Origin of the sequence: Methylobacterium sp. Leaf118 (genome assembly GCF_920984675.1) — a bacterium.
GTDB lineage: Bacteria > Pseudomonadota > Alphaproteobacteria > Rhizobiales > Beijerinckiaceae > Methylobacterium.
On the sequence record NZ_CAKLBV010000036.1, the window covers coordinates 1 to 47,077 of the forward strand.

General features: G+C 69.8%; 40 protein-coding genes and 1 tRNA gene. 18 read left to right on the forward strand and 23 right to left on the reverse strand.

Going from position 1 to position 47,077, the window contains the following annotated elements:
* The 3 genes from LW587_RS15250 to LW587_RS15260 form a co-directional block, all read right to left on the reverse strand.
* Nucleotides 1-2,036, reverse strand: a 2,036-nt coding sequence (locus tag LW587_RS15250) for an AAA family ATPase (protein WP_232630441.1), incomplete at its 3' end; no start/stop codon positions are given.
* Between the two features lie 13 nt (nt 2,037-2,049).
* Nucleotides 2,050-3,306: an exonuclease SbcCD subunit D gene (locus LW587_RS15255; RefSeq protein ID WP_232630442.1), complete on the reverse strand. Its 1,257-nt coding sequence runs from the start codon at nt 3,304-3,306 to the stop codon at nt 2,050-2,052.
* A gap of 171 nt (nt 3,307-3,477) precedes the next feature.
* Nucleotides 3,478-3,726 (reverse strand): hypothetical protein, encoded by a 249-nt coding sequence (locus LW587_RS15260; protein WP_232630443.1) that lies wholly within the window; start codon nt 3,724-3,726, stop codon nt 3,478-3,480.
* 336 nt (nt 3,727-4,062) lie between these two features.
* Here LW587_RS15260 and LW587_RS15265 point away from each other — a divergent pair, with 336 nt between their 5' ends.
* Both LW587_RS15265 and LW587_RS15270 read left to right on the forward strand, forming a co-directional pair.
* Nucleotides 4,063-5,010, forward strand: a complete 948-nt coding sequence (locus LW587_RS15265) for a L,D-transpeptidase (protein ID WP_232630444.1) — start codon at nt 4,063-4,065, stop codon at nt 5,008-5,010.
* A gap of 54 nt (nt 5,011-5,064) precedes the next feature.
* Nucleotides 5,065-6,984, forward strand: a complete 1,920-nt coding sequence (locus tag LW587_RS15270) for a S9 family peptidase (protein WP_232630445.1) — start codon at nt 5,065-5,067, stop codon at nt 6,982-6,984.
* Here LW587_RS15270 and LW587_RS15275 read toward each other — a convergent pair.
* From LW587_RS15275 to LW587_RS15285, 3 genes are all read right to left on the reverse strand, one after another.
* Complete coding sequence (locus tag LW587_RS15275; protein ID WP_232630446.1) at nt 6,981-7,739, reverse strand: peptidase; 759 nt, start codon at nt 7,737-7,739, stop codon at nt 6,981-6,983. The two genes, LW587_RS15270 and LW587_RS15275, sit on opposite strands and share 4 nt — an antisense overlap.
* A gap of 379 nt (nt 7,740-8,118) precedes the next feature.
* On the reverse strand, nt 8,119-10,338 hold the full coding sequence (locus LW587_RS15280) for a TonB-dependent siderophore receptor (RefSeq protein ID WP_232630447.1): 2,220 nt from the start codon (nt 10,336-10,338) through the stop codon (nt 8,119-8,121).
* Between the two features lie 801 nt (nt 10,339-11,139).
* Entirely contained in the window at nt 11,140-12,003 is an 864-nt protein-coding gene (locus tag LW587_RS15285; RefSeq protein WP_232630448.1) for a transglutaminase family protein, read from the reverse strand.
* Between the two features lie 415 nt (nt 12,004-12,418).
* On the opposite strand from LW587_RS15285, the gene LW587_RS15290 reads away from it, so the two are divergent.
* Nucleotides 12,419-12,646 carry a hypothetical protein gene (locus LW587_RS15290; RefSeq protein ID WP_232630449.1) on the forward strand — a complete coding sequence of 76 codons (228 nt, stop codon included), beginning with the start codon at nt 12,419-12,421 and terminating at the stop codon, nt 12,644-12,646.
* Nucleotides 12,647-12,840: 194 nt separating this feature from the next.
* On the opposite strand, the gene LW587_RS15295 is transcribed toward LW587_RS15290, so the two are convergent.
* The 6 genes from LW587_RS15295 to map all read right to left on the reverse strand — a co-directional run bounded on the left by LW587_RS15295 (nt 12,841) and on the right by map (nt 18,393).
* Nucleotides 12,841-13,611: a potassium channel family protein gene (locus LW587_RS15295; RefSeq protein WP_232630450.1), complete on the reverse strand. Its 771-nt coding sequence runs from the start codon at nt 13,609-13,611 to the stop codon at nt 12,841-12,843.
* Nucleotides 13,612-13,696: 85 nt separating this feature from the next.
* The gene (locus LW587_RS15300; RefSeq protein ID WP_232630451.1) at nt 13,697-14,641 is read right to left on the reverse strand and encodes an alpha-E domain-containing protein; all 945 of its coding nucleotides are present in this window, start codon (nt 14,639-14,641) and stop codon (nt 13,697-13,699) included.
* Nucleotides 14,642-14,750: 109 nt separating this feature from the next.
* Nucleotides 14,751-16,190, reverse strand: coding sequence for a circularly permuted type 2 ATP-grasp protein (locus LW587_RS15305; RefSeq protein WP_232630452.1), 1,440 nt, complete (start codon nt 16,188-16,190; stop codon nt 14,751-14,753).
* 185 nt (nt 16,191-16,375) lie between these two features.
* The gene (locus LW587_RS15310; RefSeq protein ID WP_232630453.1) at nt 16,376-16,747 is read right to left on the reverse strand and encodes a VOC family protein; all 372 of its coding nucleotides are present in this window, start codon (nt 16,745-16,747) and stop codon (nt 16,376-16,378) included.
* A 52-nt stretch (nt 16,748-16,799) separates the two neighbouring features.
* Nucleotides 16,800-17,537 (reverse strand): RadC family protein, encoded by a 738-nt coding sequence (radC, locus tag LW587_RS15315; RefSeq protein WP_232630454.1) that lies wholly within the window; start codon nt 17,535-17,537, stop codon nt 16,800-16,802.
* 28 nt (nt 17,538-17,565) lie between these two features.
* Complete coding sequence (gene map / locus LW587_RS15320; protein WP_232630455.1) at nt 17,566-18,393, reverse strand: type I methionyl aminopeptidase; 828 nt, start codon at nt 18,391-18,393, stop codon at nt 17,566-17,568.
* A gap of 152 nt (nt 18,394-18,545) precedes the next feature.
* Between map and LW587_RS15325 the strand changes: the two genes are divergently transcribed.
* The 3 genes from LW587_RS15325 to LW587_RS15335 all read left to right on the forward strand — a co-directional run bounded on the left by LW587_RS15325 (nt 18,546) and on the right by LW587_RS15335 (nt 20,203).
* The gene (locus tag LW587_RS15325; RefSeq protein ID WP_232630456.1) at nt 18,546-18,809 is read left to right on the forward strand and encodes a zinc-finger domain-containing protein; all 264 of its coding nucleotides are present in this window, start codon (nt 18,546-18,548) and stop codon (nt 18,807-18,809) included.
* Nucleotides 18,810-18,816: 7 nt separating this feature from the next.
* Nucleotides 18,817-20,004, forward strand: a complete 1,188-nt coding sequence (locus LW587_RS15330; protein ID WP_232630457.1) for an FAD-dependent monooxygenase — start codon at nt 18,817-18,819, stop codon at nt 20,002-20,004.
* A 112-nt stretch (nt 20,005-20,116) separates the two neighbouring features.
* A tRNA-Leu gene (locus tag LW587_RS15335) sits at nt 20,117-20,203 on the forward strand.
* A gap of 114 nt (nt 20,204-20,317) precedes the next feature.
* On the opposite strand, the gene argC is transcribed toward LW587_RS15335, so the two are convergent.
* A complete protein-coding gene (argC, locus tag LW587_RS15340; RefSeq protein WP_232630458.1) occupies nt 20,318-21,259 on the reverse strand; it encodes an N-acetyl-gamma-glutamyl-phosphate reductase in 942 nt (313 codons plus the stop codon).
* A 196-nt stretch (nt 21,260-21,455) separates the two neighbouring features.
* Between argC and LW587_RS15345 the strand changes: the two genes are divergently transcribed.
* A complete protein-coding gene (locus LW587_RS15345) occupies nt 21,456-21,977 on the forward strand; it encodes a DUF5872 domain-containing protein (RefSeq protein ID WP_232630479.1) in 522 nt (173 codons plus the stop codon).
* A 124-nt stretch (nt 21,978-22,101) separates the two neighbouring features.
* Here the strand turns inward: LW587_RS15345 and LW587_RS15350 are convergent, their stop codons facing one another.
* From LW587_RS15350 to LW587_RS15370, 5 genes are all read right to left on the reverse strand, one after another.
* Entirely contained in the window at nt 22,102-22,347 is a 246-nt protein-coding gene (locus LW587_RS15350; RefSeq protein ID WP_232630459.1) for a BrnA antitoxin family protein, read from the reverse strand.
* Between the two features lie 5 nt (nt 22,348-22,352).
* Nucleotides 22,353-22,589 carry a hypothetical protein gene (locus LW587_RS15355; protein ID WP_232630460.1) on the reverse strand — a complete coding sequence of 79 codons (237 nt, stop codon included), beginning with the start codon at nt 22,587-22,589 and terminating at the stop codon, nt 22,353-22,355.
* Between the two features lie 314 nt (nt 22,590-22,903).
* Nucleotides 22,904-24,301: an FAD-binding oxidoreductase gene (locus tag LW587_RS15360; protein ID WP_232630461.1), complete on the reverse strand. Its 1,398-nt coding sequence runs from the start codon at nt 24,299-24,301 to the stop codon at nt 22,904-22,906.
* Between the two features lie 17 nt (nt 24,302-24,318).
* Entirely contained in the window at nt 24,319-25,569 is a 1,251-nt protein-coding gene (gene serA, locus LW587_RS15365; protein ID WP_232630462.1) for a phosphoglycerate dehydrogenase, read from the reverse strand.
* 179 nt (nt 25,570-25,748) lie between these two features.
* Nucleotides 25,749-26,384, reverse strand: coding sequence for a glutathione S-transferase N-terminal domain-containing protein (locus LW587_RS15370; protein ID WP_232630463.1), 636 nt, complete (start codon nt 26,382-26,384; stop codon nt 25,749-25,751).
* 249 nt (nt 26,385-26,633) lie between these two features.
* Here LW587_RS15370 and LW587_RS15375 point away from each other — a divergent pair, with 249 nt between their 5' ends.
* The 5 genes from LW587_RS15375 to gltX all read left to right on the forward strand — a co-directional run bounded on the left by LW587_RS15375 (nt 26,634) and on the right by gltX (nt 31,655).
* Nucleotides 26,634-26,891, forward strand: coding sequence for a hypothetical protein (locus LW587_RS15375; RefSeq protein WP_232630464.1), 258 nt, complete (start codon nt 26,634-26,636; stop codon nt 26,889-26,891).
* A gap of 19 nt (nt 26,892-26,910) precedes the next feature.
* The gene (locus tag LW587_RS15380) at nt 26,911-28,923 is read left to right on the forward strand and encodes an FUSC family protein (protein ID WP_269780339.1); all 2,013 of its coding nucleotides are present in this window, start codon (nt 26,911-26,913) and stop codon (nt 28,921-28,923) included.
* Between the two features lie 2 nt (nt 28,924-28,925).
* The gene (locus LW587_RS15385) at nt 28,926-29,120 is read left to right on the forward strand and encodes a DUF1656 domain-containing protein (protein WP_232630465.1); all 195 of its coding nucleotides are present in this window, start codon (nt 28,926-28,928) and stop codon (nt 29,118-29,120) included.
* Nucleotides 29,121-29,206: 86 nt separating this feature from the next.
* Nucleotides 29,207-30,190, forward strand: coding sequence for a biotin/lipoyl-binding protein (locus LW587_RS15390; protein WP_232630466.1), 984 nt, complete (start codon nt 29,207-29,209; stop codon nt 30,188-30,190).
* A 115-nt stretch (nt 30,191-30,305) separates the two neighbouring features.
* Nucleotides 30,306-31,655: a glutamate--tRNA ligase gene (gene gltX / locus LW587_RS15395; protein WP_232630467.1), complete on the forward strand. Its 1,350-nt coding sequence runs from the start codon at nt 30,306-30,308 to the stop codon at nt 31,653-31,655.
* Between the two features lie 91 nt (nt 31,656-31,746).
* Here gltX and LW587_RS15400 read toward each other — a convergent pair whose 3' ends face one another.
* Together LW587_RS15400 and LW587_RS15405 are read right to left on the reverse strand one after the other, a co-directional pair.
* Entirely contained in the window at nt 31,747-32,067 is a 321-nt protein-coding gene (locus LW587_RS15400) for a hypothetical protein (protein ID WP_232630468.1), read from the reverse strand.
* A gap of 174 nt (nt 32,068-32,241) precedes the next feature.
* Nucleotides 32,242-32,724, reverse strand: coding sequence for a phasin (locus LW587_RS15405; protein WP_232630469.1), 483 nt, complete (start codon nt 32,722-32,724; stop codon nt 32,242-32,244).
* Nucleotides 32,725-33,011: 287 nt separating this feature from the next.
* On the opposite strand from LW587_RS15405, the gene LW587_RS15410 reads away from it, so the two are divergent.
* The 4 genes from LW587_RS15410 (at nt 33,012) to LW587_RS15425 (ending at nt 40,033) form a co-directional block, all read left to right on the forward strand.
* Nucleotides 33,012-35,585, forward strand: a complete 2,574-nt coding sequence (locus tag LW587_RS15410) for a sensor histidine kinase (protein ID WP_232630470.1) — start codon at nt 33,012-33,014, stop codon at nt 35,583-35,585.
* Between the two features lie 246 nt (nt 35,586-35,831).
* A complete protein-coding gene (gene acs, locus LW587_RS15415) occupies nt 35,832-37,784 on the forward strand; it encodes an acetate--CoA ligase (protein ID WP_232630471.1) in 1,953 nt (650 codons plus the stop codon).
* A 183-nt stretch (nt 37,785-37,967) separates the two neighbouring features.
* The gene (locus LW587_RS15420; RefSeq protein ID WP_232630472.1) at nt 37,968-38,348 is read left to right on the forward strand and encodes a DUF485 domain-containing protein; all 381 of its coding nucleotides are present in this window, start codon (nt 37,968-37,970) and stop codon (nt 38,346-38,348) included.
* The gene (locus tag LW587_RS15425; protein ID WP_232630473.1) at nt 38,345-40,033 is read left to right on the forward strand and encodes a cation acetate symporter; all 1,689 of its coding nucleotides are present in this window, start codon (nt 38,345-38,347) and stop codon (nt 40,031-40,033) included. Before LW587_RS15420 ends, LW587_RS15425 begins: the two co-directional genes overlap by 4 nt.
* Before the next feature lie 131 nt (nt 40,034-40,164).
* Here the strand turns inward: LW587_RS15425 and purH are convergent, their stop codons facing one another.
* The 3 genes from purH to sseA form a co-directional block, all read right to left on the reverse strand.
* Nucleotides 40,165-41,763, reverse strand: coding sequence for a bifunctional phosphoribosylaminoimidazolecarboxamide formyltransferase/IMP cyclohydrolase (gene purH / locus LW587_RS15430; protein ID WP_232630474.1), 1,599 nt, complete (start codon nt 41,761-41,763; stop codon nt 40,165-40,167).
* Nucleotides 41,764-41,878: 115 nt separating this feature from the next.
* Entirely contained in the window at nt 41,879-43,588 is a 1,710-nt protein-coding gene (locus tag LW587_RS15435) for a heparinase II/III family protein (protein ID WP_232630475.1), read from the reverse strand.
* A gap of 210 nt (nt 43,589-43,798) precedes the next feature.
* The gene (sseA, locus tag LW587_RS15440) at nt 43,799-44,650 is read right to left on the reverse strand and encodes a 3-mercaptopyruvate sulfurtransferase (RefSeq protein WP_232630476.1); all 852 of its coding nucleotides are present in this window, start codon (nt 44,648-44,650) and stop codon (nt 43,799-43,801) included.
* A gap of 188 nt (nt 44,651-44,838) precedes the next feature.
* On the opposite strand from sseA, the gene LW587_RS15445 reads away from it, so the two are divergent.
* Both LW587_RS15445 and LW587_RS15450 read left to right on the forward strand, forming a co-directional pair.
* The gene (locus tag LW587_RS15445) at nt 44,839-45,075 is read left to right on the forward strand and encodes a hypothetical protein (RefSeq protein ID WP_232630477.1); all 237 of its coding nucleotides are present in this window, start codon (nt 44,839-44,841) and stop codon (nt 45,073-45,075) included.
* Nucleotides 45,076-45,331: 256 nt separating this feature from the next.
* On the forward strand, nt 45,332-46,522 hold the full coding sequence (locus tag LW587_RS15450) for a complex I NDUFA9 subunit family protein (RefSeq protein WP_232630478.1): 1,191 nt from the start codon (nt 45,332-45,334) through the stop codon (nt 46,520-46,522).
* The last annotated feature ends 555 nt before the right edge of the window (nt 46,523-47,077 follow it).

Sequence of the window (47,077 nt, forward strand, 5' to 3'; positions counted from 1 at the left end):
GCGCGGGCGCCCTCGCGACGGGCAGCCTCGAGGCGCGCGCTCGCCTGAGCCTCGGCCGCAGCAGCCTCGCGACTGGCCCGGTCGGCGCCGGCGAGTTCGGCGTCGAGGGCGGCGCGGCGGGTCCGCATGGTCTCCGCGAGCTGGCTCAGTGCACAGTCGTCGTGGCGATGGGGATGCTCGCGTCCGCCGCAGACCGGACAGGGCTCGCCCGCGACGAGAAGGCTGCGCAGCCGCGCCGCCTCCCGCGACAGGCTGCTCTCCGCGAGCTCCGCCAGGACCGCGATCTCGCCCCGGGCCCGCGCGGCCGCCTCGCGGGCCCGCTCGGACACGGTCCGCCTCTCGCCCGCCCGTTTCCGGTCCGCCTCGGCCGTCTCGGCCGCGGCCTCGGCCCGGGCTTGCTCGCTCGCCGCTTCCCCGTATCGACGGGCGAGATCGGCGGTCTCGGCCAGGGGATCCGCCACGGCCGCCAGATGCTCGGACCGCAGCCGCGCCCCGTCCTCGTCCAGGCCGGCCCGCTCGGCCGCGAGGGCGTCGCGGGCGGCGGCGTGGCGGAGGCGGGTCGCCCGCGCGACGTCGGCCCGGAGGCGGGCCTCGGCCATCGCGGCCTCCGCCGCCGCCACGCCCGTTTCCGCTGCGGCCAGGCCGTCGCGGGCGGTCCGCAGGGCCTCGGACAGCGCCGCATGCTTGGCGAAGAGGCCGGCGATCTCCTCCGCCCGGTCGGCGAGGGGCGCGGCCATCGCCCCGTCGTCGAGTTCCCGCGCGAGGCCGTCTCGCGCGGCAAGACTCTGAGAGCGCTGGTTCTCGGCCCGGGCTGCCGCGGCCTCCGCCCGCTCGGCAGTCTCGGCGGCGGTCCGCGCCCGGGCCTGCGCGGCGTCGGCTTGCGATCGGCAATCGGTGATGCGGGTGTCGAGCCGGTCGGCCTCGCGCCAGAGGGGCGTGAACGCGTCGAACTCCGCTGATGCCGCCTCGTCGGCGCCGTGGGCCTGCGCGAACCCGGCCTCCGCGGCCTCGCGGGCGCGCTCGGCTTCGTGGCTCTCCCCGTCTGCCATCGCCAGAAGGCCCTCGGCGGCGGCCGCCGAGGCTTCCGCCGCTGCGAAGGCCTCGGCCGGCCGGCGCAGGGGCTCCACGGCATCGAGGGCGGCGAGACGCGCGGCCTCGGGACCGGCAGAGGCGATCACGGCCTCCGCCGCGGCGAGGGCCGCCTCCGCCTCGTCCCGTCGCAGCGCGGAGACGGCCCGTCGCCCGGCGAGATCGAGGGCGGCCCTGAGCGCGGCGTGCTCCGCCTCCAGCGCCGGCAGGGTGTCCACCGTGCTCGCCCGCTCCGTCCGCATCGCGGCCCGGGCCTCCTCCGCGAGAAGACCGATCGCCGCGTGACGGGCGTCGAGCAGTCCGACCGCTGCCCGCTCCGCCCCGGCGCCGGCATGAACCTGCCGGGAGACGGCGGAGTAGATCTCGGTGCCGGTGATCTTCTCCAGGAGATCGGCCCGCTCGGCCTCCCCGGCGAGCAGGAAGGCGTCGAACTCGCCCTGCGCCAGCACCACGGTGCGGCGGAACTGGTCGAAGGTGAGGTCGGTGCGCGCCTCGACCGCTGCGGCGACCGCGCTCTTGCCGCTCGCCACCGCTTGGCCGTCGGCGATCCGGGTCAGGGTGCGGGTGTCGGCCTGGAGCCGCCCCTGCGCCCGCAGGCGCGCGCGGTTCGCCGCCCAGCGGGCCCGGTAGGCGATCCCGTCCTGGGCCAGGAAATCCACCTCGGCATAGCCCTGGCCGGCGCCGCGCCGCAGGATGACGCGGCCGTCGCTCGCGGCGAGCGCCTGACCGCTCGGATCGGGCACCTCCTCCCGCCGACCGACGCTGACCCGCGGATACTGGCCGTAGAGCGCGAGGCAGAGCGCATCGAGGATGGTCGACTTGCCGGCCCCCGTCTCACCCGTGATCGCGAACAGGCCGGTCAGCGCGATCGGGCCCTCCGCCAGATCGATGGCGAAGGGCTCGGCGAGGCTGGCGAGATTCTCGCCGCGGATCGCGAGGATGCGCATTCCGGGTTCGGGCTCAGGCCGCCGCCGCCCGGGCGCGGTGGAACACGTCGAGATGAGCCGCCTCCGGTGGGCAGCCGTGGGTCCGCTCGAAGGCGAGGCGGAAGAGATCTTCGGGATCGCGCTCGGCCAACCGCGCCAGGACCGCGCCCGGCGCGACGAGGTCCACCTCCGCGTGGTCCGGCGCGGTGACGCGAACGTCGACGACCCGCACCGGAAAGGCGGAGGCGACCCGGTCCACCTCGGCGCGGAACCCGGCGGGGAGGCCGGCGCGGGCAAGGCGCACCTGCACGAAGGGCTGCGCCTCGGGCGGCAATGTCGGATCGAGGGCGAGGGCGGCGAGATGGTCGCCGAGATCGGCCAAGGCGATCTCGCCCTGTTCCGGGAGACGCCAGAACGGCACCGGGCGGGGCAGGGCCAGGTGTTCGACCCGCGGCGCCGGACCGTCCCCCAGGGTCACGAGGCTGACGCCGTGCTGGTAGGGCTGCTCGGTGGCCGAGAGGGGGATGAGCGAACCGCAATAGCGTACCGTCCGCCCGCCGCTGCCATGGCGGATCTCCTGCGCCCGGTGCAGATGGCCCAGCGCCACGTAGACCGCCGCCTCGGGAAACACGTCCGGGGGCACCGCATGCTCGCCGCCGACGAGGATGCGCCGCTCCGCGCCCTCCGATTCGAGCCCGCCCGCCACGTGGAGATGGCCGGTCACGAGGAGGGGCAGGCCGTCGAGACGCGGCCGGGCCGCCTCGTAGAGCCCGTCATAGAGATTGCGCACGCCACGAACGATCGGCGAGACTTCGCCAGCCCGCATGAGTGAGGCGAGCGGCGGCAGGCAGGAAGCGGTCGGGTAGGAGACCGCGAGCACCTGCGCGGCCACCGCGCCGGAGGGGTCGCGGATCGGCACGAGATGGCGGCCCAGATCGATCGCGCCGTCGCGGCGGCGGACATTGCCGACGACATGCACGCCGATCGCTTCGAGCAAGGGGCGCGGCGCTTCCAGCCGCCCGGCGGCGTCGTGATTGCCCGCCGTGATCACGATGGTCATGGACGGCCGGACGGCGTGGAGCCGGGCCATCAGAGCGTAGAAGCGGGCCTGGGACTCGCCGGACGGATTCTGGCCGTCGAACACGTCGCCCGCCACCACCAGGGCATCGACCTCCCGCTCTTCCACGAGTCCGACCAGACGCGCGAACACGGCGTCGTGCTCCCGCTCGCGGGAAAAGCCCCGCAGCGTCTGTCCGATATGCCAGTCGCCGGTATGAAGGACGCGGATCATGACAGGCTTCCCGCCATCCCCTACACGCCACGGCCGATGCCGGGCGGGCCGGTTCTAGCGGGTTGCGGAACCGGCTTCGAGGGCCGCGGGGCCGCGGGGCCCGATCTCCTGTGGTGAACGCCGCGCCTCCGCCATCAGGCGGGATTTGCCTCCTGACGCCACGGGAGACGGTCAGCGGCAGACGTTGACCGTCTTGACGATCCAGCCCTCGCTCTCCTGCCACAGCTTGCGCCGGACGCGGCTGCAATGGGCCGGCTCGGGCTCGGCGGCGGTCCAGGTCGTACCGGGCTTCGGAGCGGGATCGGCCGGCGCGGTACGCGCAGCGGCCGGCGAGACCTTGCCCGCGGCCGAGGCCTCGATCGGCAGAGCCGGCGCGAGACAGAGCAATCCGAGCGAGAGGCGGAGGAGAAGGGGGCGCACGATGGGGGGGTCCGTGGTCGGGGCCAGACGGCCACGGTTGATCTAGGGATTGCCCGTCCGGATGCAATCGCCGCCTGCCACGATTTCGCCGTCATCCGCACAATTTTTTCGAAATCCTTAACGTCCTGCGATCCCGGGGATCGGATTCATCGGTGTAACTTCCCGGACACAATGTTCACATCAGCGTCGTGCTAAGCCACAGGCCTGTTGTGGGGGCCGCGTGACGGGCGCCTACGGTCTTGCTAGTCGTCAAGCGGGGCAGTTCAGCCGGCCCGGACGGTCCTGACCGTCGGCCCCGTTTGTTGGGGCGATCCGGTCATTTCTTTCGAGCGATCCATGTCGAACCAGAACCGCCGTAAGCTTCTTTTCGGGGCCGCGACGTGCCTCGTCCTCGCGGGGCTGCCGGCCCCGGTCTTCGCGCAAGCCTTCGACGGCTATGACGACGACCGCCTCTACCAGGATGCCGCGGGCGCGCTCTACCGCAAGCGGGGCGGTCAGTACGTGCCCTATTCGGGGCGTGTCGTGCATGGCCGTCCGGTGCCGGGCTCCGACGCCGACCTCGACGCCGAGGCCTATGCCCGGCGCCGGGCCGAGCGCTACGGCGAGCCGCCGCCCGAAACGCCGAACCCGTCCGCCCCCGGCGGCCAGATCCAGACGCCGCGCCCGCCGGCGCCCGGTCAGGCCGGCTGGCAGCTGCCGCCGCAGCAGCCCGACAACGGGCCGATCGACTATGCCCGCGCCTACGGCACGGTCTCCGGCGAGCCGTTCCCGGTGGCGGCCATTCCCTTCAAGAAGTTCAATCAGACCTATCTGCGTCAGGAGGTCGATTTCCGCACGACCGAGCCTCCGGGCACGATCGTGATCGATCCCAAGGCCCGCTTCCTCTACCTCGTCCTGCCCGGCGGGCGCGCCCGCCGCTACGGCGTCGGCGTCGGCAAGCAGGGCTTCGCCTGGTCGGGCACCGCGACGATCAACTCGAAGCAGGCCTGGCCCGACTGGTATCCGCCGAAGGAGATGATCGCCCGCCGGCCCGACCTCGCCGGTCAGGTCGACAAGCTCCAGAGTGGGCTCGGCGTGCCCGGCGGCGCGCGCAACCCCCTCGGCGCCCGGGCGATGTATCTGTGGCAGAACAACAAGGACACGCTGTTCCGCATCCACGGCACGCTGGAGCCGCATACGATCGGCCAGAGCGTGTCCTCCGGCTGCATCCGCATGATCAACCAGGACGCCATCGACCTGTTCAACCGCGTCGAAGTCGGCACCCGGGTGGTGGTGCTGGGCTGAGGCAGCCTTACCTCTCCCCGCGGGGGCTCCGTGAGAGCCCCGCGAGGCGATGCCATGGTTGACCTGATTCCGCGCGAGCACCTGTTCGGCAACCCGACGCGGTACGGGCACCAGCTCAGCCCGGATGGGCGCCGCCTCGCCTGGGTCGCGCCGTATGAGGGTGTGCTCAATATCTGGACGGCGCCCCTCGACGCGCTGGACGAGGCCGTCCCCGTCACCACGGACCGGCGGCGGGCGGTCGACAGCTTCGCCTTCGCCTATGACGGGCGCCACCTGCTCTACGTTCAGGATGCGAACGGCGACGAGAACGACCACGTCTTCGCCGCCGACCTGGAAACCGGCACGCACCGGGACCTGACGCCGTTCCCCGGCATCGCCGCGGGCATCGTCGGCCTGAGTCGGCGGGTGCGCGACCGGGTGATGCTCGCGCTTAACGACCGCGACCCACGCTTCCACGACCTCTACAGCGTCGATCTCGCCACCGGCGACCGCCGCCTGATGGCCGAGAATCCGGGCTTCGTCGGCTTCCTCGTGGATGAGGATTACGCCGTGCGCTTCGCCATGCAGGCCCCGGCGAACGGTGCGAGCGAACTCCTGATCCGGGAGGGGGAAGGATGGGCCCCCTGGCTCACCTTCCCGGCGGAGGACGCCCGCGCCTCCGGCGCCGAGAACCTCGACGCGGCGGGACAGGCGCTGTTCTGCCGCGACAGCCGGGGCCGGGATACGGCGGCCCTGACCCGGATCGACCTGGCGACCGGTGAGACGAAGATACTGGCCGCCCATGACGAGGCCGATATCGGCACCGTCCTGCGGGATGCCGACACGCATGAGCCCATCGCCTACGCGGTCACCCATGCCCGGCGGCGCTGGCACGTGCTGGACGAGCGTTTCCGGGACGACTTCGCCTTCCTCGACGGCCAGGGCCTCGGCGACTGGACTCCGGCAAGCCGCAGCGAGGACGACACCCTCTGGATCGTCGTCGCCGGCTCGGACACGCGGATCGGCGAGGCGTTGCTCTACGACCGGCGCGCGACGACGCTGCGTCCCCTCGGCAGCGCCCGTCCGGAGCTCGACGGCGCGCCGCTCGCGCCGATGCATCCGGCGGTGATCCGCTCCCGCGACGGCCTCGGCCTCGTCTCTTACCTGACACGCCCCCTCGACCGGGTGGGGCCGGGGCCTCTGGTGCTCCTCGTCCATGGCGGGCCGTGGGCACGCGACACGTTCGGCTTCGACCCGATGCACCAGTGGCTCGCCAATCGCGGCTACGCCGCCCTCAGCGTCAACTTCCGCTCCTCCACCGGCTTCGGAAAATCCTTCCTGAACGCGGGCGACGGCGAGTGGGGCCGGGCCATGGACGACGACCTCAGCGATGCCGTCGTCTGGGCGATCGCCGAAGGGGTGGCCGACCCGGCCCGCGTCGCGATCCTGGGCGGCAGCTATGGCGGCTACGCCACCCTGATGGCGCTGGCCCGCAACCCGCACATCTATGCCTGCGGCATCGACCTCGTCGGCCCGGCCAATCTCGACACCCTGCTCAGGACGATCCCGCCCTATTGGGAGGCGCTGCGGGCGCAATTCCAGCGTGCCATCGGCGATCCCGGCACGGAGGCTGGCCGGGCCCAGATCCGCGAGCGCTCACCGGTCCACCACGCCCACCGGATCCGCGTGCCGCTCATGATCGTCCAGGGGGCGAACGACCCGCGGGTGAGGCAGGCCGAATCCGATCAGATGGCCGCAGCGATGGCGAAGGGCGGCGTTCCGGTCACCTATCTGCTCTTTCCCGACGAGGGCCATGGCCTCGTGCGGCCGGACAACCGTCTCGCCTTCTTCATCCGCGCCGAAACGTTCCTGGCCCGTCACCTTGGCGGGCGCTGCGAGCCGGTGCGCGAGGGCGAGGCGGCGGAGAGTTCGCTGCTGGTGGTGCGAGACGATGAGCGCATCGTCCCGGAGATCGGATCCAGGACGAGCCTCTAGGACAGAGGCGTGCGCTGCGGCCCGTAGGGCGGCCGGGGGATCGCCCGGTGGGCCGCGCGCAACGCCGCCGACCAGCGCTCGCGCAGGTCGTGGAAATAGGGCTCGCCCGCCTCGATCCGGTGGTTGACCTCAAGGTCGAGGCCATCGCTGCGAAGGACCGCGATGTCGATCGGCAGACCGACGCCGAGATTCGAGCGCATGGTCGAGTCCATCGAGACGAGGCTGACCTTGAGCGCGTCGTAGAGTTCGGTCTCGTAGGTCACCGCCCGGTCGAGAATCGGCTTGCCGTATTTGTGCTCGCCGATCTGCAGGAACGGGGCGTCGCGGCTGCATTCGATGAAGTTGCCCGCCGAGTAGATCATGAACAGGCGCATCGCTCCGGCGCCGATCCGGCCGCCGAACAGGAACGAGACGTCCATGCGGAGGTTCGCCGCCTCGAACCCGGCCCGCTCGATCGTCTGGACCCGGCGGATGGCACGGCCCACGAGCTGGGCGGCCTTGAACATGCTCGGCGCGTCCCGCAGGCGCGCCGGTGGTTCGCCCTCGGCATCGTCCACGCCCTCGGCGAGCATGCTGACGACGGACTGCGTCACCGAGAGGTTGCCGGCCGAGGCCAGCAACATCACCCGCTCGCCCGGCACGTTGAAATGGTGCAGCTTGCGGTAGGTCGAGATGTTGTCGAGCCCCGCATTGGTGCGGGTGTCGGCGATCATCACGAGCCCACCCTCGACGAGGACTCCGACGCAATAGGTCATGATGCAGCCCGCCCGGGCCTGTGCAGGAAGATTCGGACCGCCCGGATCGCACGAGGCTTGGCCGGACCGCAAGGCCAACCTCGCGCCAGTCAGGCGGAGCCGGTGGATCGGCTCCTCTTATACTGTTTCCCGTTGATCCCTTCGGTCTGGCCTCGCCCGTCATCCCGAAGCCGCGCAGCGGAACCCGGGATCCACCCGTGATGCGACGCGCGAGCATGGCGTCGCAGCCCGTCGTCGATCGCACGCCTCCGGCGCGCCCCTGCGGGTCCGGGGTCGCTTCGCGCCCCGGAAAGACGGGATCGGGGGCTGAAACGAAGCCGTCAGCCGGAGACCGTCTGACTCGACCCCGCGCTCGCGGCGCAGGGCTCGCAGGGGGCGCTTACCACTTGTAGCTGATGCTTCCCAGGATGCGGCGCGCCTCGCCATAATAGCAGTTGGACGCATCCTGGCAGGCCGAGACGAAGCGGTCGTCGCCCAAGTTCGCGCCGGTGAGCGATGCCCGGATGCCGTTGTCGAAGTCGTAGTGGATCGTGGCGTCGTAGAGCAGGTATTCGGGCACCACGAGCCGTGCTTGGAGGGTGTTGTTGACCGCGTAGGAGCTGCCGACGTAACGCAGGCCGCCGCCGAAGCCGAAACCGCGCAGCGGACCATCCTGAAAAGTGTAGTCGGCGAAGACGTTCGCGAGGACTTGCGGGGTCGCCGTCGGCGTCCGGCCTGCCACCTCTGGCAGTGTGTTGGAACCGTACTTGATGTCGTAGGCCGTGACCGACGCCGTGATGTTCAAGCCTTCCGCGAGCGTTGCCACGAACTGGGCCTCGACGCCTTGCGAGGTGACTGCGCCGATCTGTGTGAAGCTGGTGATGAACGGCGCGATCGGGATCAGGGGATTGCTGCGGGTGAGGTCGAAGGCGGCGAAGGACAGGATCCATCGCTGGCCGACCGGCGCATAGCGGAAGCCGACCTCGATCTGCTCGCCGTTATCTGGCTTGAAGGTCGCGCCGGTCCGGCCGTCGAACCCGATCTGCGGCTGGAAGGACGTCGCGTAGGAGACGTAGGGCGCCAAGCCGAAGTCGAAGTTGTAGACACCGGCGATACGATAGGTGAGGGCCTGATCTTGACGACGGGTGCTGTTAAGCGGGGCCAGCTGCTTGTCGACGCTGGTCGAGGCGAAGTCTGCACGAAGACCCGCGATAATCGAGAACCTGTCGGTGATTCTGATCTGATCCTGCGCGTAGAACCCAAGCTGCTGGAAGCTGTCCTTGTCGATGAGGTAGGATGAAACCGGCAGCGGTGTCACGCCATAGACGGGATTGACGATATCCAGCGCCGGCACGCCGGGAAACTGGTAGCCGGACGCCTGGTTGTCGTGCAGCTGATAGTTCTTGTAATCGACCCCGAACAGGGCGGTGTGGCGGAACAGGCCGTCGGAGAAGTCGGCCTGCGCTTGGTTGTCGATCTGGAACAGGTTCACGCGGGAGCTGTCGCGGAACTGGTATCGGGCGAGCTGGGTCTCGTTCGTTCCAGCCAGATAGCCGAGCTGCCCGATGAACGAGTTCTGGAAGGCTTGGCTGAACGAGTAGCGCGCGTTCTGGCGGATCGTCCAGGTCGCGTCCAGAGCGGTCTCGAATTCGTAGCCGATGAACGCCTGTTCGCGGCGGAAGGTGTTGAGCCTCGTGTCGCCCACGTTGAGCGAGCGGGGGATGAACAGCCCGCTCGCATTCGGCACGACGGTGCCGCTATAGGGCAGGAAGTTCGCGGTGACGCCGGTCCAATCCTTCTGATAGCTCGTCAGAAGGGTGAACGAGGTGGCGCCGTCGGGCCGGTAGGTCAGCGCGGGCGCGATGTAGATGCGGTCGGCATCGACGGCGTCGATCTGCGTGCCGCCGCCCCGGCCGATGCCGGTCAGGCGGTAGAACCAGTGGCCGGAGCTATCCACAGGCCCGCCGATATCGAACCCACCATAGGCATTGCCGAACGAATCCGCGCCGGCCTCGACATAGCCGAACGGCACGGCGGTCGGCCGCTTGGTGATCGTGTTGATCATGCCGCCGGGCGTGCCGGAACCGAACAACAGGGACGACGGGCCGCGCAGCACTTCGACCCGCTCCAGGCCGAACGGATCGGTGCGGAAGTAGTTGAATCCGTAATTCAGAAGCTGCAGGCCATCCTTGTACAGCCCATAATCATGGGCGACGAACCCGCGCAGCAAGAACCAGTCGAGGCGGGCATCGTTTCCGAACACGCCTGAGTAAACGCCGGGCGTGTATTGAGTGGCCTGCGTGAGCGTCTGAGCGCCCGTGGCCCGGATTTGCTCCTGGCCGATCACGCTCACGGATTGGGGGGTTTCCAGCAGCGAGGTGTTGGTCTTGGTGGCCGTGGACGTGCGGGTCGCGACGAAGCCGTCGACAGGACCGCGCGGATCCTCCGTCACGACTTGGCCGGGCCGGACGATGGTGCTCGCCGGCAGGCCGCCACCCGGCAGCGTGGTCGAGCCCACCCGCCTCGCGCCGCCCTGACCTTCCACCGCGATTTCACCGAGGGTTGTCGAAGCTTGCGCCCATGCCGTACCGAGACTCAGCGTGAGCGCGAGCAGAGACAAACTCGCCAGAGCTGCGGAACGGACAGACGCGGAACCTGAAGACTGAATAGGCCCAACGAGAGACATACGAACCCCCAAGGGCAGGACGAGGCCTGCCGTCGGCCGCGTCTTGCGTCGCAGCGGCCGTTGTTTAGAATGATGATAAGACGTTGTGCCGGAAGGGCATTCCTGAGTTGGCAGTAGGGTATGCTCAAGAACTCCACAAGCGACCCTGCGAAGGCTGTCACGGCATGTTGCCAATCAGCAACGGCAATTCGTTAGAATTATTCAAAATCACTATGATTGGCGCGTCTATTTCTACCATAGACTTTCGCATCAAGCCTGCTGCTGGTTGCGTGCCGGGTCGCAAATTGGGGCGAAAACCGCAAAAAGGTGCTGTTCCAGCGCCGGGCGACGCCGGGTCGGTGTCGCATGGGTCGCACTTGCCCTCGGGAGCGCGCAATGAGGCCGCGCCGTCGGCGGGAGCGGTTCGCTGTGGATGGGGGCGAGCGGCGCTCGGGATATCCGGCTCGTTCGGCCGATGCGAAGGCGCTCGGGACCACGCCGCGAGGGCGCGCAGGGTCGCGTCGCGCCCGAATCCGTCTCCGGATCGGCGCGCCGCACGGCCGTGGCGTCGTGTCTCTCTCAACACGACCCCTGCGCCGTCACGTCCCGAATGGGAACGGCCGGCGACCGGGGGGGGATACGGGCTCCGCTTGATCAAAGCGGAGCCCGTATCCGGCAAGCCCGCGCGGCGTTTGAGCGAAGCCCAAATCCGCCATCCCGAAGGGATCAACCGGATTGGGTATGAGGCGCGCTTCGTCAGCCTTGGGACTGGCTCTGCCGGCTGTGGGCCCGGCCCGGCCCGGCGACCTGCTCGACATGGAGCTTCACGTCGAGGGTCTCGGTGCCGCCGCCCACGCGGCTGCCGCGGATCGGAGCCGCACCGAGATAGTCGAGGCCGATCGAGACGCGGACATGCGCCTCGGTCGCCGAGAGACCGTGGGCCGGGTCGAAGCCGACCCAGCCGAGGCCGGGCACCAGCGCCTCGGCCCAGGCATGGCCCGCCCGCTGCTCCCGCGGCCCCTCAGCGTCCTCGTCCCGGCGGAAATAGCCCGAGACGTAGCGAGAGGGGATGTCGAGGTGCCGGGCCGCGGCGAGGAAGATGTGGGTGAGGTCCTGGCTGATGCCGCGGCCGGCCGCGAAGGCCGCTGCGGCGCCGGTGCCGCCGCTGGCTGGGCCGGGCTCGAAGGCCACGGTCTCGTGCAGGGAGGCCAGCAGGCGGTGCAACAGCGGCAGCGGCTCTCGCCCGCTGGCATCCGCGACCTTCTGGGCGAAGGCTTTGATCTCCGGGTTCGCCTCGGTGAGGGACGTGTCGCGCAGGTAGAAGAGATCGGGCAGGCGCTCGACCGCACCGCGGACGATGCCGTTGGTTTCAAACGTTTCGATCTCGCCGGTCACCCGAACCGTCAGGGCATCGGTGGGGTCGTCGGCCGAGAACCAGTGGACGAGATTGCCGAAGCCGTCCTCCCGGGCCGTGAGCCGGCCGTTGACCGACGGCTCGATGCGCCATTCGCGCACGTGCTGCCCGTCATGGTCGCGGGGGGTTAGCCGCAGGATCTGGATCAGGCCGCGGGCCGGGTGTTCGTAGGTGTAGACCGTATCGTGGACGATGCGGATGCGCATGGCGGGGTTCTGTCTCGGCGGGTCGTCGCAAGCTAGGGCGCTGGAATCGGTTTGGAAATCCGCGGGGCTGCTCAAAGCATCGGCAAGTCAGTCCGTTTCGGCCGTCCATCCTGTCGCAGACCAGGCAGAGTGCCGCCCGTAAAGGCCGTTCGACCCCGCCCGATCGGTATCCCACCTGCTGACGGCGCCGGCAACGGTCGGGCGCGGACCGTTCCTCCCCGTCCGCGATCGCTGTTTTCACCCGCGGTCGGGCCGCGGCGGGACCCATTTGCGCCCCTGCGGAATGCGGACAGCAAAATTTTCGCTATGATTTCTATGCATATTTTCTGGCAAAAATCATGGAACTGTATTTATGCTGTTTTAGATTTAGGCCACGCAATGCAGATTTTTCTGAGGGAAGTACGTGCTCAAGCAAATGCGCCTCGCAGCTCTCGCGACCACGTTCGTCTTCGGCGGCGCCGCGCTGGCGCTGGCACAATCGTCCTCGACAACCGGCGACGGCGGCTCGTCCGCGGGCGGAGGCACCAGCTCTTCGACGGTCGGCACGGGTGGCACGTCGACGGGGGGCGACGGCCGCACGGGCTCCTCCCTGGCGACCGGGAGCAGCGCGGCCGGCGGCAAGCCCTGGAGCGGTCCCGCGTGAACGAGACCGGCAATGGCGGGCTCGAAGCCGGTCAAATCCACGACGACCACCGGCCGGTAACGACCGCCCCCGGCGCCGTATCCCGGTGCCGTGGTACGGTTCCGTCCGGGACCATCGGCCTCTCGGTCCGATCGAAACGATTCCGGCGCAACCGGCCGACCCCATGTCCCGGGTCTGGGCGGTCGAGTCGCAGTTCAGTCCTCGCCGTCGTCCGGGATGTTCAGCAGCTTGCCGCAGGCTTTGCAGTGGACGGCGTCCGGCTCGTGGCGCTGCAGGCCGCAGGCGGTGCACGAGAAGCGCACCTTGTAGGGGCGGAACACCACCTGCGCGAGGCGGAAGAACAGCGTCACGCCGCAGATCATTACGAAGACCGAGAGCAGCCGGCCTGTCGGACCGGGCAGGGTGATGTCGCCATAGCCGGTCGTCGTCAGCGAGGTGACCGTGAAGTACAGCGCATCGATCGGCGTCTGGATCGCCGGATGAGTGCCGTGCTGCGTGGCATAGACGATGCCGGTCATCGTGAAGACGAACACCGCCAGGTTGGTGGCGGCCAGGATCGCGTCCTCGTTGCGCCGGAACAGGTCGCTGTCCTGCCGCAGCCGCTCCCGCAGGTGATAGGTGCGCAGCAGGCGCAGGGTGCGCAGGATCCTCAGAAACCCGGCGCCCTCGACGAGCAGGGGCGCGAGGAACGAGGCGATCGCCACCACGTCGGTCCAGGTGCTGAGATGCTGAAACTCCCGCAACGGCGCCCGGCTGATGAAGAGGCGTGCGCCGAAGTCGAGGAGCACGCAGAGCCCCAGAACCACGTCGCCGACGATGATCCACCCCGTCAGGGGTAGGAACGACGTGACGATGACGAAGGCGATGGTCGCAAGATCGAGGACGAGAAGCGCGTAGCGGAAGCGGTGGGCCCGCCGCGTCGTACCCTCGTACCATTCGCGCAAAGTGGCCGTCAGCGTCGTCATCGCCGACGGGGTTGGCCCGGCCGGCGCCCCGACGCAAGGGGCGCCCGCTCCCGGCCCGTGGCGCCCCGGCACCGCCCGCCCGGCTTCAGACGAGGTACTGCTCGCTGATCGCCGCGCCCAGCGCGTTGTTCTCGACGACGAAGCCCTGGATGAACTCGTGTAGGCCCGAGGCGAAGATGCGGTCGATGTCGGCGCCTGCGAGCTTCGCCCGCATGTTGCTGGCGAGCCGCTGGCTCTCGCCGCGGCGCCCATAGGCGTCGGCGATGAGGTCGAGATGCTCCACCAGCATGCGGTAGCAGCTCGCGAGCGAGCGCGGCATCTCGGTATTGAGGATCAGGAGATCGGCCACCAGGACCGGCTTGATGCTCTCGCGGTAGACCCAGTGATAGGCGTTGAAGGCCGAGACCTCGCGCAGGATCGTGGTCCACTGGAAGTAGTCGAGCGAGCCGCCGACGCGCTCGGTCGCCGGCAGCAGGATCTGATATTTCACGTCGAGGATGCGGGCGGTGTTGTCGGCCCGCTCCACCGCCGTGCCGGCCCGGGTGAACCAGTAGGCGTCGTTGCGCAGCATCGTCCGGTAGGCCGAGCCGTCGAAGGTGAGCGAGACCCGCTTCACCCAGTCGAGGAACTGCGTGAATTCCTCTCGGCTCAGGTCGCGGCCCTCATAGGAGCGCAGCTCCAGCCACGCGCCGTTGATCGAATCCCACATCTCGGTGGTGAGTGCCGTGCGGATCGAGCGGGCGTTCTCCCGCGCCGTGGCGAGGCAGGAGCGGATCGAGGACGGGTTGTTCGGCGAGAATGCCAGGAAGTTGCACACGGTGCTCTCGTTGACCGTGTCGTACAGCGTCTTGAACAACTCGGGATCGCCCGCCGAGGACAGGGCGGAGGCCCATTCGTTCGAGGTGCGCCCCCCGTAGCCCGTCGGCAAGGCGGTGAGGCGCAGGGCCGCGTCGAGGATGCGGGCCAGGAAGTCGGCCCGCTCGGCGTAGCGCGAGAGCCAGTAGAGGTTGTCGGCAGTCCGTGACAGCATGGGCGTTCAGCTCGCAGACGCGGTGATAATCGGCGCGGCACCTGCCTCGATCTCAGGCACAGGATTCGCTCCGGACGCACCGGGGACGCATAACGAATGGGCGATCGGCTTAGGCATCGAGCACCCATGTGTCCTTGGTGCCGCCGCCCTGGCTCGAATTGACCACGAGCGAGCCCTCCTTCAGGGCAACCCGGGTCAGGCCGCCCGGAACGATGCGGATTTCGTCGGCGCCTGCGAGCACGAAAGGGCGCAGATCGACGTGACGCGGTGCGACGCCCGAGGCCACGAAGGTCGGGCAGGTGGACAGCGACAATGTCGGCTGGGCGATGAAGTTGTCGGGCGTGTGCCTGAGCTTCTTGGCGAACTCGTCGATCTCGCGCTTGGTGGCGTGGGGGCCGACCAGCATGCCGTAGCCGCCCGAGCCGTTGACCTCCTTCACAACGAGGTCCTTGAGGTTGTCCATGACGTAGCCGAAGGCATCCTTCTCCCGGCAGCGGAAGGTCGGCACGTTGTGCAGGATCGGCTCCTCGCCGGTGAAGAACTTCACGATCTCCGGCATGTAGCTGTAGACCGCCTTGTCGTCGGAGATACCGGTGCCGACGGCGTTCGAGAGCGTCACGTTCCCACGCTCATAGGCATTCATCAGTCCCGGCACGCCCAGAACCGAGTCCGGGCGGAACACGAGCGGATCGAGGAAGTCGTCGTCGAGGCGGCGGTAGATCACGTCGACCCGGCGCGGCCCCTCGGTGGTGCGCATGTAGACGACGTCGTCCTTGGTGAAGAGGTCGCCGGCCTCCACGAGTTCGACGCCGAGCTTGTCGGCCAGGAACGAGTGTTCGTAGAACGCGGAATTGTAGCGCCCCGGCGTCAGCAGCACGACGGTGGGATCGCGGGTCGCCGAGTGAGGCGCCAGGCTGCGCAGGGTCGCGAGCAGAGCGTCGGGATAGTTCTCGACCGGGGCGACGCGGTGGCGCGAGAACAGCTCCGGGAAGAGCCGCATCATCACCTCGCGGTTCTCCAGCATGTAGGAAACGCCGGACGGGGTGCGGGCGTTGTCTTCGAGGACGAAGAAGTCGTTCTCGCCGGTCCGGACGATGTCGATCCCGGCGATGTGGACGTAGAGGTCGTGGGGCACGTCGAAGGCCCGCATCTCCATGCGGTAATGCGGGTTGCGGTAGACGAGATCGGCCGGGATGATTCCGGCCTTGATGCACTCCTCGGCCCCGTAGACATCGTTGATGAAGGCGTTGAGTGCCGTCACCCGCTGCTTCAAACCGCGCTCGAGAAAATCCCATTCGGGCTTCGTCAGGACGCGGGGGATGATGTCGAACGGGATCAGCCGCTCGGTCGACTCGTTCGCACCGTAGACCGCGAAGGTGATGCCGATGCGCCGGAACAGCATCTCGGCCTGACTGCGACGGGTGTTGAAATGCTCCGGCGGCATCTTGTCGAGCCAGGCCTTCAACGTGTCGTAGGCCTGCCGGACGGTGCCGGCATCGGTCAGATCTCCGCCGATCCCGTTCATCTCGTCGAACGCCGTGAGCGCCATCCGCGCCATTCCCCCAGTTGTGCCATGCTGCCGGAGCAAGAGGCAGGCCACGGCAGCGTCCGTGGCCCGTCAGCCCGGCGCGTTGTCTCTTCGCCCGATCTCCTTCGGAGTTGGGCGCCGCGAGCCTGTCCGCCTCGATGTAGCGGACGCATCGCGCAGGCCCATCCCCGTCGGCGCGGGCAGGCTCAGATGACCATCGCGATTTCGAAGCGATGCCCGTCCGGATCGCTGAACCGGACTGCGTAGATGCCGCTGTACCATCGCGCCTCCTCGACATCGCCTGCGCCGAGGCGGATGACGAGGTCGTGCGCGCGATCGACCCGTTCGATATCGTCGACGCACAGGACAATGATTCCGCCGATCCCGCCAACCCGGTCGGCGCCCGGCGCGGCCTCGCGGACGATGATCCGCGGAAGGAAATCCGCCGACGGGTCCCACAATATAGCCTGGGGGACGGGACGGACCTCGACGATTCCGAACTCTCCGGACAGCCCCTCGTAGAAGGCGACCGCGCGCGTCCAGTCGAGCGTTTCGAGAATGATGGCTTCAACGATCATGTCTGAACCGCGACAGGCGGCGCTGCCCCACGGGCGCCCACAGGAGCACCGCTCACCCGATCAGCTTCAACCCCTTGAGGCTCGCATGTCCGTCGCGGCCCAGAATCACGTGGTCGTGCACCACGATACCCAGCGGATCGAGCACCGTGACGATCTCGCGGGTCATGCGGATGTCGGTGCCCGAGGGCGTCGGGTCGCCGGATGGGTGGTTGTGGGCCAGGATGATCGCGGTCGAGGAGAGTTCGAGCGCCCGGCGCGCGACCTCCCGGGGATAGACCGGCGTGTGATCGACGGTGCCGCGGCCCTGCACCTCGTCGGCGATGAGGTGATTGCGCCGGTCGAGGAAGAGCACGCGGAACTCTTCGCGGGCCGAAAAGGCCATGGTGGCGCGCAGGTATTCGAGCAGCGCCGCCCATGAGGCGAGGAGCGGCCGGGCCGCGATGGCACCCTTGGCGAGCCGCCGTCCCGCGGCCTCCATCAGCTTCAGGTCGGAGATGACACCCGCGCTGACGCCCTCGACCTCGGCGAGCCGGGCGGGCTCGGCGCTGAGAACCTCGGCAAAGGAGCCGAAGCGTCGAATCAGCGCCTTGGCGAGCGGCTTCACGTCCCGCCGGGGAATCGCCCGGAACAAGGCGAGTTCGAGGAGTTCGTAGTCGGGCAGCGCCTCGGCGCCGTGCTCCGCGAAGCGGGCACGCAGGCGCTCGCGATGGCCGTGATAGTGCGGCGCTTCCGCGGATGGGGCCTCGGCGAGACCCGGCAGGCCGGGGGGATCGAGGGGCCGGGGGGCCATCGGCGGCAGTCCCGCGTCGCCCGGCGCGTCAACCCTGCGGCTTCGGCTGGTCGAGTCCCTTGGGCGAGAGGGTGAAGATCTCGTAGCCGTCTTCCGTCACCGCCACCGTGTGCTCGAACTGCGCCGAGAGGGAGCGATCGCGGGTCACCGCGGTCCAGCCGTCGGAGAGGACCTTCACGTCCGGGCGACCGAGATTGATCATCGGCTCGACGGTGAAGAACTGGCCGGGCTTGAGCGGCACGTCGTAGCTCGCCTCGACGTAGTGCAGGATCGTCGGTGCGTCGTGGTAGAGGCGCCCGAGGCCGTGGCCGCAGAAATCCCGCACCACCGAGCAGCGCTCGGCTTCCGCGAAGGTCTGGATCGCGCGGCCGATGTCGTTGGTCGAGCCGCCGGGCTTCACCGCCCGGATGCCGCGCATCAGCGCCTCGTAGGTGATCTCGCACAGGCGCTGCGCCTTGCGCGGCACTTCGCCGATATAGGCCATGCGGCTCGAATCCCCGTGCCAACCGTCGAGGATCAGGCAGATGTCGAGGTTGACGATGTCGCCCTCGCGCAGGGGCTTGTCGTTGGGGATGCCGTGGCAGACGACGTGGTTGATCGAGGTGCAGATCGACTTGCGGTAGCCGCGGTAGAACAGCGAGGCCGGATAGGCCCCGTGGTCCATCCCGAACTCGAAGGCGAGTTGGTCGAGATGTTCCGTCGTCACCCCGGGCTGGGCCGCCTCGACCAGCAGGTCGAGGGCCTCGGCGGTCAGGCGGCCGGCCCGGCGCATGCCCTCGAATCCCTCGGGCCCGTGGATCGGCGGCTCCGGGGCGCGACGGCCGCCCTCGGCCACGGCTTGCTCGTCTCGGCTCATGGATGTCGGGCGCTGTGCAGTTCGGAGGCGGCGGATCGTTCCGTCTTACGCCGCGGCGGGCCTCTCGCCAACCCGCCGCTCCGGTCCCGAGGGCCCGGCTAGGATTACGGCGTCGAACGCGCTAGACGAAGGCTCCGGCTCAGGGACGTGCGATGGCTGACAAGGCGGTTCCCCATTATCACAACCAGCCCGGCATGCGGGTGGTCTCGGTGGGCTCCAAGGAGTTCATGTGCATCGGCGCCCTGCCGCCCTTCGACCATCCGCACGTGTTCCTCGACATGGGCGCGGACAGCGAGATCATCTGCCAGTACTGCTCGACCCTGTTCCGCCACGATCCCGAGCTGAAGGCCGGCGCCGCGAAGCCGGAAGCCTGCGTCTGGACGGACACCGTCGGCGGAGCCACGAAGGCGGCCTGAGCCGGCCGTGGCGCCGCTCTCCATCGCCATCGTCGGCGCGGGCATCGGTGGGCTCACCGCCGCCCTCTCCCTGGCGGGCGCGGGCCACGCCGTCACCCTGATCGAGCGCCGCACCGGCTTCTCGGAGGTGGGCGCGGGCCTCCAACTCTCCCCGAATGCCAGCGGCGTGCTGATCCGGCTCGGTCTCGGCGCGGCGCTCCGTCGGGCGGCCGACGAGCCGCCGGGCGTCACCGTCCGCGCCCTGGCCACCGGCCGGGTGATCGGCGGGATTCGCCTCGGGGCGAGCCTGCGCGAGCGGCACGCCGCGCCCTACTACGTCATCCACCGCGCTGACCTGCAGACGCTGCTCCTCGATGCCGTGCGCGGTCGCTCGGGTATCCGGCTCGGCATCGGGCGCACGGTGGCCGATCTGACCGAGGATGCGGGCGGCGTCACCCTGTCCGTGTCGGGCGTCGATGGAGGGCGCCGCGAGACCCTGCGGGTCGATTGCGTGATCGGTGCCGACGGGGTCCGCTCGGGCTTGCGGAGCCGCTTCGACAAGCGCCCCCTGCGCCAGCACCGGCAGGCGGCGTGGCGCGCCCTGATCCCGCGGGAGGCTGCACCGGAGGCATTCCAGGGCGAGGAGACCGGGCTCTGGCTCGGGCCCCGGCGCCACGTGGTCCATTATCCCGTGGGTGGGGGACGGCGACTCAACGTCGTCGCCATCGCGCCCGAGCGTGAGGGCGACGAGGATTGGGGCCGGATCGGCGATCCTGCGGCCCTGCGCGATCACTTCCCCGATGCAGCGCCCGCGCTGGCCGAATTGCTGCGGACGCCGGACGCCTGGGTGGTCTGGTCCCTCGTGGATCGTCCGGCGGTGCGGCCGATGGCACGCGGGCGCCTCGCCCTCCTCGGCGACGCCGCCCATCCGGTCCTGCCCTTCCTGGCCCAGGGCGCGGCGCTCGCCATCGAGGATGCGGCCGTGCTGACCGCGCAGCTCTCGGCTGCGCCCGACGTTCCGACCGCGCTCGCGGCCTATGCGGCGGAGCGCGCCACCCGCGTGAGGGCCGTCCAGCGGGCCGCCCGCGGCAACGGGCGCTTCTACCATGCCGGCCGCCTGGTCGGCTTTGCCCGCAACACCGTCATGGCCCGGCTCGGCCCCGAGGGCATGAGCGCGCGTTATGCGTGGCTCTACGGCTGGACGCCACCGGCTTGATCTGCCCCCGCCGCCCCGCTACCGCTGGCGCCAGGCGCACCCCGGAGATCCGACCGCCGCCGCCTCATCCAGCAGGGGAGGCGACGCGAGACATCTCCCGAACGCGCCTCATGCGGACGTGGCGGAATCGGTAGACGCACGAGACTTAAAATCTTGCGGCCCCACGGCTATGCGGGTTCGAGTCCCGCCGTCCGCACCACATCACCAATCGGGCAAAGCGCTCACCGGAAACGGGCCGGAACATGGCCCCACGTCCGCCGGTGGATCGCCCCCTAGGGGCGACCGTAGCGTTTGAGGGCCGCGCGCGCGGGGCTCAATCCAGCCCGAGCATGAGAACGAGATTCTGCACCGCCGCGCCCGAGGCGCCCTTGCCGAGATTGTCGAGGCGAGCGACCAGCACGGCTTGGCGGTGGTCGTCCGAGCCGAACACCCGCAGCTCCAGTCCGTCGGTATCGTTGAGGGCCTCCGGCTCGATCCGCTCGCGATGGGCGCCGGCCTCGGCGCCGGGGACGAGCCGCACTTGCGCCGCGCCGGCATAAGCCTCGGCGAGGGCCGCTTCGAGGTCGCCGGCGGTGGGCAGGCCGGGCAGCGTGTCGAGGTGGAGCGGAATGCTCACGAGCATGCCCTGACGGAAATTGCCGACGGACGGGATGAAGATCGGCCGACGGGTCAGCCCGCTATAGGTCTGAAGCTCCGGCACATGCTTGTGCGCGAAGCCGAGGCCGTACAGCTCGAAGGCCGGAGCCTGTCCCGCCTCGTAGGCCTCGATCATGCTCTTGCCGCCGCCGCTATAGCCGCTCACGGCGTTGACGCTGATCGGATGGTCAGGGGCGATCAGGCCCCGCTCGACCAATGGGCGCAGCAGCGCGATGCCGCCGGTCGGGTAGCAGCCCGGATTGGCGACCCGCCGCGAGGCGCGGATGGCGTCGGCCTGTCCGGGCGTCAGTTCGGCGAAGCCGTAGGTCCAGCCCGGGGCGACCCGGTGGGCGGTGCTGGCATCGAGAAGCCGGGGGCCGCCGCCGGGGAGGGAATCGGCGAGCGCGGCCGTTTCGCGCGAGGCGTCGTCGGGCAGGCACAAAACCACGAGGTCGACCTGCTCGAGGATGGCCCGCTTGGCGGCGGGGTCCTTGCGCCTCTCGTGCGGAATGCTGACGAGCTCGACGCGGCCCTCGTGCTCCAGGCGTTCGCGGATGCCGAGTCCGGTCGTGCCGGCCTCGCCGTCGATGAACACCTTGGGGGCGGTGGCCTCTGGCATCGTGATCCTCGCTCGGCCGGGTGCGGCCGCCTCGTTGCTGGCGCGCAGGTGGAAGCTTCGTCCGGCCCTGTCAACGCTCATGGCCTCCGGCACGACGCGCGCCGCCTCCTGTGGAGCGCGCGGGCGCGGCCCGGAACTCACCCTGCGGCCTCCTGTTGACAGGCGAATGTCGATCGACCGGGTCGCGGAGTGGATGATGGCGGAGCGCGCGAAGAAGACCGATCCTAAGCTTTGGGAGAAGGTCAAGGACGAGGTCACGAACTCGTCGAAAGGCGGCAAGCCGGGCCAATGGTCGGCCCGCAAGGCGCAGATGGCGACCACCGAGTACAAGAAGGAGGGCGGCCGATACGAGGGCCGCAAGTCCGACGACAACAGCCTCAAGCAATGGACCGACGAGCAGTGGGGTACGAAGTCGGGCGAGGCGAGCGGCAAGACCGGCGAGCGCTACCTGCCCGAGAAGGCTCGTGAGACGCTCACGGCATCCGAGTATCGCCGCTCCACCGCGAAGAAGCGGGCCGATTCTGCCCAGGGCAAGCAGCACTCGAAGCAGCCGGCCGACGTGGCCAAGAAAGCGGCTTCGGCACGCAAGACCGGCAAGACCGCGAACGCCTCCGGAGGGGACACCAAGGCGGAGCTGATGGAGCGGGCGAGAAAGCGCGACATCGCCGGCCGCTCGAAGATGACGAAGGGTGAACTGGAACGCGCCCTCGGCGCCTGACGCCAGGAGCCGGTGACCACCGGGCGGCGTCGCGAAGGGTGACGGAACCGAGCGCAATGCGACCGCCCCGCTTCCGCGGCGTCTCGGGATGGCGACGGCGAACCGATCGCCGTCGCCGCGCGGTTCAGAGACCCGCCGCGGCCTTCAGCGCCGCGTTGATCCGGTCATGCCAGCCGGGACCGTCCTTCTGGAAATGCTCCAGAACGGCCTTGTCGATCCGCAGCGACACCGTTTCCCGCGCACCGGGGATGGCGGCGGGGGCCGGCGCGGCGGGCGCTGCTTCGGGGGTCTTCCGGGTCACGGCGCGGAAGGCGGCCTCGGCCGTCTGACGCGGATCGCTGGAACGGCGGCTGCGGTGGTCGATCGCCATGACGGTCAGACCGCCGCCTTCTTGCGGCTGCGCTTGGGGGCGGGCGGCGGCGCGGCGGCCCGGACGGCGGCCTCTTCGGCTTCCTTCGCCAAGCGCAGGGCCTTCAGCCGCACCGTCCGCTCATCGACCGCTTTGACCGCCGCGAGATGCTCCGCCATGGCCTGCTGACCCTCGCGGGCCATCCGCTCGGCCCGCTCCGCGCGATCCGCCGCGCGGGTTTTGGCGTCTGTGTCGTCACTCATCGCAAAGGAAACTTTCAAGTTTGATCCAACCCCTCGGGGCCGGAACGGACGGTCCGTTCGGCCACAATCCATCGGAAGGGTGAGCACGCGGCCGGATGCCGTGCCCGAGGATCTGCCTGTTACCGAGACGATTAGCACGAAAGGGGAGGCCGTGACGAATCCGGTCAAGACCTTGCGGCCGAGTCGTCCGCAGCGTCCTGACTTGCGGGAGGGAACATCACGGCGAGCGCGTGCGACCGCCCCGTCCGCACACCCTCAAGTGCCGAACGACGATCGCTCCAGGCCACCGGCGACTTCTCGCGCGACGGTCCGGATTACGCCCGCAACACCTTGCCCGGGTTGAGGAGCCCGTCCGGGTCGAGGGCGTGCTTGAGGCGACGGGCCAGAGCCATCTCCTCCGGACGGCGGCGCCGGGCGAGCTCGTCGACGCGGTATTGCCCGATTCCATGCTCGGCGGAGATGCTTCCGGCGAAGTGATCGACCACATCGTGGACGATCCGGTTGATGGTGGGGCTGTCGTGCTCGGGTCCGATCAGGACATTGTAGTGCAGGTTGCCGTCTCCCATGTGGCCGAACACGTTCGGGACGGTGCCGGGCGCGTCCTCGGCCAGCGCCCGGTCGGCGGCCTCCAGGAAGGCGGGAATCGCCGGGATCGGCACCGAGACGTCGTGCTTCACCGATCGCCCCTGGTGGGCTTCGCACTCGGTGATGCGCTCGCGCAGGCCCCAGAGGCCCGCGGCCTGCCCCTTCGATTCCGCGAGTACGCCGTCCAGGGCGTCCCCGCGCTCCAGGGACCCGCCGAGGGTGCCCTCGACCGCGTCGCGCAGGCCCGACAGGCTCGAGCCCGCCTCGAGCAGGACGCACCAGGGCGAGGGGGGCAGCGGGCTCGTCATCCCGGCATGGCGCTCAAGCAGATCGAAGGAGCAGCGTGAGATCAGCTCGAAGGCCTGGATCGTGTCGCCGAGGCCGTCCTGCGCGGTGGCGAGCACCCGCAAAGCCGCCTCAGGGTCGGGCACGGCCAGAAGCGCGGTCTCGGTGAAGCGCGGCCGGGGCACGAGACGCAGCACCGCCGCGGTGACGATGCCGAGGGTGCCCTCGCTGCCGATGAAGAGCTGCTTCCAGTCGTAGCCGGCATTGTCCTTGCGGAGCGCGCGCATCCCGTCGACGACGCTGCCGTCCGCGAGCACGACTTCGAGGCCGAGCACGAGGTTTCGGGTCATGCCGTAGCGCAGCACGTTGATGCCGCCGGCATTGGTGGCGATCATGCCCCCGATCATCGCGGAGCCCTCCGCCGCGTAGCTCACCGGGAACAGCCGGCCGGCGGCCTCCGCCGCCGCCTGGGCCGCCTGCACCACGCAGCCCGCCTCGACCGCCAGAGTGAGGCCGACCGGATCGACCGCGCGGACGGCGTTCATCCGGGCCAGCGAGAGCACGATCTGGCGCCCCGACGCGTCGGGCGTCGCCCCGCCCGCAAGCCCGGTATGACCCCCCTGCGGCACCAGGGCGATGCCGGCCTCGCGGCACAGGCCGACCACGGCCGCGACCTGCTCCGTGCGCGACGGCCGCACCACCGCGGCGGGCCGGCCGGGGAACAGGCGGCGCCAGTCGATCGCGAAGGCCGCGCAATCGGCCTCGTCCGTCAGGAGCCCGCCCGGTCCCAACGTGGCGTCGAGACGGGCGAAGAGGTCGGACGGCAGGCCGGTCGCGCTCATGGTGAAGACTCGGCTCCTCAGGTGATCCGGGCCTGGATCAAGCGGGTGCGCACCGTGCCCTCGATGGCGTTCAGCTCGGCGAGGATGCCGGCACGGTCGGCGGGGTCGGCATCGGCCTCCACCACCACGTAGCCCAACTCGCCCTCGGTCTGAAGGTACTGGGAGTCGATGTTGACGCCGCGCCGGGCGAGCGCTTGGTTGACGCGGCCGAGCACGCCGGGGACGTTCCGGTGCACGTGCAGGAAGCGGACGCCGCCTTGACGCGGCGGGATCTGGACCTGGGGAAAGTTCACGGCGCCCAGCGTCGAGCCGGTCTCGACATAATCGACCAGCTTGCGCGCGACCTCGGAGCCGATCCGATCCTGCGCCTCCTCGGTCGAGCCGCCGATATGCGGCGTGAGGATCACGTTCGGGATGCCCTGGAGGGGGGAGACGAAGCGCTCGTCGTTGGAGCGCGGCTCGACGGGGAACACATCGACCGCCGCGCCCCGCAAGCGGCCTTCCTTGAGCGCGAGGGCCAGCGCGTCGAGATCGACCACGGTGCCCCGGCTGTTGTTGATCAGATAGGCGCCCGGCTTCATCCGGCCGATTCGCTCGGCGCTCATGAGGCCATGGGTGAGCGACGTCTCCGGCACATGAAGACTCACGACGTCGCTGGCAGCGAGCAGGGCGTCGAGGCTCTCGGACGGCTCGGTATTGCCGTGGCGCAGCCGGTCGGTGAGATCGAAGAAGATCACCCGCATGCCCATCGCCTCGGCGAGGTTCGAGAGCTGCGCGCCGATATTGCCGTAGCCGACGATGCCCAGCGTCTTCCCGCGCACCTCGAACGCGCTGTCTGCCGATTTGTCCCAGCCGCCGGCATGGGCCGCCTCGGAACGCGGCGTGATGCGGCGCAGCAGCATCACGATCTCGCCGATGGTCAGTTCGGCCACGCTGCGGGTGTTGGAGAACGGCGCGTTGAAGACCGGGATGCCGCGGGCGCGGGCCGCTTCGAGATCCACCTGATTGGTGCCGACGCTGAAACAGCCGACCGCCACGAGGGCGGGGGCGGCGTCGAGCAGGCCGATCGTGACCCGGGTGCGCGAGCGAATCCCGAGAACGTGAACGCCGGCGAGCGCCTCGGCATCGGCCGATCCCACGGCGCGCGGCAGGCGGCGCACGTCGCGGATGCCGGCCCGCGCCAGAACCTCCACCGCCGACGGGGCGATGTTCTCGGCCAGAACGATGTTGACCTGATCCTGGAGCGTGAAGCTGTCCGTGCCCGGCATGGTGTCGCCTTGCGCCTGTCGTCGATGAGCGACCGCCATTGCATCAATGGTGCGGTGCGGCAATCGCCGGTCGGTGGCGTCGGGCGACGCCGGGCGCGATTTGTGACGCGGTTCTCCCGGAGGCCCTCATCCGGGAAACATCCTCCGCCGCGTTCGGTGGGACGGGGCTGACCTCCGCTTCAGATCGCCGCGAATCCCCGCTGCACGGCGGGGCGGGCGAGCAGCGTCTCGAGCCAGCGGTGGACATGGGGACGGTCGCCGATCACCACGCCCTGTTTCTCGTGGAACTTGGCCCAGGGCAGGCAGGCGATGTCTGCGATGGAATAGGTGTCCGCGAGGTATTCGTGGTCGGACAGCCACCGGTCGAGGACGCCGTAGAGGCGCTTCGCCTCCTCGGTGTAGCGGTCGATGGCGTACGGGATCTTCTCCTGCGCGTAGATGCGGAAATGGTGCGCCTGCCCCAGCATCGGGCCGAGCCCCCCGACCTGCCAGAACAGCCATTGGTCGACCGCCGTGCGGGCGCGTTCGTCGGCGGGATAGAAGCAACCGGTCTTGCGGCCGAGATATTGCAGGATCGCCCCGGACTCGAAGACCGAGATCGGGGCGCCACCGGGCCCGTCGGGATCAACGATCGCCGGAATCTTGTTGTTGGGGGAGATCGTCAGGAAGTCGGGCGCCAATTGCTCGCCCTTGCCGATGTTGACCGGCACGACCCGATAGGGGAGGCCGCACTCCTCCAGCATGATCGGGATCTTCCAGCCGTTCGGCGTGCTCCAGGTGTGAACCTCGATCGGCTGTGCCGTCGCGACCGCCATGCTGCATCCCGGACTGACCCGGGCGACCGGCCCGTGCCATGGAGGTAGCGCGGATCCGTGTGAGGGCTCAAGATGTCGGCCGCGCTTCGAGGGTCGCGCCCTCGGCTTCGTTCGCCAGGGGGCGGGGGCCGGCGCGGGCGATTGCTATGCGTAAGTTGTAAGCGGCGCTTGCGCTTTGTCCTCGGATGCGGCCTTGATGCCGCCCGCGCGGACGGCGGGGTCGCCGGGCCCGCCGACCGGAGTTGTCCGATGCTCACCCGTCTCTTCGCCGCGGCCCTCTTCGCCGCGCCGCTTCTCCTCGCCCAGGCCGCCGCTGCGCGGGACGCCGCACCGACCGCAAAGGAGGCGAAGGAGCCGAGTGCCGGACAATCGGCGGCGCGGGATCGGCAGAAGAAGTGCGGCGCCGAGTGGCGCGCACTCCCGGCGGCCGAGAAGTCCGCCCAGGGGCCGAAATGGCCGCAATATTACAGCAAGTGCGTGAAGCGCCTGAAGGAACAGAAGGCCTGACGCCGGCCTCGGCGCCGTTGTGACCGGATCCGCCCGATGGGGCGAGCGGTTCGTCGACGCCGCCGACCGCTGGGTCCCACCGCCCTCCGCCTGGGCCTTCGCCCTGCGGATCTGGATCGCCATGATGCTGGCGCTCGCCGCCGCCTTCTGGCTCCAGCTCGACAGTGCCTCCTCGGCGGCGGTGGGTGTCGCGATCCTGGCCCAGCCCAAGCGGGGGCAGGCGCTCTCGAAGGCGTTCTACCGGTTCTTCGGGACGCTGGTCGGCGGCATCGTGGCGATCGCACTCCTGGCCCTGTTCGCGCAGGACCGGGTGCTTCTCCTCGTCGGCTTCGCGGTCTGGCTCGGTCTCTGCGTCTTCGCCGCGCAGTTCCTTCAGGACACCCGCGCCTACGGCGCGATGCTGGCCGGCTTCACCGTGGCGATCATCGCCATTGCCCATATCGACGCGCCGCAGACGGCTTTCGAGGCCGCGATCGGGCGCGTCGCGGCCATCGCGGTCGCGATCGTGGCGATCACCTTCATCAACGACGCGCTCGCCTCGCCGACCACGTGGCAGGCCCTGCGCCCCCGCCTCGCCGATGCGGTCGCGCAGGTGAAGGCGTTCGCCCGGGAGGCCCTGGAGACGGGAGATCCCGGTCCGGAGCGCAGCGCGGCCCTGATCGGACGCATCGCCCCGATGCGGGCCGACGCGAATGCCATCGCGGGGGAACTCGACGACGGCGTCAACCGGGCGGCGGGAGCGCGCAGCGCCATCGCCGCGCTCTACGTGCTGACGGCCGCGAGCCGCGCGCTGTCCGCCGCCATGGCGCGGGTCGAGCGAACGGACCGGGTCGTGCAGGAGGCCCACGGCATCGCCCTGCGCGCCGTCGCGACGGACGGCTCGGCGGAAGCGCTCGCCCGCGACGGCGCACGCCTGCGCGACCTGATCGATGCGAGTCTGCGCGCGCCGACCTGCTCCGTGGACGCGGTGATGGCGCTGCAGCGCGCCCTCGACGTGACCAACGCCGCGACCTTCGCCGCCGATGGTCTTGCGGCGTTGGGCGACGGGCACGCGCCGTTGCGCGATGTTGCGCTGCCGACCCATCGCGATTTCCAGGTGGCCCTGCGCGCGGCGCTTCGGGTCGTCATCGCCTTCGGGCTGACGGCCAGCTTCTTCATCCTGGCCGGCCTGCCGCAGTCCTCCTTCGCCCTGGTTCAGGTGGCCGCGACCTGCTCCCTGTCCGCCGTGACGCCCGATCCTCGGAAGTTCGCGCTCGGCGTCCTGATCGGGATGCCGCTGGCCGCCCTGTGCGCGGGGACGATCCTGTTCGCGGTTCTCAACGGCAACCAGGGGTTTCCCCTGCTGGCGATCGCGATGGCGCCGGTGGTCTTCCTCGCCTGCTTCCTCGCGCTCCATCCGCCGACCTTCACGGTGGGGTTCATCACCCTCGTCTTCACGCCGGTCCTGCTCGCGCCGGAAAACCCGCAGAGCTATGACCCGCAGGCCTTCCTGATGAACGCGCTGCTCGTCGTGATCGCGGCGGTGATCCTGTTCCTGACCGTGCGGCTGGTCCTGCCGATCGCGTCCTCGCGCCACCGGGCTTTCGCCCTGGAGGAGGCGCGGCGCGATCTCGCCGAGGCGCTGGCGGGGGGGGGGGGCGACGCCACCACCCGTACCAGCCTGAATGCCGACCGGCTGTTCCAATTCTCGGCCTGGAATTCCGGAAACGGTGCCGTGCGCCGGGCGAGCCTCCATCACGCCTTCGCCCTCGCTCAACTGGAGGCGGCGGCGGCCCGCGCCCACGCGCAATTGCGCGAGCTCCGCCGCGTCGGCGGCCTGACCGCGCGGATCGCTCAGGCCCGCGAGGCGCTCGTGACCGGATGCTCGGCCGACCTCGAGCGGGCCGCGCAGGCGCTGATCCGGGCCGCGCCCGGCGAGGCGCGCGACGTGCGCCTGAAGCTCGCCCGCGCGACGACCGATCTCGCGACCGCCGCGCAAGTGATCCAGCGTCACGGCCGATTCTTTCGGCGCCTGTCCCTCCCGAGTTCCTGAGGATGCCCCACGACCTTCCCCTCGGCGGCGTCCTGGTCTCGCGCTTCGTCTTCGACGCGCTGATCGCCTTCGCGATCCTCCTCGCCCTGAGGGTCGTGTTCCGCCGCATCCGCTTCGCCCGCTTCGTGGCGAACCCGCCGCTCGCCGAGGCCGGCCTCTATGTATGCGTCCTCGCCCTGATCGTGGTGCTGCTGTGAACCGTGACGCCCCTTCGTCGCAGGAGGACCGGACTGCGGAGGACGCGCCCGCCGACGCGCCGCGCGCGCCGGATTCCGGGACGCGAATGGCGGACCGCCCCCGCGCCGGGCGGCGCGTTCGGGTCGGCAAGGCGCTGCGCCTCCTCGCCACCGCCCTCATCCTGATCGGCGCCGCCTTCGCGGCGAGCCTCGTCTGGCAGTTCTACGTGACCGCCCCCTGGACCCGTGACGGACGGGTGCGCGTGCAGGTCGCCAACATCGCCCCCCAGGTCGCGGGCTCCATCAAGGAGCTGAGGGTTGTCGACAACCAAGCGGTGAAAGTGGGGGACATCCTCTACGTGATCGACCCGTTCGATTTCGAGGTCGCGGTCACGGCGGCCGAGGCCGAGGTCACGACTCGCGAGGCCGACCTCGCGGTGAAACAGGCGCAGGCTGCGCGCCGCGCGGCGCTCTCCACGGTCTCGACCTCGGTCGAGGAAAAGCAGCAATTCGCCGGCACCGCCCGGATCGCCGAAGCGGCCCTGGAGACGGCGAAATCGCAGCTCGCCCAGGCGCGAAAGAACCTAGAGCGGACGCAGGTGCGCTCGACGGTGAACGGGCGCGTCACCAACCTGCTGCTGCGCGTGGGCGACTATGCGTCCACCGGCACCGCCAACGCCCGGGTGATCGACACGGATTCGTTCTGGGTCGATGGCTATTTCGAGGAGACGAAGATGGCCCATATCCGGGTCGGCGCCTCCGTCGAGGTCGCCCTGATGGGCTACGGAACGCCGCTTCACGGCACCGTCGAGAGCATCACCCTCGGCATCTCCACCGCCAACGCCGCGCCCAGCACGCAGAGACTTCCTAACGTCGATCCGGTCTATACCTGGGTGCGCCTCGCCCAGCGCGTGCCCGTGCGCATCCGTCTCGCGCATGTGCCGCCGGAGGTGACACTGGTGGCGGGCCTTACCGCGACCGTGGTGGTCGAGGACGGCGATGGGGGCCGGCTGGCCTGGGCGAATGCCCTGCGCGCACCGTTTCTCGGCACCGCGCACCGGACGGCGCCGCAGGCCGGCTCCGCCCCGTAAGCGTCGCGGACCGCAGAGGCGCGCCGTCGAGGCGAGATCGCGAGCGGGCGTGAACCCGCTCCGCCGGACGCCGGAGGCGGGTGCGGCCATCGGGAAAAGTCGGTAGAGGAGCGCCATGGTCGCCTCTCCGCTCGTTCGCTTCGCCCCCTCGCCGACGGGCTTTCTGCATATCGGCAACGCCCGCCCGGCGCTCTTGAACCTCCTGTTCGCGCGCCGCCACGGCGGGCGCTTCCTGCTGCGCCTCGACGACACCGACCGGGAGCGTTCGACCGAAGCGTTCGCCGAGGCGATTCGGGCCGATCTCGCCTGGCTCGGCGTCGCGCCGGACCTGTTCTATCGCCAGAGCGAGCGCACGGCGCTCTACGACGCCGCGGCCGAGCGGCTGAAGGCGGCCGGCCGGCTCTACCCCTGCTACGAGACGCCGGAGGAACTGGATCGCCGCCGCAAGCGCCAGCTCGGGCGCGGACAGCCGCCGATCTACGATCGGGCGGCGCTCGACCTCACGACGGGCGAACGCGCCGCACTGGAGGCGGAGGGCCGGCACCCGCATTGGCGGTTCAAGCTCGACCATCGCATGGTCGCCTGGGACGACCTCGTGCGGGGCGAGAGCCACGTCGATTGCGCTTCGCTGTCCGATCCGGTCCTGGTGCGGGCCGACGGCAGCTACCTCTACACGCTCCCCTCCGTCGTGGACGATGCCGAGAGCGGCATCACCCACGTGATTCGCGGCGAGGACCACGTCACCAATACGGGCGTGCAGGTGCAGCTGTTCGAGGCTCTGGGCACCGCCGTGCCGCGGTTCGGCCATCACAACCTGCTCACCACCGCGGACGGGGAGGGCCTCTCCAAGCGCCTCGGTCACCTCTCGCTGCGCAGCCTGCGCGACGCCGGCTACGAGCCCGCCGCCCTGCGTTCCCTCGCGGTGCTGACGGGTTCGGCGGAATCGGTTCGCCCGGTCGCCTCCCTGGAGGCCCTGGCGGAGCTCGTCGATCTCGCCCACCTGTCGCGGGCGCCGGCCCGATTCGATCCGGCCGAACTCGACGGTCTCAACGCCCGCCTCGTCCACGAGATGCCATTTCCAGAGGTGCGCGAGCGCCTCGCCGGACTCGGCATCGCGGAGGACGCGGCCGAGGCGTTCTGGGGCGCGGTGCGGGCCAATCTCGGCCGGGTCGGCGAGGCGGCCCCGTGGTGGCGCGTCGTAGCGGGACCGGTGACGCCGGTCGTGACGGATGCCGCCTTCGTGGCCGAGGCCGCGCGGCTCCTGCCGAACGCGCCGTTCGGTCCCGGCACGTGGAAGGCCTGGACCGAGGCCGTGAAGGCGGCCACCGGCGCGAAGGGCCGCGCCCTGTTCATGCCGTTGCGCCTTGCCCTCACCGGGCTCGATCACGGGCCGGACTTGGCAGGCCTGCTCCCCTTGATCGGGCCCGAGCGGGCGGCCCAGCGGCTCGCCGGAGACGCGGCGTAGCGAATCGTCCCGGATGAAGGCGAGCCGGATGAGATCGGGCGCCTCGTATCGGAGCCGGTCTCCGGGACGAGACGCCGATTCGCGGGGGCCCTCAGGGCGCGACGCGACCGACCGCGGTCTGTGGCCCGTTCATGAACGAGACCGGCATGTCGCAGAAGCAGCGCGCGCCGAGCGGACGCGGGCCGGGCAGGGGGCAGGAATAGGGCTGGGCGCCGCTGATGCCCGACTGGACCGCGTCGCAGTTCAGACCCATCGGCCGCGGCGGGGGACGATCGTAGCCCGGCTCACGGTAGATTCGGCGCGGCGGCGGACGGTCGTAGCCATCGTCGTAGTACTGGGCCTGGGCGGGGGCGAGGCTGCCGGCCGCGAGAAGAGCCATGGCCGCGAGGCTCAGGCGACGGACAGGACGCATGTGTCGGTAACTCCGCTGAGTCGCCCCCGGCCCAGGGCGGGCGGGAGCCTGTCTCGCGCGGGACACTGGCGCTGCCGGGCGGCGAAAAGACGGCGGACGGGGACGCCAACGAGAAACGGCCCGCGCCGAGACGCGAGCCGTCGAAGAACGGGTCGGGCGCAGTGCCCTCCGGACTTACTGGTGGTTGGCGGCCTTCTGGACGTCGGAGGCGTTCTCACGGGCGGTCTCGACGCCCTGCTCGTAGGCCGAGCGGGCCTCGTTGGCACCCTGCTGGATCGCGCTCTTGGCGTTCTCGGCGCTCTGCTGGAAGGCGCTCTGGGCCAGACCACCGAACTCCTTGGCCTGGGCCTGGATCGCCGCGAACTGCGAGCGGACGTACTCGGCCTGGTGCTGCATCGCCTCCTGGACGTCGCGCGAGCGGACGAGCTTCTGCGCGAGGTCGAAGGCCGCGTTCACGTTCTGCTCGGCGAACTCGAAGCCGCGCGACGACAGGCTGTTGGCGTTGGAGCGGGCCAGATCGCTGGAACCCTGGACCGTGTCGGCAGTGCGGCGAGCGGCGCCGATGAACGAGTCGAACGCCTTGCGGGCCTGCTCGACGCTCTTCTCCGCGAAATCACGCATTTCGGTCGGGATCTCGTAGTTCGGGGTGTTGCTCACTGCCATCTCCTTCGGTTGTGGACCCAATCGCATTGTGCACTGCAACATAGCAGGGTGACCGCGCTTTCGCCAGCCCCGGCATGCGGATTAAGGTTTCCAGTTGATAAACGTGTGTCGGTAAGCTCCGATGTCTATGTCTGAGGCGCGTTAAGTTGCACAAGCCGCCATGCGGGGGACCGTCCGCGGATCGGGGATTCCGATCGGCCTCCGATTGCGGCGCCGTGCGTAGGATCGCGAAGTCCGGCCGTTCGGGCGTTGTTGAAGGGGCAGTCTTGACCAGGGGTCGGATGTCGGACCGCGCAGTGCAAGGCCTCATTCCGGAGGATCAGGAGCTCGTCCGCGCCGCCGTCGAACGGTGGCGCATCGATCCGATGACCGCGCACCTCGTCCGAGAGGGCGCCGCGCTCCTCGTGCTCGACGACGAGGCGCGCCGTCTTCTTCATGCCGCGGGCCCGGCGGCCGCCTTCGGGGCTGGCATCACCAGCCCGGACGGGACGCTCCTGCCCTCCCTTCGCCTGCCCGACCAGATCCGCCGTACCGGAATGATCGGGGGCCGCCCGCGCATGGTCCGTCTGCGGATGGATCCTCGCGGCGTCGCCCCGCCCGTGGTCGCCCTGCTCGCGCGGGTGTCCCTCGACGCCGAGCGCGGCGCACTCCTGATCGCCCCGCTCGGCTCGTTGCCCGCCCTGCGCCCGACCGAACCCGCCGTCGCGCCCGCGCCGACGGACGAGGCGGACGCGGACGCATCGACGAGCGCCGCGTCCCCGGCTCCTTCTCTCCTTTCGGCCTCCGCGGAGGCGGAGGCGGAGCCCGCGGATCTCCCGATCCGCCTCGTCTGGCGCAGCGACGCCGATGGGGTGGTGACGCAGGTGTCACGGACCCATCCGGATCTCGCACAGGCGCTGCTCGGCCGATCCTGGGCGATGCTGACGGCCGACGGGATCGTGGAGGGCGATGCCTTGGCCGCGGCGCTCACGGCCCGCGAGACGTTTCGCGCCCTGCCCGTGGTCGTGCAGGGTCGTACTCTCGCCCATGCCCTCGATATCTCCGGAGCGCCGTCGGGCCGGGTGACCCGAGACTTCTCGGGGTTCAGCGGGTTCGCGATCGTCAAAGAACGCCAGCCGCGACCGGCCCTCGGGGAGGATGCGCCGGCGGGCACCGACGGCGACGCGCTCGAGAGCTTCGAGGACACGCCGGATGTCCGTCATGAGGACAGTCCGGCCGCGTCCACCGTAGCGGAAGCCGAGGCGCTCTCCGTCAGCGAGCACGCCGCCTTCCGCGAGGTCGCCCGTGTTCTCGGCCTGCGCTTCGCGCATGACGAGAGTTCGGCCGCGACCGACGCGCCCCGGTCCGATCCCGCCCCGGGCGGCTCGGTCACGCCCTTTCCGACCCCGCCGGGGCGGGTGGCGGAGACGGAAGCCCGGGTTCGGGGAACGCTGCTCGAAATCCTGGAGAGCCTGCCGGTCGGCGTGCTGGTCTACCGAGAGAGCGAGGTCCTGTTCGCGAGCCGCGCCTTCTTGGCTCTGACCGGCTACGGCGACGCGGCGGCTCTCGCGGCGACGGGTTTGCCCCGCCTGTTCCGGGGCCTGTCGCCCGGTGAGCGCGGGATCACGCCGGGGCGGACCCTGCCCTTCGCGCGGGCCGGTGGGGACACGGTCGCTCTGGTGGTCGATCACGCCCGGCTCGACTGGGACGGCGCGCCCGCCGAAATCTGCCTCGTCCGGGCGAGCGATCCGGAGACGATTCCCCCGCCGCTCCCGCCGAACGCCGCGAGGCTGCGCGCGGAAAAGGTGCTGGACAGTCTGGAGGAGGGGGTCGTCACCCTCGACGGCGAGGGACGGGTGGTCGGCCTCAATCCCAGCGCGGCCGAACTCGTGCACGCCCATCCCAAGGAGATCGTCGGCGGTCGCTTCGCCGACCTGTTCGCGCCGGAGAGCCTGCCGGCTCTGGAAGCCGCCGTCAGCGATTCGCAGCGGTCGGGCGCGAGCGAGTTGCTCGGCATCACCGCGCGTTCCGGGGCGGCCGCCCTGCGCCTGCGCATCGCCCGCCTCTTCGGCGAGGATTCGCCCGGCTATTGTGCCAGCCTCCGGGAAATCCGCGAGGAGGTCGCGGCGGTTCTCCCGGTTGCGGCGCCGGCGGCCCCGGCGCCGGCCCCCGAGGATGCCAGCGCCGCCGCGGCGCCCTGGAAGGCCAACGCCCTCGCGCGCGTCAGCCGCGAGATCCGCACGCCGCTCAACGCGATCCTGTCGCTGACCGACATGATGCTGTCCGACCGCTTCGATCGCGCGGATGCCGAGCGGCTCGAGGCCTATCTTCGGGAGGTCCGCCTGTCGGGCGGGCGGATCGCCGGGCTGATCGACGACCTGCGCGATCTCGCCGAGATCCAGGCCGGGCGCAGCGCCCTGACTTTCACCCGGATCGCTCTGAACGACCTCGTCTCCGAATGCATCGGCACGATGCAGGCCCAGGCCGCCCGCGATCGGATCGTGGTGCGCACCAGCCTCGCCCCCGACCTGCCCGTGCTCCAGGCGGACGAGCGCTCGATCCGGCAGGCGACCCTGACGGTGATCGGCAACGCGATCCGGGTCACGGAAGCGGGTGGGCAGGTCATCGTCTCGACGACGCTGGCGGAGCGCGACGAGGTCGCCTTGCGGGTGCGCGACACGGGCCCCGGCATGTCGCCTGAGGAGGTCAGCAACGCCCTCGAGCCGTTCCGCGAGGGCGCCGGCTCGACTGCCGAGTGCGGCGGATTCGGGCTGACCCTGACCAAGGCGCTGGTCGAGGCCAATCGGGGCCGTTTCCGGATCAGCAGCCGTCCGGACGAAGGCACGCTCGTCGAGATGATCTTCCCTGCGCCCTGATTCGCCCCTTGGGCCTCGGCGTAGCCCGATCCGTTTGAGATTCCAGCGTTTCGCGTCCGCGGCGCGGCGCGATCGCACCATCGAGTCGTTCCTAAGAAAATTTTGTGCAATTGAATTGCGCAAAATTCCCATGTTCGACTTTTTGGCGCTTGCTCGTCCTCTTCACATGCGATTATGACTTTTGCGGAAGCCCCGGCTGCGCGCCTTCGCGCGATACGATCGGGCACCGTCCAGGGAAGAAACGACATGAGCGAGAAGGTCATCGACGTTCAGGACGCATGGCGTGAGCGTGCTCTGATCGACGACGCCAAGTACGGAGAAATGTACGCGGCCTCTGTTTCGGACCCGGACGCATTCTGGGCCGAGCACGGCAAGCGCATCGATTGGTCGACGCCCTTCACCAAGGTCAAGAACACCAGCTTCGCTCCCGGTGACATCTCGATCAAGTGGTTCGAGGACGGCAAGACCAACGTCGCCGTGAACTGCGTCGACCGCCACCTGCAAACCCGCGGTGATCAGACCGCGATCATCTGGGAAGGCGACGACCCGAACGAGTCCCAGCACATCACCTATCGCCAGCTACATGCGGAAGTGGGCCGGATGGCCAACGTTCTGCGCAACCGCGGCGTCGGCAAGGGCGATCGGGTCACGCTCTACCTGCCGATGATCCCTGAGGCTGCCTACGCGATGCTCGCCTGCGCCCGGCTCGGCGCGATCCACGCCATCGTCTTCGGCGGCTTCTCCCCGGATTCGCTGGCGAGCCGCATCAATGGCTGCGGCTCGAAGGTCGTCATCACCGCCGACGAAGGCCTGCGCGGCGGGCGCAAGGTGCCACTCAAGGCCAATGTCGACGAAGCGATCAAGCGCGTCGAGAAGGACCTCGTGGACCACGTCATCGTGGTGAAGCGCACCGGCGGCAACGTGGCGATGGAGCCCGGCCGCGACGTCTACTACCACGAGGCCGCCGAGCAGGTGACCGACGAATGTCCGGCGGAGGCCGTGGAGGCCGAGCACCCGCTCTTCATCCTCTACACCTCGGGCTCGACTGGCCAGCCGAAGGGCGTGGTGCACACCACGGGCGGCTATCTCGTCTACGCCTCGATGACCCACCAATACGTGTTCGATTACCACGACGGCGACGTCTACTGGTGCACGGCCGACGTGGGTTGGGTCACGGGCCACAGCTACATCGTCTACGGCCCACTGGCGAACGGCGCGACGACGCTGATGTTCGAGGGCATTCCGACCTACCCGTCGAACTCCCGCTTCTGGGAGGTGATCGACAAGCACAACGTGAACATCTTCTACACCGCGCCGACCGCGATCCGCTCGCTGATGGGCGGCGGCGAGGGGCCGGTGAAGAAGACCTCGCGCAAGTCGCTGCGCGTGCTGGGCTCCGTCGGCGAACCGATCAACCCGGAAGCCTGGGAATGGTACTACAACGTCGTCGGCGATGCGCGCTGCTCCATCGTCGACACGTGGTGGCAGACCGAGACCGGCGGGATCCTCATCACGCCGCTGCCCGGTGCCACCCGGCTCAAGCCTGGTTCGGCGACCCGGCCCTTCTTCGGCGTGCAGCCGGTGATGGTCGATGCCGAGGGCAAGGAGCTGGACGGCAAGTGCGAGGGCAACCTCTGCATCAAGGATAGCTGGCCCGGGCAGATGCGCACGGTCTACGGCGACCATGAGCGCTTCGAGCAGACCTACTTCGCGACCTACAAAGGTCTGTACTTCACCGGAGACGGCGCCCGGCGCGACGACGACGGCTATTACTGGATCACTGGCCGCGTCGACGATGTCATCAACGTCTCTGGTCACCGCATGGGCACGGCGGAGGTCGAATCGTCTCTCGTCGCTCATCCGAAGGTCTCGGAGGCAGCGGTCGTCGGCTATCCGCACAACCTCAAGGGTCAGGGCATCTACGCCTACGTCACCCTCAACGAGGGCGAAGAAGGCGACGACGCGCTCCGCAAGGAGCTTGTCACCTGGGTCCGCAAGGATATCGGCCCAATCGCCTCGCCGGACCTGATCCAGTTCGCGCCCGGCCTGCCCAAGACCCGCTCGGGCAAGATCATGCGCCGCATCCTGCGCAAGATCGCCGAGGACGATTTCGGGTCCCTCGGCGACACCTCGACGCTCGCCGAGCCGGCGGTCGTCGACGACCTGATCGAGAACCGCCAGAACCGCGCCAAGGCCTGACGGTGCGCCGTCCCCTCCGTCCGTCAGGGGGGAGGGGAATGCGCGAATGCCCCCCCAATCTCGCCGTTCGAGCCCTCCTCCCCGCCCGGGGAAGGGGGGCCCGAGCGCGCCGCGATGCCAACGAGAAAACAAACCAACCGCCGGCCCACTCGCAGGGCGCCGGAACAGGGTGGGAGGAGATTCATGAACACGATCAAGACGATCGGCGCATCCGCGCCCTTGGCGGCCACCACGGTTCACGGGGCCGGTGACGGGCTCGAGCCCGATCCCCGACTCGACCGGGTGGCCGCAAACCCGATCTTCCAGACGCTGGTGCGAGAGCGGACCCGCTATGGCTGGATCCTCACGGGCGCGATGCTCGTGGTCTATTTCGGCTTCATCGGGCTGATCGCCTTCGACAAAGCCCTGCTCGCCACCAAGGTCGGCGGCACCGCCTCGCTCGGCTTCTACATGGGCATGTTCGTCATCGTCTTCGCTTTCCTTTTGACGGGCATCTACGTCGCTCGCGCCAACACCCGCTTCGACCGGCTCTCGGCCGAACTCGTCCGGAGCCTCGCCAAATGATCCGCATCCTCCCGTTCCTCGCCGCGGGCCTCGCCCTCGGCTTCGCCCCGGCGCTCGCCGCGGGTCCCGACCTCGGTGCGGTGGAGAAATCGCCGACGAACTGGCCGGCGATCGGCATGTTCCTCTTCTTCGTGCTGTTCACCCTCGGCATCACCTACCGGGCGGCCAAGGGCTCGAAATCGGCGGCCGATTTCTACGCAGCGGGCGGCGGCATCTCGGCCGGCACCAATTCGCTCGCGATCGCGGGCGATTACATGTCGGCGGCCTCGTTCCTCGGCATTTCCGGCCTCGTCTACTCGTCGGGCTTCGACGGTCTGATCTATTCGACGGGCTTTCTCGTCGGCTGGCCGATCGTGCTGTTCCTCATCGCCGAGCGCCTGCGGAACCTCGGCAAGTTCACCTTCGCCGACGTGGCGAGCTTCCGCCTCGATCAAACCTCGGTGCGCATCATCTCGGCGACCGGCACGCTGGTGGTGGTGGCCTTCTACCTGATCGCCCAGATGGTCGGTGCCGGGAAGCTGATCCAGCTCCTGTTCGGGCTGCCCTACCTCTACGCGGTGGTGCTCGTCGGCGCTCTGATGATCATCTACGTCGCCTTCGGCGGCATGAAGGCGACGACCTGGGTGCAGGTGATCAAGGCCGGCCTCCTGCTCGGCGGCGCGAGCTTCATGGCGGGGGCGGTTCTCTATCAGTACGGCTTCAGTCCGGAGAAGCTCTTCGCCGCGGCCGTCCAGACCCACCCGAAGGGCGACGCCATCATGGCGCCCGGCGGCCTTGTCACGAACCCGATCGACTCGATCTCCCTCGGCGTCGGCCTGATGTTCGGCACCGCCGGCCTGCCCCACATCCTGATGCGCTTCTTCACGGTCTCGGATGCACAGGCCGCCCGCAAGTCGGTGTTCTACGCCACCGGCCTGATCGGCTACTTCTACATCCTCACCTTCATCATCGGCTTCGGCGGCATCGCCCTGCTGATGTCAGACCCGAGCTACTTCAAGCTCGGTGCCGACGGCACGACCTATGACAAGCTGAAGGACATGCTCGGCGGCACCAACATGGTCGCGGTCAACCTGGCCAACGCGGTCGGCGGCCCGTATTTCCTCGGCTTCATCTCGGCGGTGGCCTTCGCGACCATCCTCGCGGTGGTGGCGGGCCTGACGCTGGCCGGCGCCTCGGCGATCAGCCACGACCTTTACGCCCAGGTCTTCGCCCGCGGTCGAACGACGGAAAAGGCCGAGGTCAACCTGTCGAAGGCGTCCGCCGTCGGCATCGGCATCGTGGCCATCGTGCTCGGTTACATCTTCGAGAACCAGAACGTCGCCTTCATGGTCGGGCTGGCCTTCTCGGTCGCGGCGAGCTGCAACTTCCCGGTTCTTGCCATGTCGATCCTGTGGCGGGGCACCACGACCTGGGGAGCACTGCTCGGCGGCCTCGTCGGCCTCGTCGCTGCGGTGAGCATGGTGGTGCTCTCGGACGCCGTCTGGGTGAAGACCTTCGGTCACCCCGTCGCGCTCTTCCCCTACGCCAACCCGGCCCTATTCTCGATGCCGCTCGCCTTCCTGACGATCTGGGGCGTCTCGGTGCTCGACCGGACGCGGCGCGGCAACCGCGAGCGGGCCGCCTTCGACGCACAGTTCGTGCGTTCGGAGACCGGCATCGGAGCCTCGGGCGCGCACGCGCACTGAGGCAGACAGGGACGCGACATGAAGAAAGGGCCCCGCCTCGCGGCGGGGCCCTTTCTCGTTGGCCCGCAGGTTTCATCTCGGTCGAAGCCGTTCCAGGAGAAGCCCGGGCGTGAAATGCCGGCGCCCTGGGCTCAATGCCGGAAGTGGCGCACCCCCGTGAACACCATGGCCAGCCCCGCTCCATCGGCCGCCTTGATCACGTCCTCGTCCCGCATCGAGCCGCCGGGCTGGATCACCGCCGTGGCGCCGGCCTCGGCCGCGGCGAGCAGGCCGTCGGGGAAGGGGAAGAAGGCGTCGGACGCGACGGCCGATCCCTTGGCGAGGCTCTCCGACAATCCAAGGCGCGTCGCGGCTTCCGCGGCCTTGCGGGCGGCGGTGATCGAGGAATCGACCCGCGACATCTGGCCGGCGCCGATCCCGACGGTGGCGCCGTCGCGGGCGTAGACGATGGCGTTCGATTTCACGTGCTTGGCGACCCGGTAGGCGAAGCGCATGTCGGCGAGTTCGTCGTCGGTCGGCGCGCGCTTCGTCACGACGGTGAGCGTCATGTCCTCGACCGTCGCCGCGTCGCGGCTCTGCACGAGGAAACCGCCGGTGACGGTGCGGATCGTGTCGCCCTTCGCCCGCGGATCGGGCAGGCCACCGGCCAGCAGGAGCCGCAGGTTCTTCTTGGCGCCGATGATCGCCTTCGCCTCGTCCGAGGCGTCGGGGGCGATGATGACCTCGGTGAAGATCTCCACGATCTTGCGGGCGGCCTCGGCGTCGAGGAGCTGGTTGAGGGCGACGATGCCGCCGAAGGCCGAGGTCGGGTCGCAGGCCAAGGCCCGCTCATAGGCCGAGAGCAAGCTGTCGCCCTGGGCCACGCCGCAGGGATTGGCGTGCTTGATGATCGCCACCGCCGCCTGGCGGGCGGGATCGAACTCCGCGACGCATTCGTAGGCCGCGTCGGTGTCGTTGAGATTGTTGTAGGACAGCGCCTTGCCCTGGATCTGCCGGGCGGTGGCGATCCCGGGGCGCAGGATTCCGGGCAGGCGGTAGAAGGCGGCGGTCTGGTGCGGATTCTCGCCGTAGCGCAGGCCCTGGGCCAGGGTGCCGCCGAGCGTCCGGAAGGCGGGCGCCTCGGCCTCGCCCTCGACCTGGGCCAGCCAGTTGGCGATGGCGGCATCGTAGGCGGAGGTGCGCGCGAAGGCCTTCCGCGCCAGCCGCCGCCGTGTCGCGGCGGTGAGGGTGCCCTCGCCCCTGCGCAGCTCGTCGAGCAGGACCCCGTACTCACTGACATCGACCACGACGGCTACGTCGGCATGATTCTTCGACGCCGCGCGGATCATGGCGGGTCCGCCGACATCGATGTTTTCGACGCAGTCCTCGTAAGGCCTGCCCGCCTTCAGCGTCTCCTCGAACGGGTAGAGATTGACGACGAGCAGATCGATCGCACCGATCCCGTGGGCCGCCAACGCGGCCTGGTGTTCGGGATTGTCGCGCACGGCGAGCAGCCCCCCATGCACGGCCGGGTGCAACGTCTTGACCCGCCCGTCCATCATCTCGGGGAAGCGCGTCAGCTCGGCCACCTCGGTGACGGCAAGGCCGGCCTCGGAGAGCGCCCGGTGGGTGCCCCCGGTCGAGACCAGCTCGATTCCGAGGTCGGCCAGTGCGCGGGCGAAATCGACGAGCCCGGTTTTGTCCGAGACGGAGAGGAGGGCGCGGGTCACCCGGATGTGGTCGCGCGGCATCGTGGTCGCCTCTGCGGGAGAAAGTTGGGGGCGGGTAGCACGGATCGGGCCGCGGCGGCCAGTTGCACTGCAGCAAGTGCCGGCCGCGCCTTCACTTTGTCCCCTCCTCGATCGGTCAGACGCGCTCGATCCGCCACCGCACCCGGGCGTCCTCGACCACCGTGAGGTGCAGGACGATCTGGGTGGTCTTGCGCGCGCCGACCACGCCCGCGAAGTAGACGCTCTCCTCCAGGGCGAGCGTCGCGCCCTCGGCGGTGAAGAGCCATGCCTCGCCGGTCGTCAGCGTGAGCGCGACGCCGCCTTCCGGATCGGCCCGCGCCGTCACGGAGGTGTGGAGATGGAAGCGCACCGCGACCGCCCGCGGTCGACCGCCATGGCGGCCCTCGCGGCGGAAGGCGTCCTCGCCCTCCAGGCATTCGGGATCGGCCGAGAGGCGCCAGCGGCGCTCGTGGATCACGCCGAAGGCCGCGAGATAGCCGTCATGCCGGGCGGCGAGCACTGCGGCCCCCGGCTCGGTGCGCCGTTCCACGGTGACGGGGCCGGGACCACTCAGGACCACCGGACCGCGCCGACGCAGAAGCCAACTGGCCGCGAGGCGCCCGCCGAACCAGCCCTCCGGCTCGCCGAGGAAGCGGCAGGAGGAGGTGTCGGCGACCGTGGCGGTGGAATGGGCGGCGGTGCTGCGGGCCATCCGGCGCAGCTCGTTCCCGCTCGCCGGCATGCCGCAATTGACGACGATGCGCTGCGCCCCGCTCGTCAGCTCGAAGGAGAGGCAGCCCGCACCGGCATTGCGCGATTGCGGCAGGGGAGGGGGCGGGCCGACATCGCATACGACGACGACGCGGCCGGTCTCGAGGCGGGCATAGCCCGAATGGGGCCCATACATCAGCGGTTCGGTGCCGGCGCCGGCATAGACCAGGAGCGTGGCGAGGTGGTCGGCCGCGGTGACGCCCATGCCGTTGAAGTGACTGAGCGAGGCGTCGCCGTGGCGGAGCAGGCGCAGGGCCGGCAACATCCGGTCGACGGCGCGCAGCAGCGCCTCCGGCGGGTCGACGTTGCGGCTGAGGAAGCTCTGGCGCAGGGGCAGCAGATCGAGCAGCAGCTCCATGGCAAAGCGCGGATCGCGGGAGCGATGCCCGCCATCGGGCAGGATCTGCCGGTCGAGCTCGCGCACGAGAACGCGGGTGGCCCGGCGCAGGATCGCCTCGATGCCTTCGCAGCACAGGCCCGCATAAGTCAGCGCCACCGCCGCGAGGAGCCGCGATTGCGGTGGAGCCGAACGGCTCAGCGAACGCTCGAGTTCCCGTGCGCCGCGCCCGACGATTTTCAGGAAGCCCTGATAGAAGGCGTGGTCGGCCCCTTCGAGCACCAGGGGCGACTGGCACAGGAACGAGATCAGCCGGCGCGAGGCGACCGGGACGAGGCTGGCGCGCGCGGCCTCGCCGCGACCGTTCATGAAATCCGATACGAACGCGCGCGCATTGGCGCGGGCGAGCGCCGTATCGGCGGCCCGCAGGTGCCGGAGCCAGCCGAATCCGTAGAGGGCGTCCGCCCATTCGGGCGAGGGGGGATCGTAATCGAAGGGCGAGCGCCCGCTCACCACCAGGGAGCGGCCGGCGAACACGAACAAGCCGGCATAGATATCGTCCGCGAGCGAGGCATCGCTGGTGCGCAGATCGTGCGGGGCGATGACGAGGCCGGTGACCCGGGCGCGGGTCAGGATATCCGGCCGCGCCGTGAACCGGCCGACCTGCTCACGGGCGGCACGGACCACCTCTCGGCCGAGCAGGCGGTAGAGCTGCCAGCGTTGGGGGCCTCTGGCCAACCCGTTTCCTCCGAACCGCGCGTGTGAGATCGACCCGATTGGGGTGGTGAGCGCCCGTATCCGCGGGCGAACCTCCCCGCAGGTCGGACCGGCAACAGCCGAGCTTAGCCGGACCCTCTTAACCTTTCGTTGAGGCTGTGTCGTCCGGCTTCCCCGCGACGTCCCCCGAAGTCGCGCATCCGAGAGAGAGGCCGCACGGAGCGCGGGGGATCAGGCGGCCGGCCCGGTCTCCACGGGCCGCGCCGCGTCCGATCCCCATTCCGACCACGAGCCGTCATAGAGGGCGCGCGGCGGCCGGCCGAGGGTTTCGAGGGCGAGCGAGACGATCGCCGCGGTCACGCCCGAACCGCAGGTGGTGATGACCGGCCGGTCGAGATCGACCCCGGCCTCGGCCATGGCGGCCCGCAGCGAGGCCTCGTCCCGCAGGCGACCATTCGCCTGGAGGGCGGCGTAATGAAGGTTCTTCGCACCTGGCATGTGGCCGGGGCGCACGCCGGGGCGCGGCTCCGCCTCCTCGCCCCGGAAGCGCGGGCCGGAGCGCGCATCGACCACCTGGGCCGCGCCACCGCTCAGCGCCCGGGCGATGTCGTTGGCGTCGGCGACGGCGCCACCGTCGAGGCGGGCGGTGAAGTGGCGTCGGTCGCGCGGGCGGCCGTCGCCGTCTTCCGTCGGATAGCCGGCCGCGAGCCAGGCGGGCATGCCGCCCTCGAGGATCGTCACGTCGCGCATGCCGAAGGTCCGCAGCATCCACCGCACCCGCGGCGCCGAGAACAGGCCCAACCCGTCGTAGACGACGACCTGGGCTCCGTCGCCCACGCCGAGCGCGCGCATCTTCGAGGAGAACACCTCCGGCCGCGGAAGCATGTGGGGCAGGAGAGAGTCGGTGTCGCTCATCGCGTCGAGGTCGAAGCGGATCGCGCCCGGGATATGGGCGGCGAGGTATTCGGCCTGGGCATCGCGCCCCTGTGCGGGCAGGTACCAGGACGCGTCGAGCACCACGAGATCGGGCGCGCTGAGATGCTGGTGCAGCCAGTCCGGCGTGACGAAGGGCGATGTCGCCATGGTTGTTCCCGTTTGCCCGGATGCCCCGTGTGAAGTCATCACATCCGGCATCGGCGCCGGTTCGGCAAGGCCGAAGCCCTGTTTGCCGCGACGCTCCGGGGCGATCGTAGGGGCCGGGCTGGCGCGCGGCGCCGCCACCCCCATCTTCGCCCAAAGCCGGAAGCGGCAGCCTCGAGGAAACGGACCGCGTGCGAGAGACCTACCATATCGAAGTGCTCGGGCCCGAGGAGCCCGAGGCGCCGGGCGGCGTGCAGCAGCGGATGTCCGTGCGCGTGGCCGATCTCGAAGGGGCGACGGAGCGAGCGCGTCGTCTGTTCGCCCGGGCCCGGGTGCCGCAACGCTCCGGCACCGCCCCGGAGGCGGTGCGGGTCATCGACGGCGCCGGCATCGAGGTGTTTCGCATGAGCCGGTTCGACGAGGCGTAGCGCGCGGGTCGCACGATGTCTCGCGCGATCGCCGCGTCTCGGGCCCGGCCTTGGCGCAATGTGTCACGGCCCGCGTCCGGCCGCGACGCGAGAATGCTGAGAGTCCGGCCGTTTCCTGCGCAATGCCGGCTGTCCTCAGCCTCAAACTGGTCTAAGGAGCGTGCTGCCGACGGTCGCGTTCCGTGGCCCGTCGGCCGTGCGGCCGGCCCGTGGACCGGTCGCGCCGTGTTTCCCGAGGAAGGGTTTCCCGTCGGCCATGACCACTCAAAGCAGCGGCCCTTATAGCTCCGAGCGTCACGAATCCGGGCCGCTCCGTCCGCAATCGCAGCTCGTCACCGTGTTCGGCGGCTCCGGCTTCCTTGGCCGCCACGTGGTGCGGGCCTTGGCCAAGCGCGGCTACCGCATCCGGGTCGCCGTCCGCCGCCCGGACCTCGCGCTGTTCCTGCAGCCCCTGGGCAAGGTCGGCCAGATCGTCGCCGTGCAGGCGAATCTCCGCTATCCGGACTCGGTCCGCCGGGCGGTCGAACACGCGGATATCGTGGTCAACCTCGTCGGCATCCTCCAGGAAAGCGGCGTCCAGCGCTTCTCGACCCTGCAGACGGAAGGGGCCGGCACGATCGCCCAGGCCGCGGCGGCGGTCGGCGCCCGCATGGTCCATGTCTCGGCGATCGGCGCCGACGAGACCTCTCCATCGCTCTATGCCCGCTCGAAGGCCCTCGGCGAGGCCGAGGTTCTGCGGGCGTGCCCGGAGGCGGTCATCGTCCGGCCCTCCCTGGTATTCGGCCCCGGTGACGGGTTCTTCAACCGTTTCGCCTCGCTGGCGACCTTCCTGCCGGCCTTGCCCCTCGCGGGCGGGCAATCGCGTTTCCAACCGGTCTATGTCGGCGACGTCGCCGAGGCGGTGGCCCGGGCTGTGGACGGGCAGGCCCGAGGCGGGGCGGTCTACGAACTCGGCGGGCCGGAGGTGAATACGCTCGAATCCCTCGTTCGCTACATGCTCGAGGTGACGATGCGCCGCCGCCTCGTGGTGGATCTGCCGCGACCGGTGGCGCGGCTCCAGGCGCGGGTGCTGGAAGCGGTCGACACGCTCACCTTCGGACTTCTGCCGGATACGCTCAAGCTGACGCGCGATCAGGTCGTTCTGCTCCAGAGCGACAACGTCGTCTCGGAGGCCGCGAAGGCGGAGGGGCGCACCCTCGAGGCCCTCGGCATCGTGCCGACCGCCATCGAGGCCGTGGTGCCGGGCTATCTGTGGACCTACCGCAAGGCCGGGCAATTCGCCCAGGGACGCGGCACCGAAGCACAAGCTGCCGTTCCGGACATGATCGCCTCGCAGAGCCAAGCGACGGAATCCCAGCACCGCCCGGAGCGCGCGAGCGGCCCGGCGATTGGGCAAGAGGCGGCCGGCCAGAGCCGGATGGGCGCCCGCTGGGGAACGCGGGGCTGAGGCGGCGCACCCCTTCCTTGGACCGGCCCTCCGAAGCGTCCGGGCGGCCTGTGGCGGGCGCGGCGCGGTTTTTTTTGATTTTCCGATTGACGGTTGGGTGTTGGGGCCGTAGAAGCATTTTCACCGACGGGGCGCCCCGGTCCACCACTTGGCGGGCCGGGGCGAACAAGCGGTGATCGGGATCTGTTGGTGGAGCGGCGCTGATCCGGGCGACTGGATCGGTCGATTGCTGTCCTTCTGGTTCTGGTGTGTCAGCCGGTTTGGCCGCTCTTGCGGTTTGGATGTCGGGTTGACAGGGTGGTTGGCCGGCTCTAGAAGCCGCCCACCGCTGAGGCGGGGCTCTGAGCAGGGACTTCGGTCGCTGCCGCTGACGAGCCCGCCGCGGACCAATCGCTGAGGACGGGGCTGATCGGGCCGGGCAACCGGAGCGATGACGCGTCTTCAGCAGAAGGATTGTACCCTTGGGTACAGGCTTCGCGCTCTTTGACAAGTTGAGATTGAGAAAGAGAAACGTGGGCGGCTTGTTTTCGTCCTTGCGGGTCTGGCGTGAGCTGG

Bases quoted from the DNA above. Each gene is read 5' to 3' on its own strand.
- LW587_RS15255 (WP_232630442.1), bottom strand. From the start codon at position 3,306: ATGATCCGCGTCCTTCATACCGGCGACTGGCATATCGGACAGACGCTG.
- LW587_RS15265 (WP_232630444.1), top strand. From the start codon at position 4,063: ATGTCGAACCAGAACCGCCGTAAGCTTCTTTTCGGGGCCGCGACGTGC.
- LW587_RS15270 (WP_232630445.1), top strand. From the start codon at position 5,065: ATGGTTGACCTGATTCCGCGCGAGCACCTGTTCGGCAACCCGACGCGG.
- LW587_RS15275 (WP_232630446.1), bottom strand. From the start codon at position 7,739: ATGACCTATTGCGTCGGAGTCCTCGTCGAGGGTGGGCTCGTGATGATC.
- LW587_RS15285 (WP_232630448.1), bottom strand. From the start codon at position 12,003: ATGCGCATCCGCATCGTCCACGATACGGTCTACACCTACGAACACCCG.
- LW587_RS15290 (WP_232630449.1), top strand. From the start codon at position 12,419: ATGCGCCTCGCAGCTCTCGCGACCACGTTCGTCTTCGGCGGCGCCGCG.
- LW587_RS15295 (WP_232630450.1), bottom strand. From the start codon at position 13,611: ATGACGACGCTGACGGCCACTTTGCGCGAATGGTACGAGGGTACGACG.
- LW587_RS15300 (WP_232630451.1), bottom strand. From the start codon at position 14,641: ATGCTGTCACGGACTGCCGACAACCTCTACTGGCTCTCGCGCTACGCC.
- LW587_RS15305 (WP_232630452.1), bottom strand. From the start codon at position 16,190: ATGGCGCTCACGGCGTTCGACGAGATGAACGGGATCGGCGGAGATCTG.
- LW587_RS15310 (WP_232630453.1), bottom strand. From the start codon at position 16,747: ATGATCGTTGAAGCCATCATTCTCGAAACGCTCGACTGGACGCGCGCG.
- radC (WP_232630454.1), bottom strand. From the start codon at position 17,537: ATGGCCCCCCGGCCCCTCGATCCCCCCGGCCTGCCGGGTCTCGCCGAG.
- map (WP_232630455.1), bottom strand. From the start codon at position 18,393: ATGAGCCGAGACGAGCAAGCCGTGGCCGAGGGCGGCCGTCGCGCCCCG.
- LW587_RS15325 (WP_232630456.1), top strand. From the start codon at position 18,546: ATGGCTGACAAGGCGGTTCCCCATTATCACAACCAGCCCGGCATGCGG.
- argC (WP_232630458.1), bottom strand. From the start codon at position 21,259: ATGCCAGAGGCCACCGCCCCCAAGGTGTTCATCGACGGCGAGGCCGGC.
- LW587_RS15345 (WP_232630479.1), top strand. From the start codon at position 21,456: ATGGCGGAGCGCGCGAAGAAGACCGATCCTAAGCTTTGGGAGAAGGTC.
- LW587_RS15350 (WP_232630459.1), bottom strand. From the start codon at position 22,347: ATGGCGATCGACCACCGCAGCCGCCGTTCCAGCGATCCGCGTCAGACG.
- LW587_RS15355 (WP_232630460.1), bottom strand. From the start codon at position 22,589: ATGAGTGACGACACAGACGCCAAAACCCGCGCGGCGGATCGCGCGGAG.
- LW587_RS15360 (WP_232630461.1), bottom strand. From the start codon at position 24,301: ATGAGCGCGACCGGCCTGCCGTCCGACCTCTTCGCCCGTCTCGACGCC.
- serA (WP_232630462.1), bottom strand. From the start codon at position 25,569: ATGCCGGGCACGGACAGCTTCACGCTCCAGGATCAGGTCAACATCGTT.
- LW587_RS15370 (WP_232630463.1), bottom strand. From the start codon at position 26,384: ATGGCGGTCGCGACGGCACAGCCGATCGAGGTTCACACCTGGAGCACG.
- LW587_RS15375 (WP_232630464.1), top strand. From the start codon at position 26,634: ATGCTCACCCGTCTCTTCGCCGCGGCCCTCTTCGCCGCGCCGCTTCTC.
- LW587_RS15385 (WP_232630465.1), top strand. From the start codon at position 28,926: ATGCCCCACGACCTTCCCCTCGGCGGCGTCCTGGTCTCGCGCTTCGTC.
- LW587_RS15390 (WP_232630466.1), top strand. From the start codon at position 29,207: ATGGCGGACCGCCCCCGCGCCGGGCGGCGCGTTCGGGTCGGCAAGGCG.
- gltX (WP_232630467.1), top strand. From the start codon at position 30,306: ATGGTCGCCTCTCCGCTCGTTCGCTTCGCCCCCTCGCCGACGGGCTTT.
- LW587_RS15400 (WP_232630468.1), bottom strand. From the start codon at position 32,067: ATGCGTCCTGTCCGTCGCCTGAGCCTCGCGGCCATGGCTCTTCTCGCG.
- LW587_RS15410 (WP_232630470.1), top strand. From the start codon at position 33,012: ATGTCGGACCGCGCAGTGCAAGGCCTCATTCCGGAGGATCAGGAGCTC.
- acs (WP_232630471.1), top strand. From the start codon at position 35,832: ATGAGCGAGAAGGTCATCGACGTTCAGGACGCATGGCGTGAGCGTGCT.
- LW587_RS15420 (WP_232630472.1), top strand. From the start codon at position 37,968: ATGAACACGATCAAGACGATCGGCGCATCCGCGCCCTTGGCGGCCACC.
- LW587_RS15425 (WP_232630473.1), top strand. From the start codon at position 38,345: ATGATCCGCATCCTCCCGTTCCTCGCCGCGGGCCTCGCCCTCGGCTTC.
- purH (WP_232630474.1), bottom strand. From the start codon at position 41,763: ATGCCGCGCGACCACATCCGGGTGACCCGCGCCCTCCTCTCCGTCTCG.
- sseA (WP_232630476.1), bottom strand. From the start codon at position 44,650: ATGGCGACATCGCCCTTCGTCACGCCGGACTGGCTGCACCAGCATCTC.
- LW587_RS15450 (WP_232630478.1), top strand. From the start codon at position 45,332: ATGACCACTCAAAGCAGCGGCCCTTATAGCTCCGAGCGTCACGAATCC.